Source organism: Alteromonas sp. 07-89-2, from assembly GCF_013113925.1.
Taxonomy (GTDB): domain Bacteria; phylum Pseudomonadota; class Gammaproteobacteria; order Enterobacterales; family Alteromonadaceae; genus Alteromonas; species Alteromonas macleodii.
This window is the reverse complement of sequence record NZ_VTYM01000002.1, coordinates 1-57,671: the sequence shown is the minus strand read 5'-3', so window position 1 is coordinate 57,671 and position 57,671 is coordinate 1. Positions and strand designations below refer to the sequence as shown.

Here is a 57,671-nt window from a genome sequence, read left to right as displayed (position 1 = left end):
AAATACGATAGCTTGGTTGTAGGTACGATTGGCTAGCTCAAACTGTAAAATTTGATCTTTGTTATCAACATTGTCTGCAAAGAAGCACTTCTGTTCGATATCGCCATGCTCTGCGGTTGAGTCTCCTACAGCTACACGAACAGCGCCTTTGGTCAACTGCGTTGTCATATGCTTTAGCTCAATATTATCGAGCGTGGCAGAAAACAACATAGTTTGACGCTTTCTGTGATCAGCATAGTCGTTAATCATTTTAAGCTGTGCAGAGAAGCCTAAGTCTAACATACGGTCAGCTTCATCAAAGATAAGCAACTCTAAACCGTTTAAATACACACTTTTATCTAATAGATGGTCGGCTACACGACCAGCGGTACCAACGATAATGTGAGGGTTACGGCGAAGCGCTTTAACTTGGTCGTTATAATTTTCACCACCCACAATAAGTGAACAAGTAAGATTTAGCCCGGTACACATTGATTTTGCTTCAATGAAAACTTGTTTGGCTAGCTCACGAGTTGGCGCAAGAATAAGTGCGCGTGGGTCTTGACGACTAAGGGCTTTTTGTGACATTAGCCTGTTTATAGCTGGCACTAAAAAGGCGAAGGTTTTACCTGACCCCGTTTTTGATGACGCAATAATATCTTTGCCCTGAATAGCAGGCAGCATAGTGCGTTCTTGAATTTCGGTTAGCGTCGAAATGTTTTTCGTTTCGAGCTTTGAAATAATTTTGTGGTGAACAGGTAAATCAGTAACTAGCAAGAAGGTATAGCCTTTTTAAAATGACATTCGGGCGCATTATCCCTTAATGCACGGTGCATTTAAAGGTTTATTGGAAAGGCTTATAAGTTTGAATATTGAAGGCGGGCATTTGTAACAATAGTTATTGAAAGAAGAATATAAACTTGAAGCAAAAATGTGAGTTAACTCAATGGTGCGCGCTTACCACAGCAGCATAAATGCTAGGTGATAAGCGCGACCTTACGATGCACAATTAAACGCAGAGTTTAAAACTGCATTTCAGGTACATTGTCAGGAACAACAAGCTTTCCGCCCGTTTTCTCTTTAATTTCGTCAACGCTGACGCCCGTTGCGCGTTCTTGAAGCACAAATGCGCCGTCTTCAACACTCAGCACTGCTAAGTCGGTAATAATGCGCGTAATACAGTTAACACCGGTTAACGGTAAGGTGCATTCGCCAAGTAGTTTTGGGTTACCGTGTTTGTCGGTATGGGTCATAGTAACAATTATGTTCTTTGCTCCAGCAACTAAGTCCATAGCGCCGCCCATGCCTTTAACCAGTTTGCCTGGTATCATCCAAGAAGCAATATTGCCCGATACATCAACCTCAAATGCGCCAAGTACAGTAAAGTCAACGTGACCGCCGCGGATCATGGCGAAGCTCTCAGCGCTGCTAAAAATAGACGCGCCCGTGATAGCCGTTACCGTTTCTTTACCAGCGTTTATCATATCAGCGTCAATTTCATTTTCAGTCGGGTAACGTCCCATACCCAAAAGGCCGTTTTCTGACTGCAGCATCACACTGATGTCATCTGGCACATAGTTAGCTGCAAGGGTAGGGATACCTATGCCTAAATTGACGTAATCGCCGTCTTTAAATTCCTGAGCGACGCGCATTGCGATTTGTTCTCTACTAAGCATTACACTGACTCCTTGCTAACTACACGGCGTTCAATACGTTTTTCAAATGAACCTTGAATAACACGGTTAACATAAATCCCGGGAGTGTGGATCTCGCTAGGGTTCAATTCACCAGGCTCTACAATTTCCTCTGCTTCTACCACAGTGATTTTACCTGCAGTAGCGGCCATAGGATTAAAATTTTGTGCTGTATGGCGATAAATACAGTTTCCGTAAGTATCTGCTTTCCATGCTTTTACAATGGCAAAGTCGCCAGTGATAGCATGTTCAAGAATATAAGGGCGACCGTTGAATTCTTTGACTTCTTTTCCTTCACCAACAGGCGTACCATAACCTGTGGCAGTGTAGAAGGCAGGAATGCCAGCACCACCAGCGCGCATTTTTTCCGCCAGCGTTCCTTGAGGTGTAAGCTCAACTTCCAACTCACCGTTAAGCAGTTGTTTTTCAAACAGGGCATTTTCACCTACATACGAAGACACCATTTTTGCTATTTGTTTGTCTTCTAGTAAAAGACCCAAGCCAAATCCATCTACACCGCAGTTATTAGAAACTACAGTAAGTCCAGATACGCCCATTTTCTTAATTTGGCCTATCAGTCCTTCGGGTATACCACACAATCCGAAACCGCCCGCAATAACTGTCATACCATTTTCAAGGCCAGCCATTGCTTCTTCGTATGAGGATACAACTTTGTTAAATCCCGCCATTCTCTATCTCCAATGCATTTGTTAAAAATAAGTATCGACATTGTTGCTTCATTTGTAAAATCGAATTAATCTTGTGATTAATAAAAACTATTTATTAATCGATGAGATCTGTTGAAGAGTTTATGGATGTTTCATACCGTCAAATAAAAGCGTTTGTAGAAGTGGCCAAGTCATCAACCTTTGCTGAAGCCGCGGTAAATCTACATTTAACACAGCCAGCTTTGTCATCGGCAATTAAAAAAATGGAAGAGCAGTTAGGCGGTAAGTTATTCCAACGCAATACACGCAATGTAAGCCTAACACCAGAAGGAGAGGTGTTGTTTCCAAATGCTTTGAGGCTACTGCACGACTGGGACAATACTTTTTCTGATATTCAAAATTTGTTTGCTATGGCGAAAGGGCAGCTTACCATTTGCGCTATGCCGTCATTTGCCGAGTCTCATTTACCGAATATCTTGTCAGTATTTCATCAACGAATTCCAAACGTAAACTTACGAATTGTCGATGTAGTAATGGAACAGGTAATTCATGAAGTTACTACTGGACGCAGCGAGATTGGGTTCTCGTTTGAGCCAGAGCGCAAAGATGGTTTAGTGTTTAAAAGCCTTTTTGCTGATGAGTTTGTTGTTGTGACCAACAAAGCACAATCAGCCCATTTAGGGGACAAGTTGCATTGGCAGGACTGTCTAAAACTTCCATTGGTAATGATGAATAGGGGATCTGCGGTACGCCACTGGACTCAATCTAAGCTAGCACAATATGGTGAGCTAAATATAATCGCGGAAACGGGGCAGCTATCTACACTAGGAAAGCTTATTCTAAATGGTTTAGGTATATCTATTATGCCGGCGATTTGTAAAGCGCAAATGGAGGGATTGGGGCTAGTAACAAAAGAAATTAGTGACATGCCTCTGGTGAAAAATATTGGAATAATTCGAAATGCGCGAAAAGGGTTATCGCTGCCGGCTCAATCAATGTGGAACATGGCCGTAGCGCATTATGAGTGAAATAATGCGCTTTATAGTTTCTAAGAAAAGGTTCGACCTACCACTTCTTCTTAGGTGCGAACAACTCGTCTAATTCGTCCCTTTCTTCTTCTTGCTTCTTGGCGCGATCTTTTTCGTTCACGCTCTTAAGGTTACTTTGGATTTCGTGCAACCACTCGTTAAGTGCAGCAAGTTTAGACGTTGAGTATTCGTCTTGAGGGTTTTGATTTTCTAGTGCGTTTTTCGCCTTTTCAAAATACTGTCTGGCTGACCCAAGCATATTAGTTTGAAGTGCAGCGCGGCCGCGCTTAATCAATGTTTCTACATTTACTTTTACCTGCAAGCGTTCAAGCTGCTTATCTTCATCCATGAATACTTTAGAATCAATTTGCCCTTTGCTATGTTCTGAACGAAGAATAATGCGCAGTTTCTTAACGGCCTGAATGTATTGAATGATCATTTTGTCGTTGTCGGGTAACGCGAAATCGTTAGTGATACCGCTATTGTCCGAAAGAGCAGCAGCGGTTGCTTGCTCACTGCTTGAGATACGCTGTTTTAGTTCAGATGTACTCGATAAATCGTTCATTGCTTTCAAGGCATTTAGAATACGATTGTGAAGTATGCCCATAATGCGCGAAGAAACAGGCATGTTTACACAGGCGGCAATAACGTTCTCAGTTTCGTCGACAATAGTACGCTGTTTGGCAAGTTCAGTTCTGCGCTCAGCCTCTTGCTTTTGACGATGTTGTTGCATTGCATTGATAAAGATAGCTGCGATTAGCAAAACAACAATTAATATAATAATAATCACGTACATGCGTGTGTTTCCGTCTGTTTTTTATTTTTTATAACGTTAACGTATTACTACGTACGAGCGTTACTTTTTGTATTACTTAATGTTATCGGTCAATCTTACGGTATTTTTACTTCAAATACACTTCCACCGAGACTCCCGCCGTTGGAAAGGGCGATTGAGCCCACTTTATCTCCTTGAGAATGCGCGTTTGCAATTAACTTCGCAAAAAATAACCCCAATCCCGTTCTTCCTTGGCTTAACTCAAAGTCACATAGCTCTTCGTGGCTTTTAGTCAACATCGCTTCAGGATAGCCACGACCATCATCCTCTATTTTAATGGTCATGAAGTCGTTCTCGTCTGCTTTGGCACTTACTATTATTTGGGATGTTCCATAGCGCATTGCGTTAATGATTACATCGTTTAATAACAAATAAATTAACTCACTGTCTAAGTACCAGCTAAGGTCATCTTCGATAGCGATGCTTATATCAATATTTTTCTGCGATACATATAACGCATTAGAGCCAACAACATCCTCAACCAAATCTTTGATGAAACTTTCGTCAACGGTAATGGGTAAACTTTCTAATTCAGCCCTGTACAAAGAGAGTACTTGAACAAGATTGGTGTTGAGCCTGGATGCTTCATAATGAACACTCGCAACCTGCTCTCTAGCTTTCTCGTCTTGAGGAGAAAGGGCGTCGCTGAGTGTTTCAATAGATTGAATAAGGAGAAAAAGTGAATTTTTCATATCGTGCACAGCAGCTGCCAACACCGATGAAAAATCAATTGTGGATGTAACTTGTTTACTGCTACTCATTATCTATCTAACACCGTGCTTTTTAATCACCTACCCATAATGTAGAAGAAATCGGATAAAGGCGAATAAATCCCACTCGAAAATGTAAAAATTCAATTATTTTCAACTTTATAATGCCAATTTCGTAATAGCAACTAGTAAAAAAAGGTGGTTTTGGTTATAACGGAGGGAGTACAGTGTCAGTCTATCGCATTAAACGGTGTAAAATATGAAGCTACAGCAACTACGGTATATCGTAGAAGTCCTCAATAACAATTTGAACGTGTCAGCAACAGCAGAAAGTTTATATACCTCACAGCCGGGTATCAGCAAACAAGTTCGCATGTTGGAAGATGAACTAGGTGTTCAGATTTTTGGCCGTAGCGGTAAGCATTTAACACACGTAACAGACGCCGGTAATGATGTAATCAATATAGCTCGTGAAATACTAGCCAAAGTAGAGAGTATTAAAGCGGTAGCAAGGGAGCACACGCTTCCAGATCAAGGTAAACTAAATATTGCGACTACGCATACGCAAGCCCGTTATGCATTACCTGATGTTATTCAGGGTTTCATGAGCAAGTATCCAAAAGTGTCATTACACATGCATCAGGGCACGCCGTCTCAAATTAGCGACCTGGCTGCCAAAGGCGAAGCCGATTTTGCTATCGCTACCGAGGCTCTCCACTTGTACAACGATTTAGTCATGCTTCCTTGTTATCACTGGAATCGCAGTGTAATAGTAAACAAAGACCATCCGTTGTCGAAAAAGGGCACTATCGATATTTCAGACATTGCCAAATATCCGTTGGTTACTTATGTTTTCGGTTTCACCGGGCGCTCTGAATTAGATCAAGCGTTTGAAAGAGCAGGGCTAACACCTAAAATCGTGTTTACCGCAACAGATGCCGACGTTATTAAAACCTATGTCCGCTTAGGTGTCGGTATTGGTGTTATTGCGTCGATGGCGGTAAGCGAAGAGTTAGATGATGATCTTGTGAAGATAGATGCAAGTCACCTGTTCGATTACAGCACGACGAAAATTGGTTTCAGAAAAGGGTCGTTCTTAAGAAGTTATATGTACGATTTCATTGAGCGTTTTGCGCCTCACCTGACCAAGGACAAGGTTGAGAAAGCTATGATGCTGAAAAATAACGAAGAAGTAGAAAAAATGTTTAAAGGCGTGACGCTTCCAGTAAAGTAAACGCAGCGCTTGTTGAAAACGTTTTAAAAAGGGGCTAATTGCCCCTTTTTTGCGTTTCACATATTGTCTAGTTAGAGCGCGGCGCTAACATTCGATAATATTTACCGCGAGCCCACCTCTCGCCGTTTCTTTATACTTAGTCTTCATATCGTTGCCAGTATCGCGCATAGTTTTAATAACCTTATCTAGTGATACTTTTTGCTCACCGGTTCCGCGCAGTGCAAGACGAGAAGCATTAATGGCTTTGATTGCACCCATGGCATTTCGCTCAATGCACGGAACCTGAACCAAGCCACCCACGGGGTCACAAGTAAGGCCGAGGTTGTGCTCCATACCGATTTCCGCAGCGTTCTCTACCGAGGCAGCTGTGCCCCCCATAATTTCAGCTAACGCGCCTGCAGCCATTGAACAAGCGACGCCTACTTCTCCTTGGCAACCTACTTCAGCACCTGAGATTGACGCATTTTCTTTATAGAGAATACCAATAGCGCCTGCGGTAAGCAGGAATCGGCTTGCTACTTCTTCATCAACAGGTCGAATAAACTTATCTACGTACTGTAGAACCGCCGGAATGATGCCCGCTGCTCCATTTGTTGGTGCAGTTACAACACGGCCGCCAGCTGCATTTTCTTCGTTTACAGCTAAAGCAAACAAGTTAACCCAATCCATAGTCTGCATAGGGTCGTTTGTGTGTTCAGTTTGAAGTCGACGGTATAGTCCAGGCGCACGGCGAACTACCTTTAGCCCACCAGGTAAAATACCCTCGCTTTCGATACCTCGCTGAATACAGGCTTTCATCACTAACCAAATGTTGTGTAGCTGTTGCTTCACTTCGTGCTTGGGCCTGAAAGTTGATTCGTTACGTAGCATCAGTGAACTAATGCTTAAGCCGTTAGTTTTACACAGAGCAAGAAGGTCACCGGCCGTTTTAAAAGGGAAGGGTACTGATGCTTGCAGGCTGGCTGCATGCGCTTTGGTCGCATCGAAGTCTTCGTCTTTTATGATAAAACCACCGCCAATACTGTAATAAGTTTGTTGTTTTACAAGCTCATCTTTCGCGTACGCATAAAACGTTAAGGCATTAGCGTGTTTGGGGAGCGTTTTACGGCGGTGAAAAACAATGGCGTTCTTGTTAGGAAAGCGCACTAATTTCTGGCCATTAAGGCAAAGCTTTTCCGTGTTGCGTATTTCTTCAAGTTTAGTCTCGATGCTGTCCACATCGACAACGTCTGGAAGTTCTCCTAGTAAACCGAGGATAACAGCTTTTCCTGTTCCGTGGCCGATACCGGTTTGGCCTAATGACCCAAACAGTTCAACTTTCACGCTATCCACTGAATCAAAAAGCGCAGCTTCCTGAGCGAGTTCGGTGACAAACTCGGCGCCTGCTTTCATTGGTCCTACGGTGTGCGAACTCGATGGGCCAATGCCCACGCTGAACATATCAAATACACTGATCATAAACTTTCAAAATTAAAACAAAGTAATAGTAAGATCATGCATCCACCACGGAAAAACCACAATACAGAAAAGCTAATAAAGGGATTAGTTTTGCTAATACGCTGTAAAGTTTAATTTATAGTACACGCAAGAGCGGTCAAGCAAATACAAAGGCTAAGGGTGAATATGATGAGATAAATTGCGTAACATTGCCGCCGTTGCGCCCCATATCATGCGGTTTTTCCATGGGATAAAGTAAATTGGAAATGCCTTTTTATCGCGATGCGTCGTGTGAACTAAATGATTTCTTCTCTCTAAAACATGTGCGAGAGGCACTTCAAAAGCGCTTTCTACCTCATTTTTGTCAATAATCGGTGTAAAGTCAGGATTTACAAAGCCAACAACTGGCGCAATTTCATATCCGCTGATTGTTCGGTATCTAGGCAACATTCCTACTACGTCTACGTGAGTAGCGGGTAAACCAACTTCTTCTTCAGCTTCTCTAAGTGCCGCGTCAAAAAAAGAATTGTCAGCTTCGTCGACCGCTCCGCCTGGAAAACTGATTTGACCTGGATGATGCTTAAGGTGGTGCGCTCGTTCGGTAAGCAGTAGTTGAAGCGAATTGCCATAATCTATCAGGGGGATAAGTACTGCCGCAGGGCGCCCTGTTTTTCGCAACGGAAAATCTGGCTCGGTGTGAGGCTGCCTTAAGTGGTGAAACTGTGATAGAAATTCGTTCTTTGTCATAGATATTTGTTTACAACCTATATGCTTACCTTTGTGCTAGCACATTACATACAAATACTGTGCTATTGGTTAATTGATTCAAGTACTGGCAGTATTCTAGACACTTTATCTAGGGTTTCTTGATATTCTTCGTTAGAAACAGAATCTAGCACAATACCACCACCGGCCCAGCAATGTAATCGACGGTTCTCTGCCAATACGGTTCTAATACAAATACTTGAATCCATGTCTTCACGAAAACCCATATAGAACACGCTACCACAGTAGATATTCCGGCGATGTGGCTCTAGCTCATCGATAACTTCCATCGCGCGGATTTTCGGTGCTCCAGTTATTGACCCCCCAGGAAATGCTGATGCCAGAAGCGATAAAGGCGAAGAAGATTCATTCAATTCACCAGTTACCGTACTTACTAAATGGTGCACAGCCTGATAACTTTCAAGAGCAAAGAGTGCGGGTACGTTCACCGAGTGAGGTTTGCAGTGCTTTGAAATATCGTTGCGCAACAGATCTACAATCATGAGATTTTCTGCACGGTCTTTTTCTGCTGAGAGCAAGCTCTGAGCACTGGCGGCATCTTCTTCTTTGTCTTTAAATCGCGGGCGTGTACCCTTTATCGGTTTTGTTTCTACAACCCCATCTCTAACGCGTAGAAAGCGTTCTGGTGAAATGGAAGCAATACAGCCTTGGGGCAGGTTATAAAAAGCTGAAAATGGCGCTTGATTTTGATTGCGTAGCTCACAATATGCTTGCCACATATTCCCTTCAAACGCTGCGCTAAAACGTTGCGCCATATTTACTTGGTAGCAATCACCGGCACGCAAATAGGCGTGTATTTTATCCAAACAAGCTTCATATTCCGTTTTAGACAAATTTGATTCGAACCGCGACGTTAACTTGAAATTTGGCTCAGGTGATTCGTCGTTGAACGAAGAAAAAAACTGAGTCAGCGGTTGACTGTCAACGGAGCAATAATAGATATAACCTGTTTTTGTATCTTCAATAAGTGAACGAAGATAAAGGCCAACCGCGAAATCAGGGGTTTCGTAGTCATCTTTGGCGATGCTTGGCATCGTTTCATAAAAGCGCCCAGTATCATAGCCTGCCATACCAGCCACACCGATAATAAAAGGGAGGTGCGCTGTATTTACACTGGCATGTATCTCTACATTTGAAACGCGCGCATGTAAGTGTGCTTGCACCGCTTCAAAGGGGGGCAATGTCAATTGCTGACGCTTTGAAGTGTTTAGTTCGATGAGTTGAACCTTATCACCTTTTGCTTCGATAACTGCGGAAGGCGAAAATGCCATAATATTGAAGCGACCTTCACTTTTAGACGAACCAGAAGTATCTAGTAAAAGGGAATATGGGTGTGTAGAGACTCGCTTAAAAAGTGCATTGAAAACGGCTGCGTTCTCGTCACAATTTAGCGCTAATTTATCGGCTAATTCCTCTGCAGTGAAACGGGAAACATGAACGTGAATAGTATCTGCGTGTGACATAGGTGTTTTCTGTACTTCTTTTTATCGTGGGCGTTTGGTGCTTAAATTAAGCACAAACTTCCTTCTATTTTTAACTGGCGTTAACAAATAAAGACTAATAACCGATGACATTAAGCTGCTTTTTCAGATATCCCTTCAGCATAGTTTTTAAAAATGACTGGAATTAGCCACAAGCACATGGTTTTACATGGTGCGTTGTCTTTAGATGCGCTAGTATACGCTTTTTTAGCTAGCTAAGACCACGAAAGCCAAATAAAAAGAGGATGTCATGACCGTTATCCGTCAACAAGACTTCATTGACAGCATTGAAGATGCCCTGCAATTTATTTCTTATTATCACCCGCTCGATTACGTTAAAGCCGTAGAAGAAGCCTATAAAAAGGAAAAGAGCCAAGCCGCGAAAGACGCGATGGCGCAAATTCTTATCAACTCACGCATGTCTGCAGAGGGTAAGCGCCCTTTGTGTCAAGACACGGGGATCGTAACCTGTTTTGTTAAAGTTGGTATGGGTGTGACGTGGGATAAAACTGACATGACCGTTCAAGAAATGGTTGATGAAGGTACACGTCGTGCATACCTTAATCCAGACAATCCGCTTCGCGCCTCTATCGTTGCTGACCCTGCCGGTGCGCGCAAAAACACCAAAGACAATACGCCATCTGTTGTGCATATCGACATGGTTGCGGGTGAAAAGATCGAAGTGATGATCGCGGCTAAAGGCGGCGGTTCTGAAAACAAGTCTAAAATGGTAATGCTTAACCCAAGCGATGATATTGCTGACTGGGTAGTAAAAACTTTGCCAACGATGGGGGCAGGCTGGTGCCCTCCAGGTATGCTGGGAATAGGTATTGGCGGTACGGCTGAAAAAGCAGCGGTACTTGCAAAAGAAAGCCTTATGGACCCAGTAGACATCCAAGAGCTTATAGAGCGCGGCCCGCAAACTACCGACGAAAAACTTCGCTTAGAAATTTTTGACCGCGTAAATAAATTGGGTATCGGTGCGCAAGGCCTAGGTGGTTTAACGACCGTTGTTGACGTTAAGATTAAGTCGCTACCTACTCACGCTGCGTCAAAACCTGTAGCAATGATCCCTAACTGTGCGGCGACTCGTCACGCACATTTTTATCTAGATGGTTCGGGTCCAGCGGAGCTTACGCCACCTAAATTAGAAGATTGGCCAGAAGTAACTTGGGAAGTGAGCGAAAACACTCGCCGCGTTAACCTTGATGAAGTAACAAAAGAAGATATCCAAGAGTGGAAAGTAGGAGAAACGGTACTGCTGTCAGGTAAGATGCTTACCGGTCGTGATGCTGCTCACAAGCGCATTCAAACCATGATGGAAAATGGTGAAGGTTTACCAGAGGGCGTTGACCTAACTAACCGCTTTATCTATTACGTTGGTCCTGTTGACGCTGTAGGTGACGAAGTGGTTGGTCCGGCTGGCCCGACAACGGCTACCCGTATGGATAAGTTCACTGACATGATGCTAGAGAAAACAGGCCTTATTGGCATGATTGGAAAAGCAGAGCGTGGTCCAGCAACCGTTGAATCAATTGCTAAACACAAAGCGGTTTATCTAATGGCAGTTGGAGGTGCAGCGTACCTTGTATCTAAAGCCATTAAGAAATCTCGTGTCGTAGCTTTCGAGGACTTAGGTATGGAAGCAATTTACGAGTTCGACGTAGAAGACATGCCAGTAACCGTTGCAGTAGACAGCACGGGTGCCAATGCTCACAAAAATGGTCCGGCCATTTGGAAAGCAAAAATTGAAGAGCTTGATGCCTCGCTATCTAAATAGATAGAAAGGCAAAACTTAAGATGAGCCGTTCTGCTTAAGAAAGCTAATTAGGTTTTTCATCACAGTATAAAAAACGGGTGCAATAGCACCCGTTTTCATTTGTGTAGTTTCATTTTTTTTAAAGGTGTACGTGCTAGACGTTTTGCCCCAATTTCATTTTAAATTTATACCAGTTGGTATATTTATCTGATTTTGTTTATAGTGCTGTACAAAATAACAGTATGAACGTGCACTATGTTAATTAACCTTATTTCTAGCGAACCCGTTTCCTTTCTAATAGCCTTCGTAAGTGTGTGTGCTTTTTCACTTTATTCATTTATTCGAGGCCAGGCGAATGCCACCAAGATAACGCAGCTTTCGCAAATCAATGAGCAGCTACAAAATGCTTTGAATAGCGAGCGTATTGCTATTGCCAAGCTTCAAGCACAAAACGATGCGCACCAAGCAAGAATTCAGGCGCTCCATGCTGCGCATGAAGATAAACTTGCGTCTATGAATGCATCTGAACAACGTTTGCATACGCAATTCGAAAATCTAGCAAATCGCATATTCGAAGAAAAGCAACAGCGTTACACGCAACAAACAAAACACAATATAGAAGCTGTTTTGGCACCATTCAAAAACGAGTTAGATGGTTTTAAACGTCAAATCTCAGAACAACACATACGTGAGGGGCAGGAGCGAGCCTCACTTAAAACAGAGATTCTAAGTTTAAAGGCTCTCAACCAGAAAATTACGGAAGAAGCTGCAGCGCTGACCAATGCACTAAAAGGTGACAATAAAAAGCAAGGAAACTGGGGCGAAGTAGTGCTTGAGCGGATACTCAAAGAATCTGGTTTACGCGAGGGTCATGAATTTGAAACACAGATGTCAGCAACATCAGAGCACGGCAAGCGATTTCAACCAGATGTCGTGGTGCATTTGCCAAATGATAAAGATGTGATCATAGATTCAAAAGTAAGTTTGGCGGCCTATGAAAGGTATTACAATTGTGATGATGAAGCTGAGAAAGCGCAATTTTTAAGTCAACATGTAGCTTCTATAAAAGGGCACATCAAAGGCTTAGGCGCGAAGGACTACCAAACGCTTAAAGGCATAAAGACACTGGATTATGTGTTACTTTTCATTCCCATTGAGCCTGCATTTCTGATTGCTGTCGAAGAAGAACCAGATTTAGTCACAATGGCACTTAATCACAACATCATGTTGGTTAGCCCAACTAATTTACTGGTTGCACTGCGTACTATTAATAACATTTGGCAGTATGAGTACCAAAATCAAAACGCACAGCTTATTGCTGAACAAGCAGCAAAGCTTTATGACAAGTTCGTTGGGTTTGTGACGGATATGGAAAAAGTAGGTAAGTCGATGGATACCGCTCACGCAAACTACGAACAAGCAATGAATAAGTTAACCAGTGGAAGAGGGAACTTGGTAAGGCAAATAGAAAAGTTTAGAGAACTTGGCGTACAACCCAGTAAGCGAATGTCTCAGCACTTACAGCAACTTTCTCAAGACGATTAAAAAAGGCCGCAATTGCGGCCTTTTTTCTCTTATCAAAAAACGTTATGAACGTTTCATGCGTCTACGTAGGTAAACTGCTGGAGCAAGAAGCAATGCAATCCAGCCCATTGAACCACCACCCGATGTATCGTTTACACGAATTGTTACGGTTTCTGTCGTAGTATCGATGCCGTCAGTCGCAGTTACTTCAACCGTTACCTGACGAGCCTGTTCATGACTTGGCGCGGTGTCAGTGATTGATGATGTAGCCATACCATTTACGGTAATAGTAACGTCGTCACCGTCCGGGTCAGTTGCAGAAGCCGTCACGGTGTATGACTCACCCTCATCTACACTTGTTGGTGCAGAGATTGAGATAACAGGTGCGTCTTGCACACCCGCAACCGCTACAGTTACTGTGCCTTCGCCAACAATATCACCTTCTACCGGCTCTTCATTTTCATCAATGGTACCTTCAACACGCACGGTATACGTGAATGAATCTTCACCGAAGAAGTTAGTATTTGGAGCGTAGGTCACCGTACCATCTTCATTTACTGTAACTGTACCGTTTGCAGGCTCAGTAGTTACTTCAACAGTCGATGGATCAAGCGGCGCTTTATCAATAGTGATTGGCGTAAACGTACGGAAGTCACCTGAAAGCGATTCCATGGTAAATGTGTTGATGATTGTGCTGTCCATTTCATTAGCAAGGATGTTAGCTGTTACCGACGCATCTTCGTTAACTGTCAACATGTCATCCATATATTCGCTTGAAGGAACAACGGTACCGTTATAGCTGAACTCAATTTCATCACCAGGAGATGATGCTAAAATGAATTCATCACCTGAAACAGGTAACGTTCCTTGTGCCCCCGCAGATGTTAACGCACCTAAAGTAAAGCCAGCTGTACCCGTTGGATTCTCGAACCCAGCAACAGTAGCGTATTGAGGGCTATCCATATTTCCGTATACGAAGTGGATGGTATCAAAAGCAAAATCATACCAAATTTGGAAGTTAAAGCTTGTATCAGGAATACCCCACAGCTGTGCATTTTCCCATTCAATTACAAGCAATGAACCATTAGGACCATTCAAGCTAGCAGCATATAAGTTACCTGTACCTTCATCTCCTGCGTCAGTACCTAATAAATCAAGGTCTGTCCAGAAAGGTGCTAGTACATTGTTAGGTTCATTACTGTTTGGCATAACAGCAGGCGTAGGCGTTGTTACGTTTCCTGAAGATGTCCCCAAAGATATATAACCGTTTGAAGAAATCTGCATTGAGGTGTATGCCTTGCCTAGATACGTCATCTCAGGAAGGTCTGAGATAGTGATTGAGGTATCATCACACGAACCTGAACAGGTTAGAGGTTGTACTCCCAGCGCGGCCATTGGAAGGTAACCACCCGTTAGTGCAGCAATAGTAGTATCTGCGTCTAATGAGTAAGACGAGGTGTTCAACGCACCTTCCCAGTAGATTTGACCTTTGTCAGCATCGTAGGATACAGGCTCTTGGTTTCCGTTCTTAACCGCAGCAATAGTAGATGGATCAATCTCGAACTTGTGGTCTACTGTTCCTGTAACACCAATCATGCCAGTAACATTTTGGTTTGTCGCTGATGCAGAAACTCTAACCAGTTGACCTTCTTCAGCCACTTGCGTACTAACGTCACTGCTAAATAATTCAGGTCTATCTGTGCTGATTGGATAAACTGCAACGGGAATAAAGTAATCCGTTGTTGTATCGTCTGTGTCTGCCCAGTTAATGCCCCCGAAAGACCATGACCCAGTTGAAGCCGTTGTAACGTCTACTGCAACCATGATTTCAGCAGATGCACCTGCAGGTAGCGTTGCCATTTGCGGCGTCACTGTTGCCGAAATTGCTGGATCATTGAACATAGCTGTTGCATCAACAGTTATGTCTTCATCGCTGGTGTTAGTTACCGTGATAGACATTTCACAGTTCAAGTAGCAATTACCATCTACAAGGCTTAGGTCGCTATAAGTTAGCTCAACTGTCGTTGCGCGCGGCAAGTCTAAACGGCCAGCACCCATGTCGAAGTTGTCTGCTTGTGTAGTCGCATCTTCTTTTAGTACGTCACGAATTGAAGAGGTTACTAGCGCGCTCTTAATTTGTTGTGCAGTCCAATCAGGATGCATTTGTTTAAGAAGTGCAGCTGCTCCTGCAACGTGAGGCGATGCCATCGAGGTACCGTTTTTGAACGAGAAGCTCTCACCTTCGTGTCCTGGTGCATCTGGAGATTCACCAGAGAAAATACGCGTACCAGGAGCGGCAATGTTGGGCTTAAGGAATGACGGATCGCCATTCGGTCCACGAGAGCTGCTTTCATTCATGATGTCAGCAAGGCTGTCTGAAACAACGCGAACAATGTCACTTCCAATGGTTACGTTTAGTGCTTCGTCTGTTGCTACCGCTAAAGACGCAAGTTCTTGCCCTGATGTCGCAGGAAGCATAAGTGAAGGAATGGTTTGTGCTTCACTCAGGCCGCCCATTAATATTGGCGCTTCACCGCGTCCATCGACATTGTGAACAAGAACAGCAGTTGCACCAGCAGCCTCTGCGTTCTCGATTTTTGTTACAAAGCCACATGTACCACGGCTGATAAGCGCAATTGCACCGTCAAACGCGCCTGCAGCAAATGCATCACAACCTTCAACGTTTGCCGCATCTACTTCACCTGCATAAACAACCGGTGCGGTAATTGGGCTATCAAATACAATGGCTGGATTGCCTACAGAATAAAGTGCTGGAATTGAACCGATAGTGGTGTCACCTTCAATTGTCACTTCATTTGCAAATAGACGACCCGTTGTTGTGTTTGCAACGGTGATTACATCTTCTGAGCAGCCAGGGCAGCCAATCGTACCTTCATTTGGACCGTCATTACCCGCTGCGAAGACGGTAACCACGCCAGCATCGTGCATTGCTTCAAGTACGTCTTCATAAATAGAGCCGTTGGGGTTGCCGCCAGCGCCGCCGCCCCACGAGTTATTTACAATGTCGGCGCCGTCTGTAAGCGCGGCTTCAAGCATTGATAAGAGCATTGAAGAGGCACCACTAGAAGACGCTGGGTTAGCAGGTGTGGCATACAAACCTTTGTAAACCATTAGGTAAGCGGCTGGAGCAACACCAGATATCTCTGCTTCAGCACCGTCTCGCTCTGCCATTACTCCGTAGTTACCTACAGCTGTACCGGCTACGTGCGTACCGTGTCCATTGAAGCCTAGCGGGCTTTCATATTCTTCCTCAACAACAGCGAAGCCTTCTACGATATCAGCGGCACGAGCAACAATAAGTTTGTTGTTACAAAAATCCGGTACTTCTGAACAGTAGTCGTCAGTTGGTAGCGTATCTGCAGGAGGCGCTTCAAAGTTCTCACCACTAAATAGTGGGTTCTGAGGGCGAATACCACTATCGATGATAGCAACCTTTACACCTGCACCAGCATTTTCTTTACCACCCAGCTGTTCCCAAGTTTCTACGGCACCAATGAGGTCCAAACTTGCGTCCATTTGTGCGTGATGAATGACGTCAGGATATACTGCTTTCACCGTTGACAGGCTTGAAAGCTGATCAAGAGCACTTTTTGAAACGATACCCGCAAAGCCATTGAACGCAGCCGTATATGACATATCAGCTTTAAATGACTTGTCGAAAGACTTGATAGATTGAATAACGGATTGCTGTTGCGATTCAAGGAATGACTTATATTCCTTTGCTGCGCTTGACTCAAAATTAACCTTTTTACCTTTGTGCGCAGCCATACTGCTTACACTTGGGTTTACAGCGCTGAATTGCGCCATCGGTACATCAGTTAGCTGGACGATAACACGTACACTATCGCTATTTGCTTGAATGGCATTTGCAAGAATATTCTTCTTGTCGAAAGACGCCTCAATGGCATTTTGTTGCTCTACGCCGTAACCAGATAGTTGATTTGATATAGCTAAAGCACCAAAAGCTGAGCCCGCTAATGCGGTAGCAATAACTGTACTTAGGATTGTTTTTTTCATAATTATTCTCGTGTGAATAGTTCCCTGGAGCCCAACGATTTTCTTGTTTGCTTCAAAGGTCATTCGCCTCGTTTAAAACGCAACTTATCGTTGTGACTATCTATTACTAGCACACTTTTTTTCTTTTTGTAACGTGTGTTTCTGCAATACACAATTTACACATTTTGTTACATTTAACGGTGAATAGACGTTGCATAGATAACTTCCTTTTTTACTTGAAGTTATACACCGACGTGGTTTGGCATCCTAAGTTGTAAAAATCTAAATACTTTGTCCACTTAGACGAATAAGAAACGTCTGTCCTACGTGATTTTCATATTTTTTACATAAGGTTTACGTTTTTAGGACGAATATCCTTTTCATTTAGACTAATTGAGTATGTCTATTTCACCCATTTGAAAAAATGCCAATGAATAAGTAGGACGCTCCTGCATTTTCTCAACTAGCATATTGGTATCACTATAAGTCGCTATTAACCCTCATATTTAAGGGGAACAAACGTGAAAGACAGAAATCATTTGGCCGAAGTAAAAACAACAAATAAGGTCGAAATTATTACTAAAGGGGTTGTTGATATCCCAATGCTGCAAATCCTTTCTGCCGAAGGTGAACTCATTGAAAAAGCAGTTGAACCTGACCTCAGCAAAGAAGAAGCATTAAAAATATTTAATACCATGCATTACATTCGAGTATTGGATGAACGTATGGTGGGTGCACAGCGTCAAGGTCGTATTAGTTTTTACTTGGCCAGCACAGGTGAAGAAGCGGCGTCAGTTGCAAGTGCTGCAGCACTCTCAGATGACGACATGATCATGTCTCAGTACCGTGAGCAAGGCGCATTAGCCTACCGCGGATACACCACAGAACAGTTCATGAACCAAATGTTTAGCAATAAAGACGACCCGAATAAAGGACGTCAAATGCCTATCCATTATGGTGACAAGCCACTTAACTTCATGACTATATCTTCACCACTAGGCACACAGATCCCTCAAGCATCTGGTTACGCCTATGGCCAAAAAATGTCGGGTAAAGATGTGGTTACTATCTGTTACTTCGGTGAAGGTGCAGCGTCTGAAGGAGACTTCCACGCAGGGTTAAATATGGCTGCTGTATTAAACTGCCCAGTTATTTTCTTTTGCCGTAACAATGGCTACGCCATTTCAACACCAGCAGAAGAGCAGTTCGCGGGTGACGGCATTGCTTCTCGTGGCTTAGGTTACGGTATTAAAACTATCCGTGTTGATGGTAACGATGTGTTAGCCATTTATGCGGCTACTAAAGAAGCCCGTCGTATTGCCATTGAAGAAAAGTGTCCTGTACTTATTGAAGCCATGACATATCGTTTAGCGGCACACTCCACGTCAGACGACCCAACAGGCTATCGCTCTCGTGAAGAAGAAGATAAGTGGCGTGCAAAAGACCCTATCGCTCGTATGGCGAAATGGTTAGAAAGCAAAGGCTGGTTTGACGAGGCTGAGAACCAAAAGCGCGTCGATAAAGCAAGACAAGACGTTTTAGCAGCAATGAAGAGTTGTGAAAAGACTGACGTATGTGCCATTGAAGACATTGTCGAAGATGTATACGACACAGCACCTTGGCATTTAAAAGAACAACTCAGTGAATTGAAAGCGCATATTAAGAAGTACCCGAAGATGTACCCTAAAACAGCAGGGAGAGTAAAATAATGGCTAAGATGAATCTACTTCAAGCAATTAATAATGCACTCATCACAGCCATGACCGAAGATGAAAAAGTAATGGTCTTTGGTGAAGACGTGGGCCATTTTGGTGGCGTGTTCCGTGCAACCAGTCACCTTCAAGAAAAATTTGGTAAGGCGCGTTGCTTTAACACGCCGCTTACTGAACAAGGCATTATTGGCTTCGCGAACGGCTTGGCCTCACAAGGCTCTGTACCTATTGCTGAAATTCAGTTTGGTGATTACATTTTCCCTGCATTCGATCAAATTGTGAATGAGACGGCTAAATGGCGCTACCGTTCAGGCGGTCAGTTCGATGTTGGTACGCTAACAATTCGTACACCTTATGGTGGCGGTATCGCAGGCGGCCACTACCATAGTCAATCACCAGAGGCATTCTTCGCTCACTGCCCAGGGTTAAAGATTGTTATCCCTCGTGACCCATATCAGGCGAAAGGTTTGTTGCTTGCGTCAATTCGCGATAAAAACCCCGTATTGTTTATGGAGCCTAAACGTCTTTACCGCGCTTCTGTATCGGAAGTGCCTGAAGAAGATTACGAACTGCCATTAGGTAAGGCAGATATTGTTCAAGAAGGTAGCGATATCACCTTGTTAGGGTGGGGCGCGCAAATAGAAATTCTGCAAAAAGCTGCAGAAATGGCCTTAGAAGATGGTGTGTCGTGTGAAATCATCGATTTGCGCAGCATATTACCGTGGGACGTTGAAACGGTTATGCAATCTGTAATGAAAACAGGTCGCTTATTGATAAACCACGAAGCACCGCTAACGGGTGGCTTTGCGAGTGAAATCGCAGCGAGCATTCAGGAACGTTGTTTCTTATATCTTGAAGCGCCTATTGCGAGAGTGTGTGGTTTAGACACGCCGTATCCTTTGGCGCACGAAAAAGAATATATGCCAGATGAAACGAAGACGTACGAAGCCATAAAACGTACGCTTCACTACTAAGCCGGGGGACGATGAAATGACGATTGAATTTATCTTACCGGACATTGGTGAAGGTATAGTTGAATGTGAACTTCTGGAATGGTTAGTTTCTGAAGGTGAGCATATAGAAGAAGATCAACCTGTCGCGGAAGTAATGACCGACAAGGCTACCGTGCAAATTCCTGCAATGCATGCGGGTGTGGTTAATAAACTGCATTACGCGGTAGGCGATATTGCTAAAGTGCACGCCCCGTTATTCTCTATGACGCCAGATGATGCCGACGCTAACTCAGATACTCAAGAAGACGCGCAAGCAGAAGTAAAAGACAATGCGGCTGAAACAGCGACAGTGAATGACAATGCTTCTTCAAGCGCTTCAAACGGCAAACACATTGAAGACTTTATTCTACCAGATATTGGTGAGGGTATAGTTGAATGTGAGATTGTGAAATGGAATGTGGCTGAAGGCGATGAAATAGAAGAAGACCAAGCCGTTGTAGAAGTAATGACCGATAAAGCAGTGGTAGAAATACCTGCTAAAAACGCAGGTACCGTGCATCGCCTTTATTACGCGCAAGGCGATATAGCGAAAGTGCATAGTGCATTGTTTGCGTTAGAAGTTGCCGGTGAAGTCACAACTACTAGCGGTACTAATGACGAATCACCATCGGTAAACAACAGCGCTTCAAGCGTTGCATCTCAAAGTTCAGTGAACACGCAAACAAACGGTGCAAGTCAGCAATCAGCGCAAGTTGCTCCTTCAAAATTCAGCGACGGTGAATACGAGCCACCTATCACTATAGAAGGTAAGGTGTTGGCTAGCCCCGCGGTAAGACGTGTTGCAAGAGAAAAGAATATCGACCTTTCTACTGTGGAAGGCTCGGGTAAAAAGGGGCGGATCCTTAAGTCTGACGTGTTGAATCTACAACATTCGAATGTTGACACGTCGTCTCAAAATACGTCATCTTCTGCGCCAAGCTCATCTACCGCAGAAAAAGGTGATTTGAATAGCACAAGCACTGTGGGTAAAGGCAGCGTTAGAACGGAAAAAGTACGCGGTATTCAGGCAGCTATGGCGAAGCAAATGTCGGCTTCGGTCTATACTATCCCGCACTTCACAGTCAGTGACGAGTTGGTAATGGACAACTTGATGTCGCTACGCAAGCTGCTTAAACCTGAATTTGAAGCGAAGAACGTAAAACTCAGCTTTATGCCGTTTTTCGTTAAAGCAATGTCATTGGCACTTAATGAGTTCCCTGTAGTTAACAGTCAGCTTAACGAAGACGCCACTGAGATAAGCTACTTCGCAGATCACAATATTGGTTTTGCAGTAGACTCTAAAATTGGTTTGCTTGTACCGAATATTAAGCGTGTTCAAGACCTATCTCTGTTAGAAATTGCTGTTCAAATGCAGGATATTATCGAACAAGCCAGAGCGGGCCGCGTGGCTGGCGAGCACCTTAAAGGCGGTACGATTAGTATCTCTAATATCGGTGCAATAGGCGGTATTACCGCAACGCCAGTAATTAATAAGCCTGAAGCTGCTATTGTTGCCCTTGGCAAAACGCAGAAACTTCCACGCTTTGACGATGAAGGGAATGTTAGCGCGCAAAATATCATGGCGGTTAATTGGTCTGGCGACCACCGTATTATTGATGGTGCGACTATGGTGCGATTCAATAATCTATGGATGAGTTACCTAACTCAGCCGGAAAAAATGTTGATGCACCTTAAGTGATATCATCCAAAGCAATTTGATTTGCAGTAGCAATATTTTTAAAGGGCCAATAGTAAAACTATTGGCCCTTTTTTGTTTTGTATACCTCAAAGCGCGTTGACGTTATTATAGAGCACTACAAAAAAACGAAAATTTTACTGAGGTTTTGTGCTTAGTTATCAACATGCCTTTCATGCGGGCAACCACGCTGATGTCATCAAACATCTTTGTTGGATTGGCGTTATCAACGCATTAAAGAAAAAAGATAAACCTTTTACGCTTTTTGACACCCACGCAGGCGCGGGTGCGTACGATCTAACCGATGCCATGTCGTCAAAAAATAAAGAGTACGAGACAGGTATATCTCGTTTGCTTATAGATGATAAAGGCGTTCAGGACTTGCCAAATTTGTTGGCCGACTATTTATCGTTGTGTGAACCGTTTTTAGCAAAACAACAATATCCGGGCTCACCGGCAATAAGCGCAAAAGCGAAAAGGGATGGTGATAATTTACACCTAATGGAACTTCATCCGGCGGAATTCGATAAATTAGACAACAACGTATCCCGTTTACGTACCCTTAATAGCCACGTACACAAACGAGACGGATATGAAGGGCTTCGTGCACTCACGCCACCTAAACCCAATCGCGGTGCTATTTTAATCGACCCTCCTTATGAGCGCGTGAATGAATATAGCGACCTTGTTAAGGGTGTGGAACAGGTATTTAAACGCTGGCATCAGGCACAAATCGTAGTGTGGTATCCACTACTTTCAGAGAGGGCTGGCGCCAAAAGTGGTGCAAGTGAAACTATGAGCGAGAAGCTTGCAGCATTAGGTAAACCCTGTTTTAAAGCAGAAATATGCGTGGAAGAAAATACCGCTGATGCCGGAATGTATGGTTCTGGCGTATTCGTTTTGAACCCGCCTTGGCAGCTAGATACTAATTTAAAAAGCGCGTTAGAAAGCGTTGTTGGTATGCTAGGTGAAAATAAAGCAGGTTATCACGCTACAGCGCATGTTACCTGGATAAACGAAGATAATTGATTGCTGTGCAGTTTAACAATGGTAGTCGTATTGTTGCTGATTAATCTGTTTCAAAAAGTCACTAAAAGTGTGAAGTAAAAAATATGTCGCAACTCAAAGGCCTAAAACATTTCTATATACCTGATGAGCAGTCGATATATTTGCTATCCCATGCGGATGCGAAAAAACTAAAAGACTGGGTAAACCTTTGCATTTCACAGTTAGAAGGGTTGGGTTACAGTGACATCGAACTTTTAGGTAAAGGGGCCTTTGGTTTTGCGTTTGCAGGGAACGCGCCAAGCGGTGAATCACGGGTATTTAAGTTTTCGCGAATAACGTTGCCGCAGCATGTGCAAGATAGACTAGAAGAGGAAGCATTTATGCTTTCTCACGTTAATCATGAGTTTGTGCCACGGTTTATTGAATATCAACAAATACGCAAACAATCCATCTTAGTTATGGGGCGCGCACCTGGCGAAGACCTAGAAAAGGTCAGCTTGAAAACAGGCCCACTTTCGCCCCGTATTATCGTCAAAATTGCAGTGCAGGTCGGCGAACTTTTATCCAGTTTTCGCCAATACAGTGAAAATGGAGAAATTAAACCCATTGTGCACGGAGACATAAAGCCCTCGAATCTGGTTTGGGATGCCGAAAATGAATCGGTTGGATTGATTGATTGGGGCTCTTCAGTGTTCGCACAGACTGACATCACTGGGCAATATGTGGGTAACAATGTAATGGATTTAATGTCGGGTGAACTGCATCAAACTAATGCTCGACTTGGCGATGTTTATTTTATTGGCGAGGAGCAGCTTAATGGCGCACTCTCCAGCCCCCGCTTCGATGAACAAGGCTTGGCCAGTACATTATATGCATTGGCATCAGGGCAATCGTGTCGTTACGGAAGCAAGGTTATTACACCTTCATCCCTTGGTCTTCCTAAAATGCTTGCTAATATCCTTGAGCACATGCTCAGTGAAGATCCAGAAAAGAGAAGACAAGGCGGAGATTACCTGTTTAATCATCTCCACGTTTTGAAGAATATGGTTTTCACTCAAGACAAGCCAACACAATATACTCCGTTAATCCCTACATGGCTGGCCCACACTCAGAACCGTGCTGATATTGAAACCGTTGTTTACAGCTCTCGAAAATCTTACCTACGCCAACAGGCAAGACTGTCTGACTCGTTAGATGAAAAAGACGTAGAGGAACTTCGTTATATAGACGATGCGCAATTTGACCGCTACTACAAAAACTATTTACAGGGCATGGGGGATACCGAAAAAGCATTTGTTTCTGCAATAAGCAGACTAGGCCGTTACCCTGTAGTTGGCGGTATGGCTGTGCGCTGGGAGCCAGAAGGTATATATGTCGATTCAAGCTTGAATTTATATGATGAATCAATGAAAGCAGCGTTTGATTTAGCAGTGAATAATGTCATTAATTTAGCAAGGGCTATTCACAAGCCCGCGGTGTTCAAATGTTGTATGTTCAACGCCAAAAACACGCTACACATTGAACGCGAAAGTGAAGATGAAGACTTTAAACCAGCAGGCGGTATGTTTATTCCCTACGAACTATCACGGGTTTCTGCACAAAAGGATGAAAGCCGTACTCACTCATATTTCGAAGATGGCGATGATCCGGACGAACTATTAAAGCTGCCTCAGGAGATTATCGATACCATCGTTCAACTTAATACAATACATCACACTGGTTGTATTATATTTGAAGCATTACCGCGGCATTTGAAAATTCACAACTATTACACGTTGCTTGATCACAGCCAAGAAGAGCGCTTCCACGCATTATTAGCGCAACTCGTTCAGCAAATTCCCAAAATAAAAGGGCTAGGCATTTCAGGGTTTATGAAGTTACCCTATAAAGATACGCGCTTTTTCGAGCATAAAGCAAAATTGCCTGAAAAGTACTACCCGCGAAACCCAAAAGCAGTAATTGAAGAGAAAGTACAACATGTCTGAGATTAAACTATCGTCACTTTTTGAACTCGAAACAGTGGAAGCTGGCATCTATCGAGGTCAAAGCTGGGATTTAGGCTTCCGCGCCTTGTTTGGTGGACAAGTTTTGGGGCAAGCGTTAGCAGCTGCATACGAAACAGTGGAGGCTGGTAGAGTCGCACACTCATTCCACACTTATTTTTTACTACCAGGCGATGCTAAAAAGCCTGTAGTTTACGATGTTGAAGTAGTGCGAGACGGCAGAAGTTTCTCTGCTAGACGGGTTAAAGCCATTCAGGATGGTAGAAATATTTTCTACATGACAGCGTCTTTTCAGGTTCCTCAAGATGGCATGGAGCATCAAAACCCAACAATGCCAGATGTGCCTGCGCCGGAAGATGTGCAGTCTGACATTGAATTCTATGAAGCTAACTTCAATAAAATTGCACGGCCTATGCAAGAAGCGTTGAGCTATCATAAACCTGTAGATATCCGCACGGTAGATGCAGCTAACTCTTACCAGTCAGCGAAACGCGAACCGACGCGTTATATTTGGTTAAAAGCAAGAGACACAATGAATGCATCACTGACTGTTCATCAAGCTGCGCTTGCTTACGCGTCAGATTATCACTTTCTCAGTACGTCGCTTCAACCACACGGTGTTGCGGTAACCGATAAATCACTTCGAATCGCAACTATAGACCATGCTATGTGGTTCCACCGCCCAATCAATATGAACGAATGGTTATTGTATGCAATGGAGAGTCCTTTTAGCGGAGGCTCTAGAGGTTTGGTACGCGGACAAATATTTAACCAAAATGGTGAACTTGTTGCGTCAACCATGCAAGAAGGATTAATGAGAAAAGTAGACGAATAGGGAGAGGGTAATGCGCTACAAATTAGGTTCTACATCACCGCTTGTTGATGAAAGTACGTTTATAGCGCCAGGCGCACATGTTATTGGTAATGTTGAACTCAAAGTGGGTTCAAGCGTTTGGTTCAATGCGGTTATACGCGGCGATATGGACAAGATAACCGTTGGTGAAAATACGAATATCCAAGATGGCAGCGTATTACACACCGATGCAGGTATTCCTTTAGTGCTAGGTGAAGGGGTAACAGTAGGACATAAAGTCATGCTTCACGGCTGTGAGATTGGTGACTATTCCTTGATAGGAATTAACGCTGTCGTATTAAACGGTGCAAAAATTGGAAAGTACTGCATCATTGGCGCAAACGCTTTGATAACGGAAAACATGGAAATTCCAGATTACAGTTTAGTAGTTGGAGCGCCTGGTAAAGTCATTAGAACATTTGATGAGAAGATCGAACCCAAACTAAAAGCGTCCGCTGAACATTACGTAGATAACGCCAAAACATATAAGTCATCATTACAGCCAGTTGATAGCTGAAACTAAGACTGGGCTGTTCGTGATATTTTGAATCCCCATAAAAAATGCCCAGAACAAACGTTCCGGGCCTAGGGGAATGGCTCATTGCTGAGCCGTGCGCTAACTTTTACAGGGAGAGTTTAAATAAAATCTTTTAAACGGACAATGAGTATAGAATACATTTGTTTAAATTATAAACAATTTTTGTGTGAATTTTATCTTACACTCTCTACGTCGATTAAATTGTAGAACTTATACGTTAGTAATCAATGGACTAAATACTGGTCGGATGTGATGCTTTTTGAGCAAAAAGTGTACAGTTTATATCCACATGTTGCACACATTTTATCCACGTGATGAAGCGTTGTTAATGTATACCCTTGTTAAATATATAGACATACTTTCATTCATGTAAGTTATGTTGAAAACAGACGGTTGTACCATGCCATTATCCTTGTAGTATGACGTCAACGTTCATGCTAAATATGCGTGATACTGACTCTAAAAACAGGCTCTTACATTAATACGAGGATGGATTATGCAATCATTTTCTACTTTTATTCCCCCTGAACGGACTTTGATGGGTCCAGGACCATCCGATGTTAACCCCAGAATTTTAAACGCCATGGCGAGACCCACCCTGGGCCATCTCGATCCATTATTCATTGAGTTAATGGACCAAACCAAGCAGCTTTTACAGTATGCGTTTAAAACTGAGAATGCACTTACTATGCCTATTTCTGCTCCGGGCTCAGCAGGAATGGAGGCATGTTTTGTTAATCTTGTAGAACCAGGCGATAAGGTACTCGTGTGTATTAACGGCGTATTTGGCAATCGAATGGTCGAAAACGTAGAGCGTTGTGGTGGTGAGGCTATTACCGTCAACAATACATGGGGCGAGCAAACTGACCTTAATGTGGTAGAAGACACCCTTAAAGCCAATCCGGATATTAAGATCCTTGCCTTTGTTCACGCAGAAACATCTACGGGCGTACGCAATGAAGCCAAAGCGCTTTGCGAGCTGGCTAAAAAGTATGATTGTCTTAGCATTGTTGATGCAGTTACCTCTCTTGGAGGTATCGAGTTAGATGTTGACGGTTGGAGCATTGACGCTATTTATTCAGGTTCACAGAAGTGTTTGAGTTGCGTGCCGGGTATCTCTCCTGTTTCATTTAGTGAAAGAGCAGTTAACGTTATTCAAAACCGAGAAACGAAAGTGCAAAGCTGGTTTCTAGACATGAACTTGATTGTTGGTTATTGGGGGCAGGGCGCCAAGCGTGCCTACCACCATACCGCACCTGTCAACAGTATGTACGCTATGTACGAAGCACTTCTGATTTTAAAAGAAGAAGGCTTAGAAAATGCGTGGCAGCGTCATGCTTTGGGTCATGAAAAACTTGCGCAGGGTCTAAGTGAACTTGGGTTAGAGCTAACGGTAGACAGTGCTTATCGTTTGCCTCAATTAAATGTAGTTAAAATTCCAGACGGCGTAGACGATGCTGCCGTTCGCAAGCAATTGCTTGAAGATTTTAATTTAGAAATCGGCGCCGGTTTAGGCGATCATGCCGGTAAAGTATGGCGAATTGGTCTTATGGGATATGCATGTAAACCCCGTAATATCGATCACTGCCTTGCTGCGTTGCGCACTGTGCTTAAGTAAAACGCTTAGCGCCTTTTAATCTTTTCGGTCAACACGTTCAGCGAGATGCTTAGCTGAACGGTTGGCTTTTAATCATTTAGCATATAAAACCCATCTAACATCGCGCTTTGATATCAGTTTGCATAGATCATTACCCACTCAGTGAGATTTAAAATCTTCGTAATCACGCCGTGTTACCGCAGGTATAGTGGCACTACATCAAGTTGACTGGTATTACTTATCCATTTTTTGGTCTTGCCTCATAAAAAGTACATCTCGGCGAAGTTATATCTCTTCTCGTCTCAGTTCAGTGCTAAGATTTCGTTTATTGCGTATATTCATAAACTATTCAGTTTTAAATATTTATCCTTTAGGTAACGTAATTAAAAGGCACCATAAAAAAGGAATCTCTATGAAAATGATCACGCGTACTAATACTTATTCGACAGCTAAAAGTGTAGTTAAAAAAGCATTGTTAGCATCATCATTTATTGCCTTATCTGCACCTATGGTTTCCGCACAGGCCGCACAAGAAGCGGTTATAAATGTGCAAGGCGTAGGAGCGGTAGAAGTGACACCAAACGCTTATTCAGTCACACTCGTTGTTGAAGAAGAAGGTAATACAGTAGGTAAACTGAACACTCAGCTTGATTCGGACCTCCGCTCTATTGTTAAGTTCTTGCTTAATCAAGGTATAGATGAAAAGCACATTCAGAGTATGCAAGTACGCTTACAACCTCGCTATATCAATACGCCTCAAGGCCGTCAGCAAGAAGGTTTCACGTTGTCACGAGATATCACCGTCACATCTACTGACCTTGAAACTTATGACAAAGTATTAGATGGCGTGCTTAAACGAGGTGTTGATCGCATACAACAATTCAACTTTATTTCAGTTGGTGAAGGCGATGCCTATCAAAAAGCACTTATCTCTGCGGTAAAAGACGCAAAGCAACGTGCACAGTTATTAGCAAAAGAATTAGAGATTGAAGTAGGTGAAGTTGTTGCAATCTCAGAATCTGGTGGCAATATGCCGATTCCAGTAATGCGCGCAGAAGCTTTTGCCAAAGACATGTCTATGTCTTTACCTGGCCAAGAGCGCATAGAAGCGCGTGTTAATGTGTCTTTTAACATTGTTCAATAGCAGGAAATTCGTTTGAAAGAACAACAGTACGGTCAGTTAATAAACCAAGCAAAAAGCTTGGTTTCTGGCGAGCACGATCTTATCGCTAACATGGCAAATATAAGTGCGCTGCTTTTCAATAGCCTCGAAGAGGTGAATTGGGCAGGTTTTTACCTTTATAAAGAAGAGCAGTTAGTACTCGGTCCATTTCAGGGGCAACCAGCATGTATTCGCATTCCACTTGGAAAAGGCGTTTGCGGAACGAGTGCAAGTACCAGAACTGTTCAGCGTATAGCAGACGTTCATCAGTTCGAAGGACACATTGCCTGTGATGCTGCGTCAAACTCTGAGATTGTTGTTCCACTAGTGCTAAACGATGTGCTGGTTGGCGTACTTGATATCGACAGCCCTGTTTTTGAACGCTTTACCGAAGAAGACGAAAAAGGGCTCGTTGAAATTGCTCAAATTCTTATGGATTCGCAGAAATAATTATGAAATCCAGTGTTGATATTCACGTTGTTTTATCCACGTATGAGGATATGGAAGACTTTCATGATGACCCAGATGAGGCATCTGAACGTTTAAATTTCATCTTACATGCGGTGTACGACAATGCAGAAGAAGATATTGAAACACAGCGTTTAGAGCAAATTTTGCACTACGCATGGGAATCTTGGCAACAAGATAAGCATTTATTAGAAATAGATGACGACGAATTGCTTGATTGGGTTGACCACACGCTGGCAACTTGGGATGATGCAAGTAACGATGAAATCTCCTGAATAATTTAGAAAGTTAATGGAATCACCAGAGAAGTTTACCAACAGTAAGGAAGTGATAGCTTTCCTTGCAGAGACCTTTCCGAAATGTTTTAGCATTGAAGGCGAGGCCCGCCCACTTAAGATCGGTATTTTTCAAGATCTTGCCACACGTTTAGAAGAAGAGGAACGCGTTAGCAAAACCTTACTTCGTTCTACACTACGACATTACACCAACAGCTGGCGCTATCTTCATAGCATCAAAGAAGGTGCAAACCGTGTAGATTTAGACGGCGTTGAAGGCGATGCAATTGAAAAAGAACACGCTGATCATGCGCAGCAGCAGTTAGAAGAAAGCAAAGCAAAAGCAGCTGAAAAGCGCAAAGCTAAGCTAGCTCAGCAGCCTAAGCGAAAAGATAAACGTCAATTTAATCGTCCAAAAGGTGAAAAATCTGCAAATTCGGACCATGCTGATACTAAGCGCGGAACTAAACCGAAAAATAACAGACCAAACAATACACCACCTGCGAAATTGACAGATAGCGATTTACAGCAAGGTACGCAAGTTACCGTTAAATTAGGTAAAGCACCTATGCCTGCAGTAATTACCGAAGTAGCTAAAGATGGCATTCACGTTCAATTAGACTCAGGCATGGTAGTTAAAGTAAACGCAGACGCTTTACGTTTGGCACGCTCCAAGAGGTCGTAAAATATGAGAGACATCCTTCGAATTTCCATCGCCAGTGCTTTTCTTACCGTTGGGGTAGGAGCAGGCGCAGTTACGTCAACACCAGAGGTAGACGAGCTTCCCATTTTACAACAGGAATCTCAACACAGTGTTGCAGCTAAGCGAGTAAGCGCACTCTTTACCAGGGCGCACTACAAGGAAATTTCGTTGGATGATGCACTCTCAGCTAGAGTTTACCAGCGCTTCATCGATTCATTAGATCATAATAAACAAGTGTTATTGCTGTCTGATGTTGTGGGTTTTGAGAAATACCGCACATTGTTTGATGATGCGCTGAGTAAAGGCAACCTCTCTGTTGCCTATGATATGTATAACGTAAGCGCAAAACGACGTATTGAGCGTTATGAATTTGCACTTGCGCTGTTAGAGAAAGGCCCGTTCGACTTTGAAAAAGAAGGCGATAAGTTCTTTTACGACAGAGAAGATGCTGAATGGCCAGCTAATAAAGCTGAGCTGGATGAAATTTGGCGTCAACGCGTTAAATACGACGCGTTGAATCTAATACTTGCAGACAAAACGTGGGAAGAGGCGAAAGAGCTTCTTACCAAACGCTATACACGAGCGATTAAGCGCACTAAGCAAGCAAAGAGCGAAGACGTTTTTCAAACTGCAATGAATGCATTTGCACGTACAATTGAAGCTCACACCAGTTACTTATCTCCACGTAACGCTGAACGTTTTCAAATGGACATGAACTTGTCGTTCGAAGGTATTGGTGCAGTATTGCAAAGCGAAGATGATTACACGGTAATCAAAAGCGTTGTACCTGGCGGTCCTGCAGACGAGTCTGGCGCAATAAAACCAGAGGATAAAATTGTTGGCGTAGCACAAGACGACGAAGAGTTTGTTGATGTGATTGGTTGGCGATTGGACGAAGTGGTTGAGTTAATTAAAGGCCCGAAAGGAAGTACTGTTCGTCTACAGGTTGAAAAAGGAGCCACGGACGCGAAAACCACGTCGGTTGTGAGCCTTACTCGCGATAAAATTAAGTTAGAAGATCGCGCAGCCAAATCGGAAGTATATGTGCCAGAGACTGGTCCTCACGCGGGTGAACCTCTAGGTGTAATCACCATTCCAAGTTTTTACAACAACCTTAGTATGGATGTTGCTAAAGAAATAGAAAGCTTGAAAGCGCAAAACGTTAAAGGCGTTATCGTAGACTTGCGCGGTAATGGCGGTGGTTCTCTAACCGAAGCAACGTTACTTACTGGCCTATTTATCGAAAAAGGCCCGGTGGTTCAAATTCGATACGGTCAAAGCAAAGTTAGCGTTAACCGTGATACAGATGGCGAAGTGGCTTATGATGGCCCGTTAACCGTATTAGTTGACAGATATAGCGCGTCTGCTTCAGAGATTTTTGCGGCAGCGATGCAAGACTACAACCGTGCTCTCATCGTAGGTGAACAAACCTTCGGGAAAGGGACAGTGCAGCAGCATCGCGGTTTAGGTAAAATTTATGACCTTTACGACAACCCATTAGGTAGTGTTCAGTTTACTATCGCCAAGTTCTATCGCATTGACGGCGGCAGCACACAGCATAAAGGCGTTATTCCTGACATTCTTTATCCATCGGCGGTTGAACCAGCTGAATGGGGAGAAAGCCAAGCGGAAAATGCGTTGCCATGGGACAGTATCAATCGCGCTAACTATACGACGTTTGCAGACGGTACTGCTGCGCTTGATGTTTTAACAGCGAAGCACAACAAACGTATTTTACAAGATCCTGAGTTTTCTTATATCCAAGACGACATAAAGGAATATAAGGAAAATAAAGACAAGAACTTCATCTCATTAGTTAAATCTGTACGTGAAGGCGAGAAGAAAGAGGCGGAAGAGAAGTCGCTTGCTCGTGCTAACGAACGTTTACAGCGATTGGGAATGGAAACTGTCACAACATTGGACGACCTACCTGAAGATATGGAAGAATTAGATCCATTCTTGGACGAGGCAGCCAATATTACTTTCGATATGATCGAAACAGGCCGTTACGCTATCACAAGAAATTAAGTGATTAGAAAAAAGGGCTGGTCTAGGGCCAGCCCTTTTTTTGTGTCTATAAATTATTAAAACAATAATAAAGGGAAATAACATGGCTATCAGAGGCGAATTTTCCTCTCGAATAGGGTTCGTGCTAGCAGCGGCAGGCTCGGCAGTAGGACTAGGTAATATTTGGGGCTTTCCTACAAAGGTAGCAAGTAACGGTGGCGCAGCATTTGTTCTCGTATACTTACTGCTGGCTTTTGTACTCGCTTATCCCGTACTTATGGCAGAACTTATAATCGGTCGTAGTTCACGTTCGAATATGGTTGACGCTTTAGGTAAAATATCAGGCAATTTCGTCGGAAGGCTAACGGGCATTTGGGGCTGTGTTACCGTGTCACTTATCCTTGCATTCTACGCTATTGTAGGCGGATGGATGCTGGTTTATTTCGCCGATGCAGCCGTAAGCATGGTGGGATTTACGAGTGCTAGCGACTGGCTACTCACTTCATCAGTTACGCGTAACATTATTTTCTGCTTCTTATTCATGGGCTTAACTGCATTTATCGTTGTCGGAGGTGTAAAGTCCGGCATTGAGAAGTGGTCGGTGCGTTTGATGCCTACATTGGTTATTCTCATTCTTGCACTGATTGTTTATGTGAGCCTACAGCCTGGTGCCGTAGAAGGTTGGTCAGCATATTTAGTACCTGACTTCTCTCGCGTTCTAGACCCAGACTTATTAATTAACGCCATGGGACAAGCCTTTTTTTCAATGTCTTTAGGTGTGGGTACCATGCTGGTTTATGGTTCATACTTAAGTAAAAATGAAAATCTACCTAGCATTGGTGCGTCGGTAGCGCTTGTCGATATCGGTGTTGCGGTTATTGCGGGTATGCTTATTATCCCGGCCATGTACGTTGCATTAAACAACGGCGTTGAAATCTTCACACCTGAAGGCGCGTTAATCCAAGGTGACACGCTGATTTTCAAAGTACTACCAGCACTGTTTGATACCATTGGTAGCGTAGGTCTTTTCGTTGCTTTTACCTTTTTCGCGCTAATGGCGATTGCTGCCGTCACGTCTTCAATTTCAATGTTGGAAGTTCCCGTTGCGTTTATGGTGGAAAGTAAAGGTCTTCAACGTAAAAAGGCCGTGTTATTAATGGCATCGGTCATCTTTGTATTAAGCTGCATCATCATTTTAAATTTTGAAACCTTGTTCGGCTTTGTTATCGCATTAACTACCGAGTATAGCCAACCGTTACTAGGACTCGCCTTGTGTATTTTCGCAGGTTGGGTGTGGCGCAGAGATGCAATACTCGATGAACTTAAACAAGGTGATCAGTTTGCTGAACACAGCATTTTCTGGAAGATTTGGCCTTGGTACGTACGCTTTGTGTGTCCCGTTATCATTGCGCTTATGTTTTACCGCTCAGTCTTCTAAAGCATTCTGGTAAAAAGCGGACAGCACGCTTAACGCGTTACAAATACAATAATAAGGTTTTAAAAAACGACAATGACGAATAAAGAAATAAAAACGCCGTCACTTCTCGATGCAATGCTTCCTATTCTTGCGTTAGTCATAATGATGGGAAGCGCAGTTTATTTGTTTGCCGATAACTCTTCTTACGGTCCAAACCAAATTGCACTTCTTTTAGCGATGGGCTTAGCTGCTATCATTGGAATGAAAAATGGCTACAGCTGGAAAACTATCGAAAAGGGCATTGTAGACGGTATCTCAATGTCTTTAGGTGCTTGCTTAATTCTGTTAGCGGTAGGTTCTCTTATTGGCACATGGATGCTAGCCGGAACCGTGCCTACGCTTATCTATTTCGGTTTAGAGTTGCTTAACCCCTCGTTTTTCTATGCTGCCGCTTGTCTGATTTGTGCGGTTGTTGCAATGAGTATAGGTAGTTCTTGGACTACCGCGGCGACTGTGGGTGTTGCGCTAATGGGGGTTTCTGCAGGCATGGAAATGTCGGCAGCCATAACCGCCGGCGCAGTAGTATCAGGTTCGTACTTTGGCGATAAAATTTCGCCCTTATCTGAAACAACAAACTTAGCGCCTGCCGTTGCGGGCACGGATTTATTTGAGCACATCCGTTACATGCTTTGGACGACGATTCCGAGCTTTGTTATTGCGCTTATTCTATTTACAGTACTGGGCTTTAGTGAAGTGGGTGAGGCCAAAGCAGAACGCATTGAGCAGATGCAACTTTTGTTAAACGAGTCTTTTGACTTAGGTTGGCATTTGTTAATTCCCCTTGTCGTTTTGCTCACCTTAGCGATTAAAAAGATGCCTGCGTTTCCAGCTGTTTTTATCGGCGCTTTGTTAGGTGGAGTCTGGGCAGTTGTATTCCAGTGGGATGTGGTTACTTCTATGGCAAATGGTGACGACTCGGTGAATGTAGGTGCGTTGAAGGTAGTTTGGACCGCGCTATTCGATGGCGTAAGCTTCTCAACACCTGACGAGAACTTAAACAGCTTGCTTTCTCGTGGTGGCATGTCTTCTATGTTAAATACTATTTGGTTGATCATCTGTGCAATGTCGTTTGGTGCCGTATTAGAGCGTGTTGGCCTATTAAAGCGTGCAGTTTCTGCCATATTAATTGGTGCAAAATCCGCAGGAGATATGGTGAGCAGAACCATTCTTACTTGTTTTGGTACCAACCTGGTTACTGCAGATCAGTATATTTCAATCGTGATGCCAGGCCGTATGTACAAAGAAGAATTCAAAAAACGTGGTTTAGACCAATTGAATCTTTCTCGCAGCCTTGAAGACGGCGGCACACTTACGTCTCCACTTATTCCTTGGAACACCTGTGGTGCTTACATGCACAGTGTTTTATTAGTCAATCCATTTGATTACGTATTCTATGCATTCTTCAACGTAATCAACCCGATCCTTGCTGTTATTTATGCGTATTTAGGTATTAAGATTTTACGTATTACGCCACCGCATGTTGAAGTAAACAGCAAAGATACGGTTTAACACAGAGTTCCAATTAAACCCACGTAGGCTTTCTTCCAGGAGGATCTATGTCAGTTCAAGCTAAACGCCGGGCGGATTACCAGCCGCCCGCTTTTTCAATAGCGACAGTTGACCTACATATAACGCTACACCCAACGAAAACCAAAGTTATCAGCACGTTGTCCGTCACTCGTAATGGCGCGCACGATAGTCCATTAGTACTAGATGGCGATAATTTATCGCTAGATTCTATTTCTATTAACGGTACGCACCTATCTGATAATGAATACACGGTAACAGATAGCGCCTTAAGCGTGGTTACTGAACTTGATGAGTTCGTCTTAGAAATTACCAATACCATTGCCCCTGAGCACAACAAAGCGCTGGAAGGCTTGTATTTATCAGGTGGTGCCTATTGCACGCAGTGTGAAGCGGAAGGGTTTCGTCGCATTACGTACTTCATGGACCGCCCGGATGTTTTGTCGGTCTACACAGTGACGGTAGTTGCCGACAAATCAGTACCGATGCTTTTGGCCAATGGCAACCCAGTGGACAAGGGCGAAGTTGACGAAAATACGCATTTTGTTAAATGGCACGATCCACATCCAAAACCTTGCTACCTTTTTGCTCTAGTTGCCGGTGACTTCGATTTACTCACCGATAGCTACACCACCACTAGCGGTAAAGAGGTTGCGCTAGAACTTTATGTTGATAAAGGCAAAAAGTCTCAAGGTATTTTCGCATTAGAATCTCTCAAACGGGCGATGAAGTGGGACGAAGATGTGTTCGGGTTAGAGTACGACTTAGATATCTACATGATTGTTGCCGTCGATTTCTTCAATATGGGAGCGATGGAAAACAAGGGCTTAAATGTATTTAACAGTAAGTTTGTATTAGCCGATCAAAAAAGTGCCACCGACGATGACTTTTTTAATGTTGAGTCGGTTATCGCGCACGAGTACTTCCACAACTGGACCGGCAACCGGGTTACTTGTCGCGATTGGTTCCAGCTAAGCCTTAAAGAGGGGCTTACTGTATTTAGAGACCAACAGTTCAGCGCTGATATGACTTCGGCGTTAAGTAATCGTATAAAGCACGTTCGTGTTATGCGAGAACACCAGTTTGCAGAAGATGCGAGTGCAATGAGTCATCCAATTCGTCCAGAAGAAGTCATTGAAATGAACAACTTCTACACGGTGACGGTTTATGACAAAGGCGCTGAAGTTATTCGCATGTTCCACACATTATTGGGGCCTGACGGATTCAGACGTGGTATGGACGAGTACTTTAGAAGACACGACGGTCAGGCTGTCACCTGTGATGACTTCATTTCAGCAATGCAGTCTGCTACTGATTTAGATTTAACCCAGTTTACCCGCTGGTATAGTCAATCTGGTACGCCAGTGATTTCTGTCGCACACAGCACTGAGGTCGATGATGATGGCATTGTTAAGCATAGCTTTACATTGTCACAGCACACACCTGCAACCTCCGATCAGAAAGAAAAGCTTCCTCTATATATTCCTGTAAATATCGAGATTATTGATGATGAGGGGAAAAGCTATACAGACAACGAGTCGTTAATTCAAAACGGCATGGTCATTTTAAAAGATGATGCTATGCGTTTTACTGTAGAAGCCAAAACTACTAATTTAACACCTGTAGTATTGGGTAACTTCTCAGCGCCAGCGAAAGTAGAAAACCCATTGGGGACAGAGTCTTTACTTACTATATTTAAGCATGCGAAGGATCCATTTAATCGTTGGGATGCAATGCAAACGTTGTATGACCGCTGTGTGAAGCAATTAGAGGAATCGCCTGGGTCTGGTATCAGTAATGAAATCTGGAACGGTATCAAGCAAGCGATTGCCCAAGAGCAGAACAACCTTGAATTGCTGAGTGAATGTTTAGTCATACCTTCGTTTGAGACACTGTGCCAAAGCCGAAGTAACATAAACGTTTCCGCACTTTCGAAAGCGAGAAAAGCGTTCTGCGACCAGTTTGCTCGCGCACTCGAAAAAGAGCTAAAACAAGTCTTCGAAAATATCGAGAAAAGCGCGTATTGCTACACGCAAGAAGCGGTGAATCAACGTCGCTGCAAAAATGTCGTGCTTGCACACTTAGCGCGGTTACCCCAACACGAGCATATTGTGGTTTCTCAGTTTGAAACCGCTGATAATATGACAGATACGCTAGGCGCGTTGAGAAGCGCACAACACTGTAGCGCCACCACTTTCGACAGTTTGATGGCTCAGTTTGAGGAATCGTGGAATCATGACCCGCTTGTTTTGGACAAATGGTTCGCACTCCACGCTACACAAAATCGAGACGATATCTTTGCGACTATCACAATGTTATGTGAGCACCCTCAGTTCGCAATGAGTAACCCGAACCGTGTTCGTTCTGTTATTGGTAGCTTCGCTTTCTATAACAGCGAAAGGTTTCATGCACTCGATGGCAGTGGATATAAATTTGTAACCGACTACTTACTTAAGCTCGATGCGGTCAACCCACAGGTTGCCGCCCGTATTGTAACGCCACTGACGCAATGGCAGGGCTTTGCAAGCGAGCATCAGGTTCATATGAAGCAACAGCTTGGCCGTTTGCTTAATCATGAAGGTTTAAGTAAAGATTTGTTTGAGAAAGTAAGTAAAAGCCTTGCTTATGACAAGCATTAGCCAAACTGACTCGGTTTTTTACTTTTCAATAAATGCACCTTACAAGCAATGTGAGGTGCTTTATATTCCAACTATGCCAGATGTGGTCATGGTCAGTGAATCAGGCCTAAGCGTCCAAGTACCGACCAACCGGCTCAGGCAATTTGTTACGTCTGATGGTATTAAAGGTCGTTTTAGGATGATTATTGATGCCAACAAAAAAATAAAATCCTTTGAAAGGCTCGCATAGAGCCTTTTTTGTACGCGACGAATTACTCTCTTTTACACGAGCTTTCACCACTCCCATATGTAACACTTATGCGTTTTCTTCTGTCATTGAGCGTTCCAAAATACTTAACGCAACAGTTTCGCAATATTTCTGTACATTTTTCCTGCAAGTTTATAAATGCCTTTTATACTCACAATAAAGCAATAACTATTTGATACGACTAATGTTGTAAATTTTGTTAACTGGTAGGATTAGTTCTTGCGGTTATGGCAAAATGATGTAATGATTTTGTTAATCGTTATGGTTGGTCATGATGTCACGTATTAAGTCACATCGACTTGGGAGTATAAAAATATGAAAAACGGGCCTAGCGCTTTTAAGATATCACCGGTAGCAGCGGGAGTTCTCTCACTGCTAGGTGCTGCTGCAGTACCAGCACACGCTGCGAATTGGCAAGTGGGTGATGTAAGTATATCTTTAGATTCAACATTTACATTAGCTACAAGTATTCGAACAGAGGCAAGAGATTACGACCTTATAGGTAACAGTAACCATCCTCAATTCGACTGGAGCGGTTATCACGCAGCTTTCAACCCTTTATACCCAAGTGGCGACGTGTGGGGTTTAGCAGATGGCGGTTATTCCACCAATGGTGACCTTGGTAACCTTGCACACGATCCAGGTGACGCGTTTGCAACGCAAATTTCAGGTACTCATGAATTAGATATCAATTTTGGCGACTATGGTTTCTTCGCCCGTGGTTTCTGGTTCTACGACTTTGAGCAAATGGACGGCGACCGTCCATACTCTAACCCAATAACGGGTAACCAATACGACTTGTGTCAAGACCCTGAAGCAGAAGACCTACTGTGTACCGATGTACGTCTTTACGACGCATTCTTCTATGGCGACTGGTGGATTGGCGACAAACCACTTACGCTTCGTGTAGGCCGTCAGGTGATCAGTTGGGGTGAAAGTACATTCATCCAGCACGGTATTAACACAACGAACCCTGTTGATGTAACACGAGCTCGTGCTCCAGGTGCAGAACTTAAAGAAGTATTCCTTCCAGTAGGGATGGTGTACGCGTCTTTAGGTTTGACTGACACAGTGAGTATTTCTGGTTATTACCAGTACGAATGGCAGCGCAGCTGGCTTCCAGTTTCTGGCAGTTACTTCGCGGGCAACGATTTTGCAGGTGAGGGCGGTCAACGCCAAAACGTCCAGCTTGGTTTCAGTGGTAACCCAGACATCGACTTAGATCACCTTCTCACTGCGTTAAACGGATACGGTGATTTACTTCGCTCTGGCGCTAATCCAGAGGACATTTCGCAAGCCTACCTTGCTTATCCAACCAAAGTGGCTATTCGTGGTTTTTCTGACGCAGCGCACAACGACGCCGACGATCAAGGTCAATACGGTTTACGCTTGACGTGGTTTGCCGAGAATTTGAATGAAACAGAGTTTAGTTTCTATCACATCAATTACCACAGCCAACGCCCGCTTATTTCAGGTAAGACATCAGACTTTACTGCTGAAGGTATTGGCGCAGATCTCGCGTTCCTAGCATCTAATACCGTTACTCGCGACAACATCACTGAACTGGGTGCATTTACACAGTCAGAGTTCTTCTACCCAGAAGATATCAAACTCTATGGTATGAGCTTTAACACTAATATCGGTACTACGGCTCTTGCGGGTGAATTTGCTTACCGCGTGGATGAGCCGCTTCAAATCGATGATGTTGAATTGCTGTATATGGGGATGCCAGAGCAATTGGCAAATGCGGGGCTACGTCCAGACTTAGCGGGTATCTCCCAGCTCAACAACATTGGTCGTGCAGTAGGACCAGGCGAGACAGCGGAAGGTTATCTATTCTCTGATACATGGCAAATGCAGTTTACTGCCTCACACGTATTTGGCCCTAAATTTGGTTCTGACAACTTCGTACTATTAGGCGAAGTAGGCTATGTGAACGTTGTAGATATGCCAGATCCGAACGTAATTCGCTTAAATGCGCCTGGTACAGCACGTACGCCGTCACTAGAGCCTATCAATGGCAATAGTCGTGAAGGTTTACACCAAGCGCTATCAGGCGGACCAGAGACTAACCCGTTTGCTACTGACGATGCGTGGGGTTACCGTTTACTTGCTGTTGCTGATTACAACGACATCATGGCCGGAATTAACTTACGTGCTCGTGCAACATTCTCTCACGATGTAGAGGGTACAACACCAGACCCTCTATTCCTTTTCACAGAAGATGTTAAGTCTGCTGCAATTTCATTGACGTTCGACTACCTAAGCAAGTGGTCAGCAACAGCGTCGTACAGCGCTTTCTGGGGCGGTATTGGTACTACTAATGCGCTATCAGACAGAGACTTCGTTTCATTTAACATCAAATATGCAATCTAAGAGTGGTATTTATGATTAGAAAAGTAGGAATTATCGCTGCGGCTTTATCACTTGCTCTGTCAGGTGCAAGCGCGATGGCAAAGGTGTCTGACGCAGATGCCAATAAACTAGGTAACGAATTGACGCCACTGGGCGCTATGAAAGCAGGTAATGCAGACGGCAGTATCCCAGCGTGGACTGGCGGTATTACTTCAGCACCAGCGGGCTACACAGTGGGTGATCACCATCCAGACCCGTACCCTGAAGATAAAGTGCTATTTGAAATCACGGCACAAAACTACAAAGAATATGCGGACTTTCTATCTGAAGGTCAGAAAAAGCTTTTCGAAGCTTACCCTGAAACCTTCCGTATGCCGGTTTACCCAACGCGTCGTTCTGCGTCTAATCCCCAGGCTATCTACGATGCAACTAAGGTAAATGCAACTAGCGCGGAGCTATTAGACGGCGGTAACGGAATTAAAGGGGCTGTTCTCGGTATTCCGTTCCCAATTCCACAAAATGGTCTTGAAGCAATTTGGAACCATATACTTCGCTATCGCGGTGAAGCGGTTCAGCGTAATGGTGGTCAAGCTGCGGTAACAACTGGTGGTGATTACAACGTAATCGGTTTTGACGAGCAGTTATTAATTAAGTACGCAGAAGAAGGTGCTACACCAGAAAAGCTTACTGACGAAAACGTTCTTTTCATGTTTAAACAAAAAGTAACAAAGCCTGCTCGTTTGGCGGGTACAGCGCTGCTTGTACATGAAACAGTTGACCAAGTAAAAGAGCCGCGTAAAGCATGGACCTACAACACGGGTCAGCGCCGTGTACGTCTAGCACCAAACATTGCTTATGATACACCTGGAACCGCAGCTGATGGCCTTCGTACTACCGATGACTTTGATATGTTTAACGGTTCACCAAACCGTTACAACTGGAAGTTAGTGGGTAAGAAAGAAATGTTCGTTGCATACAACAACTATGCACTTCATTCAGATAATGCGAAGTACGATGACATCTTAAAGCCAAACCACGTTAACCCAGACCTAACACGTTGGGAAAAACACCGCGTTTGGGAAGTAGAAGCCACATTGAAAGACGGTTTCCGTCATATTTATCAAAAGCGTGTATTCTTCATTGATGAAGATAGCTGGCAAATTCAAGTTGCTGATATGTATGATAATCGTGGCGAACTTTATCGTGTTGGTGTAGCGTATGGTGTGAACTATTATGAAGTACCTACCCAGTGGTCTACTCTGGATGTGTACCATGACTTGAACTCACGTCGTTACCTGGCTATTGGCCTCGATAACGAAGAAGAGATGTACGACTTCACCGTTCGCCCACGAGATGTGGAATTCACACCTCAGGCGTTACGACGAGAAGGTATGCGCTAATCGCCTTAAACAACAAACGGTTGGCAATTGCCAGCCGTTTTTGTATGCAGACAATTATAAATAGGGGGAATGGTTAATTATGAAAAAAACCATTGCAGCGTGCATTGCCGCCACTTTCGCAGTTAATTACTCTACAACTGCAATCGCCGAAGAAGCATTCATGGCACCATTGGTTGAGCAATCGGTTCTTTTGGACATAGACGCTGATACATTTGTCGTTATTGTCGGTGAACGCGGTCACGTGTTAGTTTCAGAGGATGGTGAGGCATTTAATCAAAAAGCCGTACCAACACAATCAACGCTTACAGCGACAACTGTTGTAGGTGATAATATTTGGGCAGTGGGCCACGACGCTGTCATTCTTCATTCTTCAGATAAAGGCGAGACGTGGGAGATACAAAATTTCCAACCTGACCTTCAGCGCCCATTTCTAGACGTATTATTCTTCAATGAAAAGCAGGGGATTGCTACAGGTGCCTATGGCTTGTTCTATCGAACCTTAGACGGTGGAAAAACGTGGACGGCAGAACGTCATGCCAGTCTGCTTGACCCAATGGATCAAGAATACCTTGAAGATATTCGAAAAGAAGATGAAGACTTCTATCAGCAAGAACTTGAATCTATTTTACCCCACTTAAACAGAATTACCCTTGATGGTGATACGCTTTACCTAGCAGGCGAAGCCGGTCTGCTAGCCAAAAGTACCAATATGGGAGAATCGTGGGAACGGTATTACGTCGACTATACAGGATCGTTTTTCGATATTAAGCCGCTTGATGAAAATACCGTTCTAGCGGTTGGCCTTCGCGGAAATATATTTGTTAACAGAAACGAAGGTGAGTGGGAATACGTACAAACTTGCTCAACCAGCACACTAAATTCAATTCTAATTGGTTCTGAATCGAAGGTTTATGCTTTGGGTAACAACGGGATGATGGTAAGCGCACAGCGACCTTTACCCACCAGTATGCGAGACCCCTATGCAAACCTTTCAGATTGCGAAGCTGATGAAGGCATTGTCGTTTCACAAATTAAAGACAAAGCCGCGCTTCTTAATGCAACACAGTTTAATGGTAAGAATATTGCCGTTACTGCGAATGGCATTAAAACGTTGAATTTAAAATAGGGCAGTATAAAAACAATGACCCATTTTCTTGAAAAATTAGTATTCGGAAACCGTAAAATTGTCGTAGCCTTGTTTGCTATAGCCACAGTTTTCCTTGGTTACCAAGCTTCACAAATGCGCTTAGACGCAGGTTTTGAAAAGAACATACCGCTAAATCACGAATACATGAAAACGTACATTGAGCACCGCCAAGATTTTGGTGGCGCTAACAATATATTAGTTTCTGTTTGTGATAAAAACGATAACATCTACAATCAAAACTTCTTCGATACCTTAAAGAATGTTCACGACCAACTCTTCTTTATTAATGGGGTGAACCGTTCGTTAGTTATTTCGCTTTTCTCTCCTTCAACCCGCTTTACTGAAATTGTAGAAGGCGGCTTTGCAGGCGGGCCAGTCATTCCTGCCGACTTTAATTCTGCAAGCCCAGAAGCATTAGAGTTGGTGGCAGCTAACGTAGAAAAGGCAAACATTGTCGGAAGACAAGTATCCAGTGATTACAGCTGCGCAATGGTAACAGCGCAATTGCTCGATATTGACCCGCAAACTGGCGAGCCTCTCAATACATTGGCATTAGCAGCAGAGCTTGAAGAGCAGCTTCGCGGTCAATATGAAAACGAAAATACGTCTATTCATATAATTGGCTTTGCGAAAATGATTGGCGATGTGGCCGACGGTGCAAAAGACGTGTTGATCTTTTTCGCCATTGCTATCGCGATTACTGCCGTAATGGTGTATTTCTTCTCGCGCAGCATCATGCTTACGTTATTGCCATTAGTATGCTCAATCATTGCCGTTATCTGGCAGCTAGGCCTGCTTACTTCAATTGGCTTTGGTATGGACCCTATGTCAATACTGGTGCCATTTTTGGTATTTGCCATTGGTGTGAGCCACGGCGTACAAATGATTAACGCGGTAGAAAAACAAGCAGTAACCGGTATTGGTGCTAAACGGGCATCTATGGCGGCATTCAGAAACTTGCTGGTTCCAGGCGGAATTGCATTGTTATCTGATACGGTTGGCTTTATGACGTTATTAGTAATCGATATCGGCATTATTCGCGAGTTGGCGATTACGGCAAGTATGGGTGTAGCGGTAATCATTCTTACCAACTTGTTGCTGCTGCCTGTGCTGATGAGCTTCTTAAAACTTGACCAGAAATATGTCGAAAAATTCGCGGGTAAAGAAAACGCTAATTCGAAATTCTGGGAAGTCATTGCTGCTTGTTCACGTAAAAAGCCTGCGGCAATAATTCTTATCGTTACTGCTATCCTATTCGTGTTTGGTCATTTCCAAGCTCAGAATATGAAGATAGGGGACTTACATGCGGGTGCACCTGCGCTTCATGAAACATCACGCTACAATCAGGACACTTTCCTGATTACCGATAAGTACGAAGTAACGGTAGATTACATTTCTATTTTGGTTGAAACCACACCAGAAGCTTGTACGTCACACAGCGTGATGAAGGCCATGGACGATTTCCAGTGGAAAATGGAAAATGTTCAAGGCGTTCAATCGGCGGTTTCGTTGGCATCTGTAGCAAAAATTGTTAACGCAGGTTACAACGAAGGCAACGTTAAGTGGCAGGTACTCCCTCGTAACCAGCAAACATTGGTGCAGGCAATTTCTCGCGTTCCAACGTCGTCTGGCTTACTTAACGGCGACTGCTCGGTCATGCCAATTATTCTGTTTATGGAGGACCACAAAGCAGAAACGATCTCTCGTGTCGTTGAAGCGGTAAAAGCGTATCGCGATGAATATCAAACCGATGATATGAAGTTCAGTCTTGCTTCTGGGCCTGTTGGCGTGATGGCCGCAACTAATGAAGCAGTTAGTGCAGCGCAGGACCCTATGATGCTTTATGTATTTGGCGCCGTTATTGCGTTGTGTCTAGTTAGCTTCCGCTCGCTGCGTGCTACGTTAGTTGTTGTTATTCCGCTGTATGTGGTGTCTGTACTGGCGCAAGCCTTAATGACATACCTTCAAATTGGCCTCACCGTTTCTACATTACCAGTTATCGCACTTGGCGTGGGTATAGGTGTGGACTATGGTATTTATATACTCTCTACCAAGAGCTTAATGCTGAAGAAAGGCGCTACCGTTCAAGAAGCATATTTCGCTGCATTAAAAGAACGTGGAAGTGCTGTGCTATTTACCGGTATTACGCTGGCAATAGGCGTGAGCACATGGGTGTTCTCTTCGCTTAAGTTCCAAATGGATATGGGCATTTTGCTTACATTTATGTTCGTCGTGAACATGCTTGGAGCAATAATTGTACTGCCTGCACTAGCAAGATTCCTATGGTGGAACAAGAATGACCCTGATGCATAAAATATTTTTGCATAGCTAAGCATTAAAAAGGGCCTTTAGGCCCTTTTTTTTGGGTGTTTTCTGCATACTTATCTATGCTGTTAATATAAGGTTAAAAATGGGCTTTCATTAGCGTCATTTATTAGAGAAAATAGTTAGGTACTCGGCACTTATACCAAGCTGGATTGGTATTACGACATTCAAAAAAGGTTAACAAATGACAGTCACCTCACAGCGACACTCAGTACTGCTAGACAATGTATTTGCACTTATCGACAAAAAAGTAGATACCAAGCAGAAGTCTCTTGTGCAGCAATTCGGACGTCTGTTGTATAAAAATATTTCAAGCGATGACCTAGAAAATCGCAACGACAGCGACCTTTATGGTGCAACACTTAGTTTATGGAATGGCTTGGCGAAGTTTGAACATACGTCGCCATACATACGCGTATTTAACCCGGAAATTGCCAAACACGGCTGGCACTCAAGCCACACAATTGTTGAGATTATTGTGTCGGATATGCCATTCTTGGTTGACTCGGTGCGCATGTTGCTAAATCGTTTGAACATCACCGCACATTTATTCCTTCACAGCCCAATTGGCATTAAGCGCGACAAAGCGAACAAAGTTGAAGCGTTTGCTGAGCCAGGCCAATCGCTTGAAGGTGCGAAAAAAGAAACGGTCATCTTTATCGAAATCGATAGACAAACATCGAAAAAAGATATCGATGCTCTAACACAAGAACTGCACTCTGTCGTTGATGAAGTTTCTCTGGCAGTTCAAGACTGGCAAGGCATGACAAATACCTTGCAAGACGTAATTAAAAACAATGCTAAATTTAACTGGCCTGTATCTGCAGAAGCCAAAAAGCAAACTAAAGCTTACTTAGAATGGTTAGGCGATCACAACTTCACAATGATGGGTTACCGTTATTATGACGTTAAAGCCATTGAAGGGGACCATAGATGGATCCCTCAAAACGACACCAGTTTGGGTTTGCTTAAAAACTCAGTAAACGACCGAGAGCGTTTGTTGTCTCGCTTACCTGCGTCGGCCCGTGCGGAAGCGCTTAGCAAAAACCCATTGATTCTGACCAAAACAAATTCGCGCGCGCGAGTACACCGTCCTGCATATATGGACTATGTAGGCGTGAAGGTATTTAACAAAGAAGGTCAGGTTGTTGGTGAGCACCGCTTTTTAGGTTTGTATTCTGCCTCTTTCTATAACAACAGCGTAACTCAGCTTCCGATTTTACGTGAAAAAATCAAACGTATTTGTGAGCTATCTGGTTTCGAGCCTGGAACTCACGCATACAAAGCGTTTGCAAATATTATAGAAACCTACCCACGAGATGAGTTGCTACAAACGCCAGCAGAAGAACTAGCGCAAATTGTGATGGGTATTTTTCAAATGCAAGAGCGTGGAATTTCACGTTTATTCATTCGAAAAGACATTTTTGGCCGCTTTTTCTCGTGCATGGTGTTTGTGCCAAGAGAGCGCTATAACACCCAGTTACGCAAAGAAACCCAAGCGCTACTTAAAGCGTCATTGGGCGCAACAGAAGAAGTGGAATTTACTACGTTCTTCTCAGAGTCTGTATATGCTCGTACGCATTACATTGCTAGAGTCAACGACAACAACGCGGAATTCGATGTGAAGGAAATAGAGCAAAACATTATTGAGTTGACCAAAACCTGGAATGACAGACTCGCGTCAGCTATTTCAGCGGCACACGGTGAGGCCTCGGGTAAAGCGTTGGAACGCAAATACAACAATGCTTTCTCTCGCAGCTATATGGAGCATAACCTACCGTCAGCAGCGCTTGTAGATATTGGCAAATTAGAGATGTTAGACGACAACCACACACTGGATATGTTGTTCTATCGTCCACAAGAAGAAGACGCTGACAGCCAAGTAGTTAAGCTTAAGCTTTTCCACCGTGCCGAGCCCATCCATTTGTCTGACGTGTTGCCGATGCTTGAGAATTTTGGGTTACGCGTAATTGATGAAAGCCCTTATAAAGTCACGTGTTCAGAAGGTGAACGTAACTGGGTCATGGACTTCACCATGTTACATAAAAGTGGTCAGCACTTTGACATGGAAAACGCCCAGATTCTCTTTCAAGATGCCTTCGCCAAAGTATGGTATAAGACACTAGAAGACGACGCGTTTAACCGTCTTATCCTTGGCGCGAATATGACTGGCCGTAAAGTTACGGTACTCCGTGCTTATGCTAAATACATGCGCCAGACCGGCAGTTCTTTCAGCCGTGACTACATCGCAAACACACTAGCTAACTATCCAGACATTGCTCGTTTACTCGTAGACTTTTTCGACCAGCGTTTTAATCCTAAGAAAAAGCGCAATGAGAAAAAAGAGGAAGGTATTCTTGAGACTATTAAGGAACAGTTAGACAACGTTAGTAACTTGGATGACGACCGAATTATTCGTCGTTATCTGGATATGATGTCTGCAACGTTACGTACAAACTTCTATCAGGCAGACGATGCCGGCAATGAGAAATCATATGTATCATTTAAGATGATGCCGGAACTCATTCCTGACATGCCATTACCACTGCCTAAATTTGAAATTTTTGTTTACAGTCCTCGCGTTGAAGGTGTGCACTTGCGTGGCGGCAAAGTTGCCCGCGGCGGTCTTCGTTGGTCTGATAGACAAGAAGACTTCAGAACAGAAGTACTCGGCCTAGTAAAAGCGCAACAAGTTAAAAACACGGTGATCGTTCCGGTTGGTGCAAAAGGTGGTTTCGTTTGTAAGAACCTACCTGTAGGCGAAGGTCGCGCAGCTATTCAGGCTGAAGGCCAAGCATGCTATCGCACTTTCATCACCAGCTTGTTAGATATTACTGACAACATTGTAAATGGTGAAATTGTTCCTCCTAAGGATGTTGTTCGCCTTGATGATGACGACCCTTATTTGGTTGTTGCTGCAGATAAAGGCACCGCCACGTTCTCTGATATCGCAAACGGTATTGCGGAAGAGTTTGGGTTTTGGCTGGGCGATGCATTTGCATCTGGCGGTAGTATTGGATATGACCATAAGAAAATGGGTATTACTGCACGCGGCGGATGGGAGTCGGTTAAACGTCATTTCAGAGAAATTGGTATTGACTGTCAGACCACTGACTTTACCGCTGTTGGTGTGGGCGACATGGCAGGTGACGTATTCGGTAACGGTATGTTGCTATCAGAGCATACGCGACTAATCGCTGCGTTTAACCATTTACATATTTTCTTCGATCCAAGCCCTGATGCAGCAGCAAGTTATAAAGAGCGTCAACGCCTGTTTGAGAACCCAAGCCTAAGCTGGGAAGACTATGACAGTAAGCTGATTTCAAAAGGTGGTGGCGTATTTAGCCGCGCGTCTAAATCTATCAAGCTTACACCTGAAATGAAAAAGTGGTTAGGTACGCGTCAGCTAACGATGACGCCTAATGAGCTAATTCACAATATATTGAAAATGCCAGTCGACCTACTGTGGAACGGTGGAATCGGTACGTACATTAAGAGCAAGAAAGAGTCTCACTCAGACGTAGGTGACCGTGCTAATGACGACTTACGCGTCAATGGTCGTGACGTACAAGCTAAAATTGTGGGCGAGGGCGGTAATTTAGGTCTAACGCAGTTAGGTCGTATTGAGTATGCGTCTAACGGTGGCCGAGTTAACACTGACTTCATCGATAACGTAGGTGGGGTTGATTGCTCGGATAACGAAGTAAACATCAAAATCTTGCTTAACAGCCTAGTTAACGACGGTGAACTTACGCTTAAACAGCGTAATAAGTTGCTTTACGATATGACCGACGATGTAAGTCGAATTGTACTGAAAGACTGCTACCGTCAAACTCAGTCTATCTCTATTACTGAGTTAGCTGGCGTTAAGCAACTTAAAGAACAGCTTCGCTTTATCCACGGTCTTGAGCGTGAAGGTCAGCTAAACCGTGAGTTGGAATTTATTCCAAGTGACGATGAGATTTCTGATCGCGTAGCCACGGATCAAGGTTTAACTCGCCCAGAGTTAAGCGTATTGATTGCGTACGGCAAAATGGTACTTAAAGATGCGCTTAATATTCCGGAAATTACTGACAATCCTTACCACGGTAAGTTGTTAGTAGAAGCCTTCCCTAAAGTGCTCCGCGAAAAATTCGCAACACACATGCAACAGCATCCGCTTAGAAGCGAAATTATTGCGACTAAGTTAACCAACAACATGGTTAACGACATGGGCCTTAACTTCGTGTTTAGAATGCAGGAAGAAACTGGCGCAAGTGTGAGCGAAATTGCTGACGCATACGCAATTGTTCACGGTATCTTTAATATGAAGACGCTGTGGGAGCGCATCGAACAACTGGATAACGTTATTCCTGCTCAGCTACAGCTTAAAATGTTGGATGAAGCACGTAGAATTATGCGTCGCGCTTCGCGCTGGTATATTCGCCACGGCAATAAGACGCAATCCATTGAAGAAGCCATCGCGAGCTACCGTGGTACCTTCGATATTTTATCGAAGAACCTGCAAAACTACTTGGTTAAAAGCGAATTTACTCAGCTTGAAAACGCTACGCAGAAATACATTGATAAGGGTGTACCAGAAGACATCGCTTATCAGGTTGCAAGCTTCTCTAACATGTTCTCTAGCTTTGACCTTGCTCAAATCGTTGAAGCAGATAAGCACGATACCGATGTAGTCGCTAAGCTTTACTATCAGCTAGGTTCTCGTTTAGAACTTCACTGGTTCTTAGATCAGATAAACAACCAGGCGGTAAGCAACCACTGGCAAGCGTTAGCTCGCGCCTCGTATCGTGAAGAGTTAGATTGGCAGCAGCGTTCCATTGCAGCTAACCTGCTAGCTTCTCGCGAAGACGTAAGTAGTGCAGATCAAATTCTTGATGAGTGGATTGAAAGCAATCAGGTCCTACTTAAGCGCTGGTATCACATGATGTCTGAGTTTAAGACCAGTACAACGCACGAATTTGCGAAATTTTCTGTCGCTTTACGTGAATTGATGCTTTTAAGCGTGAAGTCTAACCATTAGAATACACGCACCTTAATGATTTAAGCCCTGTTTATCAGGGCTTTTTATTGGCCGGCTGAACATTACTGTACGTTTTTGCAGCATCGTTTGTAAATGCAAACCTCATACAAGCGCAATATACCTTGATGCTCAACAGGCCCTTAATTAGCGAGCGGTAAAAATAACCATGCAATCTCTAGTGCAAAAATTCTTGCTTCAGTGTGAACCTGAAAAAAGTCACGATTTCACCATTAACTGGTTAAACAAGACCCAACATACACCGCTGAAATGGATGTACAGCACACCGACGATTAAAAAGCCCGTTACCGTTGCAGGCATGACCTTCGATAATCCGGTAGGACTTGCCGCCGGGCTTGATAAGAACGGCGATTGTATTGACGCATTTGCAAGCATGGGATTTGGTTTTGTTGAGATAGGCACGGTAACGCCTCGTCCGCAGCCAGGAAACCCAAAACCTCGTTTATTCAGAATTCCGGAAAAGCACGCCATTATTAATCGCATGGGATTTAATAATAAAGGTGTTGATCATCTTGTCGAACAAGTGAAAAAGGCTCAGTTTAAAAGGCCTATTGGTATTAATATTGGTAAAAATAAAGATACCGAAGAAGCGAATGCGCTTGACGATTACCTGATTTGTTTAAACAAAGTTTATCCTTACGCAAGCTACGTCACTATTAACATTTCGTCACCGAACACACCTGGCCTAAGAAACCTTCAATACGGTGAAGCGCTCGATAAGCTGTTAGTTGGCCTAAAAGCAGCACAGGAAACGCTAACGCAAACCCACGGTAAATATGTGCCGCTGTTCATTAAAATAGCGCCAGATTTGAGCGATGTGGAAATTGACAGTATTGCTGCCTCGCTAATTAACAGCAAAATGGATGGCGTAATTGCTACTAATACGACACTTTCACGTGATGCCGTTGCCGGATTACAGCACGCTGAGGAAATGGGCGGTTTAAGTGGCTCAGTTATGACAGATATGAGCTTAGAAGTAACACGCAAGCTAAACAAAGCACTTGACCGCGCTATTCCTATTATTGGCGTTGGTGGTATTGACTCACCCGAAGCGGCACAAGCACGCTTGGACGCTGGCGCATCTCTGGTGCAGGTCTACTCGGCTTTTATTTATCAAGGCCCATCGCTCGTTAAACGCATCGTAAACGCGTTATAATATACCCAAACCAATCTCTCGTGTACGTGCTTTTTCTTAAGCGCGTACATCAAAAACAGGTACATGAATGAATACTATTCTGGTTACGACCAGTCGCGGTCTTGACGAACTATTAAAACAAGAAGTGCTACGCCTTTGCCCTGATGCGCAAGTTAAGCAAGGGCCTGGCACTATTCAGTTTGAAGGCTCAAAAGAGGATGCGTATAAACTTTGCTTATGGTCACGCTTAGCTAACCGCGTAGTTTGGGTGTTGGCTTCAGGCAAAGCAGGCGATGCAGATGCACTGTACAACACGGCTATGGGTATTGACTGGCAAATGCAGATGGATTCACGTCACACCTTATCTGTACAGTTTATCGGCACAAACTTTGCCATAAAAAACACACAATTTGGTGCGGTTCGTGTTAAAGACGCCATAGTAGATTCATTTGTAGAGCAAGGCTTACCGCGCCCATCAGTAGAACGAAAGAGCCCTGATATTTCTGTGTATGCAAGACTACATCGCGATAATGTAATTTTAGGCATAGATTTAGCGGGGGCAAGTCTGCACCAACGCGCATACCGACAAGAAACCGGTGACGCGCCGCTTAAAGAGCATATCGCAAGCGCAATGCTAATGCGTAGTGGATGGACAGAGAATACCGATGCGCCATTGGTCGATTTGATGTGTGGCTCGGGCACCATCGCGATTGAGGCAGCCTACATCGCTCGCAATATTGCGCCAGGTATAAAGCGTATGTATTGGGGCTTTACTGAGTGGCTCGGCCACGAAGAGAAGCTTTGGGATGATTTGGTAGAACAAGCTATTTCCGTTCAGAAGCCTAGCTGCGGTGGTATTTACGCGGGTGATTTCAGCCGTAAAATGGTAGCCATTGCGAAAGCAAACGCTGATTTTGCTGGCGTATTTAACGATATTTCGTTCTCACAGCAAGACGCAACAAAATCTTCTCCTCCCGTTGCCACACCAGGCTACGTCGTTTCAAACCCTCCTTACGGAGAACGTTTGGGCGAGCTAACATCGTTAATACCGCTTTTTAGTGATTGGGGTAAGCGTTTTAAAGAAGCCTGGAAAGGGTGGCATGTGTCACTTCTTAGCAGCAATCGTGATTTGCTTCGGGTTTTAAAGCTTCGCGCCACCAAAGACTATGCCATGAATAACGGTAAGCTGGAATGTCGTTTAGCGAATTATGTGTTGGATGAAGAAAACACGGTACAGTTTAGCGAGGACGCTAGCAACCACGAGTTTGCCAATCGTTTGAAGAAAAACCTCAAACGCATGAAAGGCTGGATCAAGAACGCTAACACTAACTGTTACCGCATATACGATGCTGACCTGCCAGATTATAACGTTGCCGTAGATAGATATGGTGACTGGCTGGTCGTTCAAGAATACGCGCCGCCAAAAACGGTTTCTGAAGATAAAGCACGCAAGCGTCTGCAAGAAGTCTTGCTTCATTTGCCAGCAGTAACAGGTGTTTCACCAAAACAGATAGCGCTTAAAGTGCGTAGCCAACAAAAAGGTACAAAACAGTACGAGAAAATTAATCAGTCTGGCGACATGATGGAAGTGTTTGAAAATGGCGCTCGTTTCCTGGTTAACCTTACTGACTACTTGGACACAGGCCTTTTCTTAGATCACCGTAATACCCGCCAAAAAGTGCAGGCGTTGTCCCAAGGTAAAGACGTTCTTAACTTGTTTTCATATACGGGGAGTGTGTCGGTATTCGCCGCTAAAGGTGGCGCAAAGTCTGTAACGACAGTGGATATGTCTAATACTTATTTAGAGTGGGCAAAGAAGAACGTAGCGCTGAACAAACTCACTGCGCCTCATGCTTTTATTCAAGCTGACTGCACCACTTGGTTAGGCACGCATAAAGGCAAATACGACTTAATTTTTATCGACCCACCGTCATTTTCGAATTCAAAGCGTATGCAAAATACGTGGGATGTGCAGCGCGACCACGTAAAAATGCTTACCGATGCTAAAGCGTGCTTAAAAGAGCAGGGGATCATCATCTTCTCTAACAACAAGCGTGGCTTTAAGCTAGATGAGACAGCCATGAATGAACTGGGCTTGTCAGTAGACAATATTACCAAAGACACTATTCCAGAAGATTTTGCACGTAAAGGCAACATCCATCAGTGCTGGGTACTAGCTTCATGAAAATTTATTTTTACACGGGGCCGCAATGTAGCCTGTGCGACTTAGCCGATGTTGAGCTTCAACAAACGTCTATGTTTTCATCGCTTAATATAGAGAAGGTTAACATTCGCACTAGCACTGAGCTTTATCATTTGTACGGTGCAAGGATCCCCGTTTTGAAACGGGCAGATAACGAAAAAGAAATCGGCTGGCCTTTTAATACAGCCGATTTAGAGGAGTTTCTTCAGTGAGCATTTTGCAGTTAAAAAACATCACTGTTATTTATGGGAATCCGCCGCTGTTAGACGGTGTCGAACTGGTTGTACAGCCTAAAGAGCGCGTCTGCTTAGTAGGTCGAAACGGTAGTGGTAAATCAACGCTAATGAAAGTTATCGCTGGCGATATTATTGCCGACGATGGGCAGCGTATAATTGAAAATAATACGGTCATTGCGCGCTTAGAGCAGGACCCGCCTCAAACCACCGATGTGACGCTTTTTGACTATGTTGCCGAAGGCTTATCTGACGTAGGTGAAACACTGAAAGCCTACTTTCATCAAACCCGTATCGTTGGTGAAGATCCAAGCGAATCGAATTTAAATAAATTACAGCGACTACAAGAACAGTTAGAAGCCAGAGACGCGTGGCAGTTTGAACAGCAAATTGAACAGACGTTAACCATGCTAAAGCTAGACCCTGAGATATCGCTATCTACTCTTTCTGGGGGATGGCGCAGAAAAGCAGCGCTAGCTCGTGCGCTTGTTCGACAGCCGGATTTGCTCCTGTTAGACGAGCCAACTAACCACCTTGATATTGAAATGATCCGCTGGCTTGAATCCAGCTTGAGTAATTACCAAGGCGCAATTGTGTTTGTGAGCCACGACCGTGCATTTATACGTGCCATGGCTACGCGAATTATTGACCTTGACCGTGGCTCGGTTACGAGCTATCCGGGTAACTACGAAACTTATTTAGAAAAGAAGCAGCACGATTTAGAGGTTGAAGCTTCACAAAACGCTGAGTTTGATAAAAAACTAGCGCAAGAAGAGGTATGGATTCGTCAGGGCATTAAAGCCCGCCGTACCCGCAACGAAGGCCGAGTAAGAGCGCTGAAAAAAATACGCGAAGAGCGTAAAGCGAGAAGAGCGGTTCAGGGCAATGCGGTAGTCAATCAACACCAGGGCGCGCGCTCTGGAAAGATGGTGTTTGAAGTAAAAGACTTAAGCTATAGCATTGAAGGTAAGCCTATTGTTAAAGGGTTAAACCTGAATGTTTTGCGTGGTGACAAGCTTGCTCTCATTGGTCCTAATGGTAGCGGTAAAAGTACGCTTATCAAGCTTCTACTCGGCGAACTCCAGCCCGATAACGGCAACTGCAAACAAGGTACTAACCTTGAAGTTGCTTACTTTGACCAGCACCGCCACGGGCTAGATTTAGAAAAATCTGTGATAGACGCGGTAGGCGACGGTAAACGCGATCTCATGGTAAATGGTCACCCACGCCATGTGATCAGCTATTTACAAGATTACTTGTTTACGCCTGAACGCGTTAATGCACCGGTTAAGTCGCTATCAGGTGGAGAAAAAAACCGCCTGATGCTAGCAAAACTGATGCTAAAACCGAGCAACGTTTTGGTGCTGGATGAGCCTACCAATGACTTAGACGTTGAAACCTTGGAAATGCTCGAAACCTTACTCAACGAATATACCGGCACCGTGCTTTTAGTCAGTCACGATAGGGAATTTGTTGATAACGTAGCAAATAGTAGCGTGGTATTCGAGGGTAATGGAATGCTTCGCGAATTTATTGGGGGTTTCACTGACGTAGAAAACTGGTATAAAGAGCAACAGGAAAAACGTCAGCAAATCGAAAAGGAAGAAAAAGCCAAGGTAAAGAATGAAACTAATTTAGCTTCAGACAGTCCTAGTGCTAAGTCTTCTCCCCGTAAGACGAAAAAGCTATCATACAAAGACCAGCGTGAACTTGAGTCCTTACCTAAAGAACTTGAAACTCTTGAGGAAGAACTTGAGGCTATGCAAGAAAAAGTGAACGACCCGGACTTTTTCAGACAAGACAGTGACATTACTGCCAAAGCATTAGCAGAGTTGGCAGATAAAGAAGAATTACTTTCCCAGAAATATGCGCGCTGGGATGAACTAGAAAGTATGCTGGAAGATAATCAGCAGTAAATAGGATTTTAAATGAAACGAACTCAGCTTGCCGCCGCCGTTCTGTTGGCAACAGGAAGTGTTTCGGCATTCGCCGCGACCTATTCAGTGACGCCTCTTCCTTTACAGGATACCGCTAGAAACAATTTTGCTCGTTCGATCGATAACTCAGGCAAAATGCTGTCTGTTGCACAGTTGGAATTCAACCCACCTATCGACGCTGAACAGCTTGAAGAAGATACAACTTTTTTCGATCAATTCGGTGAAAGCCTAGAAAACGAAGACAATGCGCGTCAGGGCGTTTTTACTGATGTCGATTACACCACGATCGTAAACTATCTTCTGTCGAATTCGACGTCGACAACGGGTCAGAAACTGGCGTCATACAGAACCTATGCCACCGATACGCAAGATATCGCTTTGGTGCCAGGTCTTGATCAGGTAACAGATAAGTTCGATGACTATACGCAGTCTGTTGAATCAACAGGGCGAGATAGCCTGAACGGCAACTTCATCGTTGGAGATTCAACGGCGCTAGTGGTACTCGACCCATATGAAGACGAAGATGGCGACACAATTAACTACACTTATCCGGAGTCGGCTCAACAAGCTTTTGTCCAAGCTTCGGGCGAAACTAAAGTACTACCTGCAGTTGACGAGACAGCGGGCGGCTTTTCGTCAGCTCGTGCAGTTAACGCGAATCTACAAGTAGCGGGCTTTAGTACGGTTAGTTTCCGTGACGATGTAAGTGATGCGGTAGATACATGTGCAGATGATGAAACCCGTGGAGACAGATCGGAAGGACGCTGTTTATATACAATATACAACGGTGAATTTGCTGTTCCACGCATCTCTAGCTATTTTATCAATTCCTCTTCTGCCTACCTGCCTAGTTTCGTTCTCCTATCTGAAGTGAATGCTACAATATGGCAAATCGATGTTAATGGTGATGTGATAAGCACCGACACTTACCCTCTATTGTTTGAACCTGATGAAGATGATGCACTTCACTACTTCACTTATGCCTATGACATAAACAATCAAGGTATCGCAGTAGGCGAAGGATTAACGGGCGATCGCATTACGATTACACGCCCAAATTCCTCAGGTAGAACCGAAAGTGAACGTGTTGCCACAGTGTTCAGAGATGGTGAAACTATCGAGCTTCTTCCTCGCGAAGAAAATATCATTAGCCAAGCTATCGCAATTAATGACGAAAACTGGGTGACGGGCGCAGTGCTTCGTTCACAAAGCGATATCGCACGTTCTCGCTTATTTGTGTATAACCTTGATACCCAAGAGCAGCATTACCCCGATGGTTTCTTCGTGAGTGCCGGTGTGACCGCAAACGCTATCAACAATAATAATATTGTTGTGGGTAAAGCAGACGTAGATGCAACAAGCGATACTCTTCGTGAAAGCGCAGCATTTATGTACAACATAGACACTGAAGAGTTTACTGACTTAAATGATTTAGTGTCTTGTGATAACCCGTACGAGCTAATTGAAGCGGTAGATATCAATGATGACAATGAAATCATTGCGAACGCGAGAATTAAAGCGACAAATAAATACGTTACTGGCGTTGATGTAATTAACTCTGACGGTGAAACACAAGAAGTTGACACAGTCGTTGCTGTTAAGCTGTCTCCATTAGCAAATGGTTCTATCGAAGAATGTGAAGTCCCTGAAGACGAACAACCTTACGAGCGAAAAGGAGCTGCAACAGGTTTACTCGCATTTTTTGGTCTATTTGCTGCAGTATTTGTGCGTAGACGTTTAAAGAAATAGCTGACCATTTGGACAATATGTAATCAATATTAAAAAAGCCACCTATGCGTGGCTTTTTTTATGCCTAAAAAACGTAAAAGAAGACATATT

General features: G+C 43.8%; 40 protein-coding genes (1 of these 40 running past the window's edge). 31 read left to right on the top strand and 9 right to left on the bottom strand.

Annotation, left to right across the window (positions count from 1 at the left end; translation table 11 throughout):
* From F0261_RS01610 to F0261_RS01600, 3 genes are all read right to left on the bottom strand, one after another.
* Positions 1 to 756: the 5' portion of a DEAD/DEAH box helicase gene (locus F0261_RS01610; RefSeq protein WP_014979320.1), read on the bottom strand. It extends 570 nt beyond the left edge of the window; only the first 756 of its 1,326 coding nucleotides appear in the window; its start codon is at positions 754 to 756; the stop codon falls past the left edge of the window.
* A 245-nt stretch (positions 757 to 1,001) separates the two neighbouring features.
* Complete coding sequence (locus F0261_RS01605) at positions 1,002 to 1,655, bottom strand: CoA transferase subunit B (RefSeq protein ID WP_171337046.1); 654 nt, start codon at positions 1,653 to 1,655, stop codon at positions 1,002 to 1,004.
* Positions 1,655 to 2,362, bottom strand: a complete 708-nt coding sequence (locus F0261_RS01600) for a CoA transferase subunit A (RefSeq protein ID WP_014949520.1) — start codon at positions 2,360 to 2,362, stop codon at positions 1,655 to 1,657. The genes F0261_RS01605 and F0261_RS01600 overlap by 1 nt, the downstream gene beginning before the upstream one ends.
* A gap of 122 nt (positions 2,363 to 2,484) precedes the next feature.
* On the opposite strand from F0261_RS01600, the gene F0261_RS01595 reads away from it, so the two are divergent.
* Positions 2,485 to 3,369 (top strand): LysR family transcriptional regulator, encoded by an 885-nt coding sequence (locus F0261_RS01595; RefSeq protein ID WP_171337045.1) that lies wholly within the window; start codon positions 2,485 to 2,487, stop codon positions 3,367 to 3,369.
* A gap of 37 nt (positions 3,370 to 3,406) precedes the next feature.
* Here the strand turns inward: F0261_RS01595 and F0261_RS01590 are convergent, their stop codons facing one another.
* Together F0261_RS01590 and F0261_RS01585 are read right to left on the bottom strand one after the other, a co-directional pair.
* Positions 3,407 to 4,165, bottom strand: coding sequence for a hypothetical protein (locus F0261_RS01590; RefSeq protein WP_014979324.1), 759 nt, complete (start codon positions 4,163 to 4,165; stop codon positions 3,407 to 3,409).
* Between the two features lie 95 nt (positions 4,166 to 4,260).
* Entirely contained in the window at positions 4,261 to 4,965 is a 705-nt protein-coding gene (locus tag F0261_RS01585; protein WP_171337044.1) for a sensor histidine kinase KdpD, read from the bottom strand.
* Positions 4,966 to 5,173: 208 nt separating this feature from the next.
* Here F0261_RS01585 and cysB point away from each other — a divergent pair, with 208 nt between their 5' ends.
* Entirely contained in the window at positions 5,174 to 6,148 is a 975-nt protein-coding gene (cysB, locus tag F0261_RS01580; RefSeq protein ID WP_014949524.1) for an HTH-type transcriptional regulator CysB, read from the top strand.
* 84 nt (positions 6,149 to 6,232) lie between these two features.
* On the opposite strand, the gene F0261_RS01575 is transcribed toward cysB, so the two are convergent.
* The 3 genes from F0261_RS01575 to pabB form a co-directional block, all read right to left on the bottom strand.
* Complete coding sequence (locus tag F0261_RS01575; RefSeq protein ID WP_014949525.1) at positions 6,233 to 7,606, bottom strand: L-serine ammonia-lyase; 1,374 nt, start codon at positions 7,604 to 7,606, stop codon at positions 6,233 to 6,235.
* A 153-nt stretch (positions 7,607 to 7,759) separates the two neighbouring features.
* Positions 7,760 to 8,332: a CoA pyrophosphatase gene (locus tag F0261_RS01570; RefSeq protein WP_171337043.1), complete on the bottom strand. Its 573-nt coding sequence runs from the start codon at positions 8,330 to 8,332 to the stop codon at positions 7,760 to 7,762.
* Between the two features lie 62 nt (positions 8,333 to 8,394).
* Complete coding sequence (gene pabB, locus F0261_RS01565; protein ID WP_171337042.1) at positions 8,395 to 9,834, bottom strand: aminodeoxychorismate synthase component I; 1,440 nt, start codon at positions 9,832 to 9,834, stop codon at positions 8,395 to 8,397.
* A 268-nt stretch (positions 9,835 to 10,102) separates the two neighbouring features.
* Between pabB and F0261_RS01560 the strand changes: the two genes are divergently transcribed.
* Both F0261_RS01560 and rmuC read left to right on the top strand, forming a co-directional pair.
* A complete protein-coding gene (locus tag F0261_RS01560; protein ID WP_014979327.1) occupies positions 10,103 to 11,632 on the top strand; it encodes a fumarate hydratase in 1,530 nt (509 codons plus the stop codon).
* 234 nt (positions 11,633 to 11,866) lie between these two features.
* The gene (rmuC, locus tag F0261_RS01555) at positions 11,867 to 13,156 is read left to right on the top strand and encodes a DNA recombination protein RmuC (protein WP_171337041.1); all 1,290 of its coding nucleotides are present in this window, start codon (positions 11,867 to 11,869) and stop codon (positions 13,154 to 13,156) included.
* Positions 13,157 to 13,198: 42 nt separating this feature from the next.
* Here the strand turns inward: rmuC and F0261_RS01550 are convergent, their stop codons facing one another.
* Positions 13,199 to 17,173, bottom strand: a complete 3,975-nt coding sequence (locus tag F0261_RS01550) for a S8 family serine peptidase (protein WP_041449973.1) — start codon at positions 17,171 to 17,173, stop codon at positions 13,199 to 13,201.
* 500 nt (positions 17,174 to 17,673) lie between these two features.
* Between F0261_RS01550 and F0261_RS01545 the strand changes: the two genes are divergently transcribed.
* From F0261_RS01545 to F0261_RS01415, 27 genes are all read left to right on the top strand, one after another.
* Entirely contained in the window at positions 17,674 to 18,861 is a 1,188-nt protein-coding gene (locus F0261_RS01545) for a thiamine pyrophosphate-dependent dehydrogenase E1 component subunit alpha (RefSeq protein WP_014976583.1), read from the top strand.
* Positions 18,861 to 19,838: an alpha-ketoacid dehydrogenase subunit beta gene (locus F0261_RS01540; protein ID WP_014949532.1), complete on the top strand. Its 978-nt coding sequence runs from the start codon at positions 18,861 to 18,863 to the stop codon at positions 19,836 to 19,838. The genes F0261_RS01545 and F0261_RS01540 overlap by 1 nt, the downstream gene beginning before the upstream one ends.
* Positions 19,839 to 19,854: 16 nt before the next feature.
* Complete coding sequence (locus tag F0261_RS01535) at positions 19,855 to 21,555, top strand: dihydrolipoyllysine-residue acetyltransferase (protein WP_171337040.1); 1,701 nt, start codon at positions 19,855 to 19,857, stop codon at positions 21,553 to 21,555.
* A 147-nt stretch (positions 21,556 to 21,702) separates the two neighbouring features.
* Positions 21,703 to 22,581: a 23S rRNA (adenine(2030)-N(6))-methyltransferase RlmJ gene (locus F0261_RS01530; RefSeq protein ID WP_014979332.1), complete on the top strand. Its 879-nt coding sequence runs from the start codon at positions 21,703 to 21,705 to the stop codon at positions 22,579 to 22,581.
* 83 nt (positions 22,582 to 22,664) lie between these two features.
* Positions 22,665 to 24,545, top strand: coding sequence for a phosphotransferase (locus tag F0261_RS01525; protein ID WP_014979333.1), 1,881 nt, complete (start codon positions 22,665 to 22,667; stop codon positions 24,543 to 24,545).
* Complete coding sequence (gene tesB / locus F0261_RS01520) at positions 24,538 to 25,398, top strand: acyl-CoA thioesterase II (RefSeq protein WP_014949536.1); 861 nt, start codon at positions 24,538 to 24,540, stop codon at positions 25,396 to 25,398. The genes F0261_RS01525 and tesB overlap by 8 nt, the downstream gene beginning before the upstream one ends.
* Before the next feature lie 10 nt (positions 25,399 to 25,408).
* Positions 25,409 to 25,933 carry a gamma carbonic anhydrase family protein gene (locus F0261_RS01515; RefSeq protein ID WP_014979334.1) on the top strand — a complete coding sequence of 175 codons (525 nt, stop codon included), beginning with the start codon at positions 25,409 to 25,411 and terminating at the stop codon, positions 25,931 to 25,933.
* A 517-nt stretch (positions 25,934 to 26,450) separates the two neighbouring features.
* Positions 26,451 to 27,572 (top strand): alanine--glyoxylate aminotransferase family protein, encoded by a 1,122-nt coding sequence (locus tag F0261_RS01510; RefSeq protein WP_041449846.1) that lies wholly within the window; start codon positions 26,451 to 26,453, stop codon positions 27,570 to 27,572.
* A gap of 391 nt (positions 27,573 to 27,963) precedes the next feature.
* Positions 27,964 to 28,695 (top strand): SIMPL domain-containing protein, encoded by a 732-nt coding sequence (locus F0261_RS01505; RefSeq protein ID WP_014979336.1) that lies wholly within the window; start codon positions 27,964 to 27,966, stop codon positions 28,693 to 28,695.
* 12 nt (positions 28,696 to 28,707) lie between these two features.
* Positions 28,708 to 29,163, top strand: a complete 456-nt coding sequence (locus tag F0261_RS01500) for a GAF domain-containing protein (RefSeq protein ID WP_014949540.1) — start codon at positions 28,708 to 28,710, stop codon at positions 29,161 to 29,163.
* A gap of 2 nt (positions 29,164 to 29,165) precedes the next feature.
* Positions 29,166 to 29,456: a hypothetical protein gene (locus F0261_RS01495; RefSeq protein ID WP_014949541.1), complete on the top strand. Its 291-nt coding sequence runs from the start codon at positions 29,166 to 29,168 to the stop codon at positions 29,454 to 29,456.
* 16 nt (positions 29,457 to 29,472) lie between these two features.
* A complete protein-coding gene (gene proQ, locus F0261_RS01490; RefSeq protein WP_014949542.1) occupies positions 29,473 to 30,141 on the top strand; it encodes an RNA chaperone ProQ in 669 nt (222 codons plus the stop codon).
* 3 nt (positions 30,142 to 30,144) lie between these two features.
* The gene (gene prc / locus F0261_RS01485) at positions 30,145 to 32,187 is read left to right on the top strand and encodes a carboxy terminal-processing peptidase (RefSeq protein ID WP_014949543.1); all 2,043 of its coding nucleotides are present in this window, start codon (positions 30,145 to 30,147) and stop codon (positions 32,185 to 32,187) included.
* An 82-nt stretch (positions 32,188 to 32,269) separates the two neighbouring features.
* Positions 32,270 to 33,604, top strand: a complete 1,335-nt coding sequence (locus F0261_RS01480) for a sodium-dependent transporter (RefSeq protein WP_014949544.1) — start codon at positions 32,270 to 32,272, stop codon at positions 33,602 to 33,604.
* 72 nt (positions 33,605 to 33,676) lie between these two features.
* The gene (nhaC, locus tag F0261_RS01475; protein ID WP_171337039.1) at positions 33,677 to 35,152 is read left to right on the top strand and encodes a Na+/H+ antiporter NhaC; all 1,476 of its coding nucleotides are present in this window, start codon (positions 33,677 to 33,679) and stop codon (positions 35,150 to 35,152) included.
* Positions 35,153 to 35,199: 47 nt separating this feature from the next.
* A complete protein-coding gene (gene pepN, locus F0261_RS01470; RefSeq protein ID WP_171337038.1) occupies positions 35,200 to 37,809 on the top strand; it encodes an aminopeptidase N in 2,610 nt (869 codons plus the stop codon).
* Positions 37,796 to 38,038: a DUF2835 family protein gene (locus tag F0261_RS20070; RefSeq protein WP_039227708.1), complete on the top strand. Its 243-nt coding sequence runs from the start codon at positions 37,796 to 37,798 to the stop codon at positions 38,036 to 38,038. The genes pepN and F0261_RS20070 overlap by 14 nt, the downstream gene beginning before the upstream one ends.
* A 333-nt stretch (positions 38,039 to 38,371) precedes the next feature.
* Positions 38,372 to 40,432, top strand: coding sequence for a DUF1302 domain-containing protein (locus F0261_RS01460; protein ID WP_171337037.1), 2,061 nt, complete (start codon positions 38,372 to 38,374; stop codon positions 40,430 to 40,432).
* Between the two features lie 11 nt (positions 40,433 to 40,443).
* Positions 40,444 to 41,811, top strand: a complete 1,368-nt coding sequence (locus F0261_RS01455; protein ID WP_014949549.1) for a DUF1329 domain-containing protein — start codon at positions 40,444 to 40,446, stop codon at positions 41,809 to 41,811.
* Between the two features lie 79 nt (positions 41,812 to 41,890).
* Positions 41,891 to 42,937, top strand: coding sequence for a YCF48-related protein (locus F0261_RS01450; protein ID WP_061485904.1), 1,047 nt, complete (start codon positions 41,891 to 41,893; stop codon positions 42,935 to 42,937).
* A 15-nt stretch (positions 42,938 to 42,952) separates the two neighbouring features.
* Positions 42,953 to 45,271: an RND family transporter gene (locus F0261_RS01445; protein ID WP_061485905.1), complete on the top strand. Its 2,319-nt coding sequence runs from the start codon at positions 42,953 to 42,955 to the stop codon at positions 45,269 to 45,271.
* 196 nt (positions 45,272 to 45,467) lie between these two features.
* A complete protein-coding gene (locus F0261_RS01440; protein WP_171337036.1) occupies positions 45,468 to 50,306 on the top strand; it encodes an NAD-glutamate dehydrogenase in 4,839 nt (1,612 codons plus the stop codon).
* Positions 50,307 to 50,472: 166 nt separating this feature from the next.
* On the top strand, positions 50,473 to 51,480 hold the full coding sequence (gene pyrD / locus F0261_RS01435) for a quinone-dependent dihydroorotate dehydrogenase (RefSeq protein WP_171337035.1): 1,008 nt from the start codon (positions 50,473 to 50,475) through the stop codon (positions 51,478 to 51,480).
* A gap of 67 nt (positions 51,481 to 51,547) precedes the next feature.
* A complete protein-coding gene (rlmKL, locus tag F0261_RS01430; protein WP_171337034.1) occupies positions 51,548 to 53,644 on the top strand; it encodes a bifunctional 23S rRNA (guanine(2069)-N(7))-methyltransferase RlmK/23S rRNA (guanine(2445)-N(2))-methyltransferase RlmL in 2,097 nt (698 codons plus the stop codon).
* Positions 53,641 to 53,874: a glutaredoxin family protein gene (locus F0261_RS01425; protein WP_014949555.1), complete on the top strand. Its 234-nt coding sequence runs from the start codon at positions 53,641 to 53,643 to the stop codon at positions 53,872 to 53,874. Before rlmKL ends, F0261_RS01425 begins: the two co-directional genes overlap by 4 nt.
* Positions 53,871 to 55,811, top strand: a complete 1,941-nt coding sequence (locus tag F0261_RS01420; protein ID WP_171337033.1) for an ABC transporter ATP-binding protein — start codon at positions 53,871 to 53,873, stop codon at positions 55,809 to 55,811. Before F0261_RS01425 ends, F0261_RS01420 begins: the two co-directional genes overlap by 4 nt.
* Positions 55,812 to 55,823: 12 nt before the next feature.
* Positions 55,824 to 57,581 carry a DUF3466 family protein gene (locus F0261_RS01415; protein ID WP_014979345.1) on the top strand — a complete coding sequence of 586 codons (1,758 nt, stop codon included), beginning with the start codon at positions 55,824 to 55,826 and terminating at the stop codon, positions 57,579 to 57,581.
* Positions 57,582 to 57,671 lie beyond the last annotated feature (90 nt).

Excerpts from the sequence above, each read along its gene's own strand:
- F0261_RS01480 (WP_014949544.1), top strand. The coding sequence starts at position 32,270 with ATGGCTATCAGAGGCGAATTTTCCTCTCGAATAGGGTTCGTGCTAGCA.
- pepN (WP_171337038.1), top strand. The coding sequence starts at position 35,200 with ATGTCAGTTCAAGCTAAACGCCGGGCGGATTACCAGCCGCCCGCTTTT.
- F0261_RS20070 (WP_039227708.1), top strand. The coding sequence starts at position 37,796 with ATGACAAGCATTAGCCAAACTGACTCGGTTTTTTACTTTTCAATAAAT.
- pabB (WP_171337042.1), bottom strand. The coding sequence starts at position 9,834 with ATGTCACACGCAGATACTATTCACGTTCATGTTTCCCGTTTCACTGCA.
- F0261_RS01455 (WP_014949549.1), top strand. The coding sequence starts at position 40,444 with ATGATTAGAAAAGTAGGAATTATCGCTGCGGCTTTATCACTTGCTCTG.
- F0261_RS01525 (WP_014979333.1), top strand. The coding sequence starts at position 22,665 with ATGTCGCAACTCAAAGGCCTAAAACATTTCTATATACCTGATGAGCAG.
- F0261_RS01605 (WP_171337046.1), bottom strand. The coding sequence starts at position 1,655 with ATGCTTAGTAGAGAACAAATCGCAATGCGCGTCGCTCAGGAATTTAAA.
- F0261_RS01570 (WP_171337043.1), bottom strand. The coding sequence starts at position 8,332 with ATGACAAAGAACGAATTTCTATCACAGTTTCACCACTTAAGGCAGCCT.
- F0261_RS01575 (WP_014949525.1), bottom strand. The coding sequence starts at position 7,606 with ATGATCAGTGTATTTGATATGTTCAGCGTGGGCATTGGCCCATCGAGT.
- F0261_RS01540 (WP_014949532.1), top strand. The coding sequence starts at position 18,861 with ATGGCTAAGATGAATCTACTTCAAGCAATTAATAATGCACTCATCACA.
- F0261_RS01415 (WP_014979345.1), top strand. The coding sequence starts at position 55,824 with ATGAAACGAACTCAGCTTGCCGCCGCCGTTCTGTTGGCAACAGGAAGT.
- F0261_RS01495 (WP_014949541.1), top strand. The coding sequence starts at position 29,166 with ATGAAATCCAGTGTTGATATTCACGTTGTTTTATCCACGTATGAGGAT.
- rmuC (WP_171337041.1), top strand. The coding sequence starts at position 11,867 with ATGTTAATTAACCTTATTTCTAGCGAACCCGTTTCCTTTCTAATAGCC.
- tesB (WP_014949536.1), top strand. The coding sequence starts at position 24,538 with ATGTCTGAGATTAAACTATCGTCACTTTTTGAACTCGAAACAGTGGAA.
- F0261_RS01505 (WP_014979336.1), top strand. The coding sequence starts at position 27,964 with ATGAAAATGATCACGCGTACTAATACTTATTCGACAGCTAAAAGTGTA.
- proQ (WP_014949542.1), top strand. The coding sequence starts at position 29,473 with ATGGAATCACCAGAGAAGTTTACCAACAGTAAGGAAGTGATAGCTTTC.
- rlmKL (WP_171337034.1), top strand. The coding sequence starts at position 51,548 with ATGAATACTATTCTGGTTACGACCAGTCGCGGTCTTGACGAACTATTA.
- F0261_RS01460 (WP_171337037.1), top strand. The coding sequence starts at position 38,372 with ATGAAAAACGGGCCTAGCGCTTTTAAGATATCACCGGTAGCAGCGGGA.
- pyrD (WP_171337035.1), top strand. The coding sequence starts at position 50,473 with ATGCAATCTCTAGTGCAAAAATTCTTGCTTCAGTGTGAACCTGAAAAA.
- F0261_RS01585 (WP_171337044.1), bottom strand. The coding sequence starts at position 4,965 with ATGAGTAGCAGTAAACAAGTTACATCCACAATTGATTTTTCATCGGTG.
- cysB (WP_014949524.1), top strand. The coding sequence starts at position 5,174 with ATGAAGCTACAGCAACTACGGTATATCGTAGAAGTCCTCAATAACAAT.
- F0261_RS01590 (WP_014979324.1), bottom strand. The coding sequence starts at position 4,165 with ATGTACGTGATTATTATTATATTAATTGTTGTTTTGCTAATCGCAGCT.
- F0261_RS01560 (WP_014979327.1), top strand. The coding sequence starts at position 10,103 with ATGACCGTTATCCGTCAACAAGACTTCATTGACAGCATTGAAGATGCC.
- nhaC (WP_171337039.1), top strand. The coding sequence starts at position 33,677 with ATGACGAATAAAGAAATAAAAACGCCGTCACTTCTCGATGCAATGCTT.
- F0261_RS01600 (WP_014949520.1), bottom strand. The coding sequence starts at position 2,362 with ATGGCGGGATTTAACAAAGTTGTATCCTCATACGAAGAAGCAATGGCT.
- F0261_RS01510 (WP_041449846.1), top strand. The coding sequence starts at position 26,451 with ATGCAATCATTTTCTACTTTTATTCCCCCTGAACGGACTTTGATGGGT.
- F0261_RS01425 (WP_014949555.1), top strand. The coding sequence starts at position 53,641 with ATGAAAATTTATTTTTACACGGGGCCGCAATGTAGCCTGTGCGACTTA.
- F0261_RS01515 (WP_014979334.1), top strand. The coding sequence starts at position 25,409 with ATGCGCTACAAATTAGGTTCTACATCACCGCTTGTTGATGAAAGTACG.
- F0261_RS01445 (WP_061485905.1), top strand. The coding sequence starts at position 42,953 with ATGACCCATTTTCTTGAAAAATTAGTATTCGGAAACCGTAAAATTGTC.
- F0261_RS01535 (WP_171337040.1), top strand. The coding sequence starts at position 19,855 with ATGACGATTGAATTTATCTTACCGGACATTGGTGAAGGTATAGTTGAA.
- F0261_RS01595 (WP_171337045.1), top strand. The coding sequence starts at position 2,485 with ATGGATGTTTCATACCGTCAAATAAAAGCGTTTGTAGAAGTGGCCAAG.
- F0261_RS01440 (WP_171337036.1), top strand. The coding sequence starts at position 45,468 with ATGACAGTCACCTCACAGCGACACTCAGTACTGCTAGACAATGTATTT.
- prc (WP_014949543.1), top strand. The coding sequence starts at position 30,145 with ATGAGAGACATCCTTCGAATTTCCATCGCCAGTGCTTTTCTTACCGTT.
- F0261_RS01450 (WP_061485904.1), top strand. The coding sequence starts at position 41,891 with ATGAAAAAAACCATTGCAGCGTGCATTGCCGCCACTTTCGCAGTTAAT.
- F0261_RS01550 (WP_041449973.1), bottom strand. The coding sequence starts at position 17,173 with ATGAAAAAAACAATCCTAAGTACAGTTATTGCTACCGCATTAGCGGGC.